This window comes from Micromonospora narathiwatensis, assembly GCF_900089605.1.
Taxonomy (GTDB): domain Bacteria; phylum Actinomycetota; class Actinomycetes; order Mycobacteriales; family Micromonosporaceae; genus Micromonospora; species Micromonospora narathiwatensis.
Window position 1 is genome coordinate 1,141,673 of record NZ_LT594324.1, and the last position, 57,671, is coordinate 1,199,343.

A 57,671-nucleotide genomic window follows, 5' to 3' on the forward strand; every position below is an offset into this window, starting at 1 on the left:
GTCGCCGACGCGTTGATCATCGAGGTACATGCCCAGTTCGGTGACGAGGAGGCCGCCGCGCTGCTGCCAGCATGCGGCGCCGATACGGTTCGGGCTTTGCTGCCTGACCTGGAGCATGCGCTCAGCCTTGAGCGGCTGGTCCGGTGGCACCCCGGCCCGCTGCTTGACCGGGTCTGCGAGCGGCTGGCCACGGCACCGTCCGAGATGCGCGAAAGGATCTGGAGCGGTGCCGCCAACGCGGTGCTGCGCTGTGACCCGGCTCAGGCGCTCGACCTGCTCGAACGGTACGCACCCGAGGAATCGCTGCCCGGCCCGCTCGGCGCGTACGGAAGGCTCGCGGCGCATGACGCGAGTCGCATCGCCCGCCTACTCACCACGCCCGGTCGCACGGCCTGGCTACAGCGGACCGTGCTGCCGCCGGCCTTGCTGCGCCGCCTCGCGGCGCTGCCCACCGACGAGCTGGCGCCGCTCGCCAGCCGGTTCCGTGAACAGAGCCGGGCGTTGGCGGCGCTGCTCGACGCCGTCGCGCCGAGCAGGCGCGGGGAGTTGTACGACCGGGCCTTGGCCGAGGCCGACACGGCAGTGCTGGTTCCGGCTGCCGAAATCATGGAGGTGCTGCCGGTCGCGGTCCGGATCCGCGAGGCGACCAGGGTGCTGGGCCTGGCGCGGACCCGTGAGCGGGAGGCCGAGGTGTGCACCTGGAGTGCGTACCTGGCCTGGCCGGACGCGTCCGCCGCGCTGGATGTCGCGTTGCGCTCCGGCGACGCCGACGAGCGGGCGCACGGTTACGCGCTGTTGGTGGAGGCCGGCCGCCGCTCCCGCGACCCGCAGGCGGTGGCCGAGGTGATCGTCCGGCTCGGCCGGCTGCGCAACGAGCAGGATCCGGTACGCGCGGCCGCGCTCACCGCGTTGGCGAAGGTGGCGCCGCTGCTCACCGCGGACACGGCGGCCGGGCTCACTCAGCTGACCACCGACGCGGTCGATGCCCGCGACGCCTCCGCCGCCACCACGACAGCGTTGAGCACGCTCGCCGTCGACGTCCTGCAGCACCACGTCGCCGTGCCGCAGCTTCGCGAGTGGGCGCTGCTCACTATCGACCTGGTGAGCACGGGCGCGAGCGTGCCGGTACTGCGCCGCTTCGACACGGTGCTGCGCAGCGGGCAGGAGACGATGGTCTTCGAGCGGCTGCGCGGCTGGGTCGAGGCCGGCATCGCCCGCGGCCGGTACGGTCCGCTCTTCGCGCTCACCCAAGCGCTCGGCAAGCGGGCCTGGCGGCTGCCGCAGCTGCAGGCTTTGCTGCGTCGGGCGATCGGCCCGGACACGCTGCCCTCGATCGGCCGGACGGCGATCGGGCTGTGGCTCGACGACCCGCGTACGCGTTCGGAACGAGTCGCCGAGGTGCTCGCAACCGACTCCACGGCGGTGACGATCCACGAGGTGTGGGCGACGATCTGCGCATCCCGCACCGACCTGCTAGACCGGGCGCTGCACCGCCGCCCGCGCGGCCGTTTCGTGGAACCGGGGACGCGGTGGGTGCCCGCTTGGGCGTTTCACGCCGAGCGCTGGCTGCCTCGCCAGCAGGCCCGCTTCCTGGACCTGCAGGAGCTGGTCGTCGCCGACACCGGGCAGGGGGTGTGGCAGCGCGTGGCGGCGATCCGGGCCGCCGCTGGCGTCGGTGGCACGGGCCGCGAGCTGGTGTCGCGCTTCCTCGACGCTCCCGAGGTGCCAATCGCCGAGGCGGCGCTGGGCGCGCTGGTCTGGACCGACCGGCCGGACGAGGCGCTGCCGGTGCTGCTCCGGTACGCCGACGGCGACCGGGCGCGGGTCGCGCTGTACGCGGCCGGTCGGGCTGCCCGGCACATCCCGCCGTCCCGGCTGGCCGATGTGCTCGGCGAGGTGGTGACCGGGCCCGCGAAGATCACGAGCCGGAAGGAGGCGGCCCGGCTGCTGGCACGCTACGGGCCGCCGCGGGTGATGGCGACGCTGCTCGACGCGTACACAAAGCCGGATGCGCACCGCGACGTGCGCGCGGCGATCGTCTCCGCCGCCCGGCAGCGGCTGCACGCCGAGGCGAGCTGGACCATCCTGCGGACTGCGGTCGACGGCAGCCGGGAGGAGCGGCGCGCGGTCCTGAGCACGTACCCGTACACGATCCCGGAACGGCACCGCCCGCGCTACGGCGCGCTCATCATCGAGGCGTGCCGCGCCGCCGACCGGGAGGTTCGGCGCGCCGCGTTCGGCCAGCTCGGGGAATGGTCGCCGTGGCTGGCCGAGGTCACCGAACTGGTCGTGGACCGGCTCACCGACCTCGGCGAAACGATGGCGTCCATCGAGGTCGCCAACCTGCTCAAGGCTGGCGACGACGCAGTACTCGGCGCCGCGCTGGCCCGGCTTGTGGACCGCGACGCGGACGACGACCATCCCGGCGACCCGGCCGCGGACCGCCCAGCCCGACGCCGCATCGAACTCCTCGCGCGCGGCGCGGTCGTCCGGTCCAGAAGCCGGCCGGCCAATGCCGACCGGACCACGTTGGTCGAATCGGCGCGGTGGCTCGCCGGTCATCCCGCCTTCACCGGCATGGCCACGGGGCTGCTGGTCGACCTCGGCCGGCTGGACAACCTGGACGAGGTAGCCGGACTGTGTGCGGGCCGGCCCGTCCTCGCGGTTCGCACCGCTGAACGTATCGGCGTCCGCCTGCGAGGCCTCCGCGAGTGGCCCGACCCGGCGATCCTCACCGGCACCGTCGCGCGCCTGGCGGGGCGCGGCGACCTCGCAGGCGGGCTGTTCGCGGTGGCGCTGGTCCGGCACGGGGCCAGCTTCGGTTGGAAAGCGCCATGGCGGGATCTGCTGGTCGGCCTGCGCAGGCACCCGGACGCCGACGTGCGCGAGGAGGCGTACGCCATCGACATGAGCTGACCGCTATCAGGGACCAAGCCCGGGGCTAGGCCCCGCCCCGCTGCGCGAAGCGGCCCTAATCGGGAGGAAGTAGGCCTACTCCCGAGTTAGGGACGGGCCTGCTGTTCGATGCTGCGGGCGTGCGGCGTCCAGGTGGGCCAGGAAGCGGGCGATCGTGGGTCACCGGCCGCGGCCAGCCATTCGGCGGCTTGGCGCCAACCGACCGGACGGACCGTGACAGCGGATCGTTGGGCCACCGGGTGTTGTCCGCGGCAATGAGGATGCCGCACCAAGGTCCGACGCCGAGCACGGCGCGCGCACTCGGCGGCATGAGAGTGCACCAACTCGCTCGTTGATCGCGACGTTGTGGTTCGGCGTCAGAGAGGAGACCAAACCCCCTCGCGCGTCGGCAGGCTGAAGCCCCAAAATTGATGACCATGGGCAGTTGGGGTGAACTGAGTGCCGGACCGTTCACGTTATTCTTCTTCAAGGACATAGTCCCGAATGACCTCGTTTGCCTGTTCCAGGACGAAATGTACTCGCCTTCGATCGGGCGAGCTTCAACTCGCTATGTGCTTGGTGACAAGCCTGACCATGACGTTGAGTTCTTCGAGTACAAGGCCACCGGACGTCTGATCGCAGACCGGCTCGACATCCTCGGCTTCGACATCGATTCTGCACTCGAAGTTCTGAGGCAATCGATCGGCGAGAACCTTGACAGTCCGCCTTGGTTCGAAGGCATGGGCAGGATAGATCCAGAGTCGGTCGAACGCTGGGAGGCTGAACAGGCGGCACTCGCCGAGCTTGACACTGATCGTTGGCTCAAGGCGATAGCATCAGCAGCCGCTACACAAAGCAAAGCTGTGTTCGAGCCCCCCGATCAGCAGCCCGTCATCGGATCAGGAAAGTGGCTGCTGGAGCTAATTCCTGATGAAACAGAAAATGCCCGATGGCACCGCTTGCGGCTTGTGACACACGCCGTGCCTGACATCGAGGTGATTCTCGACGTTTCAGACTTGGTGTATGGCGGCTGGCTTGTTAAGGACGAACTCGACACCATGCCATCAGTCGCTCAAGAATGGTGGACAGCCGAATCGTCAGCCAGATCACCGATTGTCGTACTGACCGAGGGTAGCACCGACGCCGAGTTCCTTCGTGCCGGCCTTAAGTTGCTGTATCCACACCTGGCCGACCTCGTGCGATTCCTCGACCCCCGCGCCAGATCTGAGGGCAGCGCAGGAGCGCTGGTCAATACCGTGAAAGCATTTGCCGCAGCAGGCATCAGGAACCGCATCGTCGCCGCGTTCGACGACGATGGCGCCGCTAGTGATGCCTTGAAGCAGCTCAAGGCTGTCGCGCTACCGCCGAATATCGTCCTCATGCAGTTTCCCGCTGTGCCGATACCCGACTATCTGGTCGCTCAACTCCCACCTTCCGAAGGTCAGCACCGGCCGACTGAGGATCGAAGCAATGCGCGAATCTCCGGGTGCATCGAGATGTATCTAGGATCTGACACGATCCGGGGTGACGACAACGTCACGTTGTTAATGGATCTGACCTTCCATCACCGCGACCCTAGCCACTATGAGGCCCGTTTCGCCGACAAAAGAAACAAGAAGAAGGTGCAGGAGAACTATCGCCGCAAGGTCCGTCTAGCCGAAGCGCATGGCGGCCCGCTACCGCACCAGGACTGGTCTGCCATGGCAACTGTCCTGAAACGCATCATCAGCGCCCACCAGACCGAGTCATAGCCGGCTCAGCGAAAGCACGGGCGCTCTCATCGGCAGATCAGTTCGTTTGCCGGCGCTCGGCTCGGCTGCTGGTGCGGTCGGAGGAGGCGCGTGTTACGCCGCTTCGGTGGTCCAGTCCGGTGCGAGCATGGCCACCTGTCGCGCCCAGGCCATCGTTCCGCCGGGCAGCGGCCAGGCTCTGGTACGGCCTTCGCTGCGTGCGATGTCTTCGAGGTCAGCGGCGATGCGGCGGGTCATATTGGTGAGGTGTGCCCTCGCCATCTGGTCGTCCTGGTCGGCAAGCGCCTGTAAATGGTTCAGGCGGCCTTGGTACTCCTGAATCGGCTGGCGCTGCACGGACGAGATCCACGACGGATCGGCTGCGGGAGTGAGCACGAGCACGTCGGGTACGGCATGTTCGGCCAGGGCGGCGGTGATCCGGTCGTGGCCGTCGAGCACGAGGAGCGTTTGCAGCCCACTCACCCACCACAGCAACACCGGTGGCAGGATACCCTCGCGATATTGACGACGATAGGAACGCACCCTGCCGGTATCCACCGCCGATAGCCGGCGAAGTGGTAGCACGTCCCGCTGGTCCTCATCCGGATCGCCGTAGACCGAACCAGGTGATGTGACCCTGGTCAGGGTCAACCACGTGCAGACGCTGCCAGTGCGTGGTGACAGCCCACCTCGGCATGCCCCAGGCCAACACCCAGCGACCGGCGTGCAACGGCCCGTCAACGCCGGCCTGCAACCAGCCGGTGAACTGGTGCGTCCACCGCGCTGCCCACGCATCCTCGTCCTCGCTGCTCGCACGCAGGTGCCGGGCCTGCGCGGCCGTGATCGGCGGTATCGGCGAGCGGTACCGGCCAGTCCGTGCGTAGTACACACCCCGATGCATCGCCCGCTGCCGACCCAGCAACACCACCCGGTCGTCCTGACGCACCAGCAGCCGCCGGCCACCGGCCACCTCGACGCGCAAACGCGGACGGACCGGTACCTCCACATCAAGGACAAGCCCAGCCCAACGGCCACCGACCGACGCGGGCAATCGGGAGGGCAACACGCCGCCATGGTAGACTCACGCACCAGGCCAGATGATCAAGGATTCACCGACGCCTCCGTCGAGACCCGCTGCAACGACCGGCGGCCAAGCCCACGGCACTGGCCGACGACGGCGTACTCAATCCGGCACGACCGGGCGAGGTACGGCGGCAGCCGCTCGTCACGGTGTGTAGCGCGCTGATCGCGGCTGAGCGCACTCAATCTGGCTCTTGTCAGGAGACCCTGTGTTGTGGCTGGCTGGTTCAGGCGTTCGTGGGTGGCAGATCCGCCTCGTGTCCCGACGTACCCCGGACTGTCCACCCTCCGTAGGTCGCCGGCAGGGCTTCAAGCCTCGCCTCCCACCGCTTGAGGTAGTGCTCCATGCCCTCGACGGTGCGGGGTATGCCAAGCCAGTCGCGAGCGGCGTCGCGAATCTCGCGGGCGGCGATCGTCTCGGCGTTGGCGCCGTAGTCGACGGGGTAGCCGTCCACGATGTCGGACAACCAGCCGAAATTGCCGTACAGCTGGCCGACGCACCACAGGTGCTCTGAAAGCGGTGGCTCGATCAGCGCCCCCATCAGGTTCAGGAGTACGTCCACAGGGTCTTCGCCGCTGTCCAGAATCCGGTGCATGTAGGTGTCGATGATCTGCGCCAGGTTGGACAAGTCGAAGGGATCATGGTCAGACACCTTCTCATGATCGCCCATCGGGTGGGCCGGGACCCGGAGATTCTGCGGTGGAACCAGGAGGTGCTGCGACCTGCCGACGCCGTCGGTGATTGCTGGGTCGCTGCCTTCTACCCCTCGCTGCATGTGGGTGTGGCGATGGCCAACGAGCGGCTGGGCAACACGGTCGCCGCGCGCTGCCTTCGAGCAGGCGGCCGAGCATGTCGACGCGTTGCCGGCAGATGCATATATGGCGAGCAACTCCGCACGGCCATCACCGAGGGTCTTCGCAGGCTGAGCTGACTTTTGGCCTTCTTCCAGCTCGCGCGCAGCGGGCGCTCCACCCAGTGGTAGAGCTGGCCGCGCGATGTTGGCGGCGGCGAGAGCCGGGGCGACGTCGTCCTGGTCGACGATGACGGCGGACATGAGGTAGGCGCCGGGCCGGTGGCGCGGCTGCCACCAGGACTCGTCGACAAAGGCTGTGGTGGGGTGCATCAGTCGAGCTCCGTCTGACTGATGTCGGGGTTGGTGGTGATGCGCTGGTGCGCGTCGTGTGCGTGCTGGCGAAGGTGCTCGGGGATGGGTGTGGCGTGGGGTGTGGGGCGGGTGTCGTTGACGGCGTGAACGCGGGCGGTGGTGGCGGCGACGGCGTCGGCGAGGCCCCCGTTTCGGTTCGCGGCGCGGCGGACTTGTTCGGCGGCGGCGAGGCCGGCGTAGCGCGTCGGTAGGGCTTCGTCGTACCAGCGTTTCCATGCCGCGTGCTGGGTGTCGAGGACCGTGGCGCGTCGGCTGTGCTCGGCGATCTGGTGGTCGAGGCTGGCCAGCTTCTGCTGAAGGCTGCCGACCCGGTTAGCCGCAGCGGCGGCGTGGATGTGCAGGTCGTGTTGTGCGGTGAGGCGTCGGGTACGTGAGGGACCGCGGTGCCACCAGCGAGGTTGCAACCGTTGCGCGCGCGGCACGGTGTGGCGGTGCGTGGCGTCGGCGGTGGCAAGCAGTTGGGCGATGTCGTGGCGGTGGTGTTCGGCGTCGGTGAGGGCGCGGTAGGTGGTTCGGAGCTCGTCGGCGACGTAGGCGGGCGCGGTGTTGTCGGCGGCGTGCTGCGTGGTGATGAGGCGGGTGAGTTCGGCGTCGGGTGCGGTGGTGAGCTTGCCGGCGAGGGTGGCGGCGCCGAGGACGAGTCGGGCCCGGTGCCAGGCGTTCCAGCGGGTGATGTCGCTGGTATGGGGTTCGGGCCCGATGGGGTGGTCGCTGGTGAGTTGGTAGGTGTCGCGGTAGGCGGCGACGACTTCGGCGCGGGTGAGCCATTGTTGGCGGCCAGTGTCGTCGGTGGGGATGTCGCCGAGGGCGAGGCTCCAGGCGGGCTGGGTCTGTGTGGCGAGGTGCGCGAGTGCTTCGGCGCGTTGGTCGCAGATTGTGGCGACCTGGCGTAGCGCGTCACCGATGTCGCCGGTGAGGTCGGCCGGGAGGCGGTCGGTGTGGGTGCGCCAGTGTTCGGGGCGTTCGGCGATGGCGGGGTCGGCGGTGGTTCGTTGCATGAGGCGGTCGATGCGCCAGGTGAGGACGGCGGCGGTGTCGTCTGCGGTGTCGAGTTCTCGTACGTGGATGGCGCGGCGGAGGACGTCGCGGGGTTCGTGTCCGGCGGCGGCGTAGGTGTTGAGTCGGCTGATGAGTGCCGGTAGGGCGAGGTCGTGGGCGAGCCGGTCGGCGAGGGCGGGGCCGCTGAGTTGGCGGACGATGGTGAGGTATTCGGGGATGCGGGCGCGGGCGGTGAGGTCGTTGTAGATGGGCGTCCAGGTGTGCAGGGCGTCGGCGTTGGCCCAGAGCTGCTGTTCGGTTTCGGTGGCGGAGCGCTCGGGGGTGGCGCGGCGCATGATGTCGGCGAGAACGGCGACGCGGGCGGTGGGTGGGGCGGGTGGGGTGCCTTCGCGGGGGTGGTCGTCGGTGACGACGTACGCCTCGTTGAGCGTCTGGCCGCGGGTGAGCATGACGTAGACGCGGGCGAGTGAGGTGTTGTCGTCGATGAGCGCGCGGGCGGTGTCGACGGTTTGTCCTTGGACCGAGTCGACGGTTTGGGCGTACGCGAGGTGGGTGTGCCGGGCGGTGTAGGCGGCGGGCAGGATCGCGGTCGTTCCGGTGGTGATGTTGGTGACGTGGAGTTGTCCGTCGCGGGTGATGGCGTTGATGCGCCATTGGTCGCGGTTGGTGACGTAGTCGGGGCCGGCGGCGATGCGCCGGTCGTTGCGGCGGGTGACGATGATGTCGCCGACGCTGGCATGGTTGCCGTCCTGCAGGCGGACGGCGCGGTCGGGCTGTACGCGGCCTGCGGTGATGAGCAGGTTGCGGGCGTGGTGGGCGATGTCGCTGGCCTCTTGGGTGGTGTCGACGAGCATCATGCTGTGGCGGCCGGCGGTGATGTCGGCGAGCCATCGGGTGAGCATCTGGTTGACGAGGTGGCGGCGGTGTCCGCCGATGAGGCGCCCGTGCCGGTCGTACTCGTCGAGGACGGTGGGGTCGCCGTGGCGCAGCCGTAGCGAGGCGGGGCCTTCCCAGGCGTGGGTGAAGCGGTGCACGTGGGACAGGGAAGTGGTGACGCCGAGGGTGGCGAGGTATCGGAGCAGTCCACCGGGTCCGACGGCGGATGTCTGGTTGGGGTCGCCGACAAGGATGAGCTTGCCGCGTGCCTGGTCGAGCTGGGCGGTGAGGCGGGCCAGATCGTGGCTGGAGACCTGTGATGCCTCGTCGAGGATGACCCATTGCCCGGGTGCGAACTGCCAGTCGCGGGCATTGCCGTCGGGCGGGGGGCGATGTTGGGCGTGCAGCCACCGGGCGACGTTCTCGGTGCGCAGGGTGGTTCCGTCGGGTTGGCGGGTGGCGTCGGCGAGCAGGTTGGCGGCGGCCTGGCCGACGGTGAGCCCGAGCACCGGTATGCCTGCGGCGTGGGCTGCGGCGACGACGGCCCGCTGAAGGTGTGTCTTGCCGGTGCCGGCGGGACCGATGACACCGGTGATGCGCCGGTCGTCGCCGATGAGGAACCGCAGCACCTCGGCTTTCTCGCCGGACAGGTCCAATTGCTCGACGGCGGCGTTGACGACCTCGGCGGGGGCGAGGCGCGCGCCGCGTTGACGGGCGTAGGCGATGATCTGGTGCTCGGCGGCGAGGACGGCGTGGGTTGTCAGGTGCAGGTCTCGGTGGCGGGTGTATTCGCTGTGCAGGTCGCTGGCACGTTGCAGGCTCGGTCCCCACTGCACGAGCGCTGGGGGTGTCAGGAGGCGCAGGCCGGCGGCCCGTTCGGTGACGGCCTGGGCGGCGAGGCGCTGCACGCGTTGCCAGTCCGAAGCGGGTGAGTGTCCGGGTGTGATGTCGAGGACCTGACCGATGGCGAGTTCGAGGTGGTCGCGGCCGAAGACGGCGCGCTGGCGGCCGAGCGTGTGCACGGCGCGGGCGACCGCCAACCGGTCGTCGGCGCGTACGGCGGCGTCGATGACGCGCGATCGGTGTGCGCGGGCGACGCGGAGCTGGGCGGCGGCGGCCCGCAGCGTGGTCTCGTCCAGGGCGGCGGGTTCGGCTGCGAGACGGCGGGCCCGGCGCAGGACCCGCAGGGCGATGGCGGTGGTGTCATCGTGCGCGTGACCGTCGAGAAGACGGTGGATCTGCCGGCTGGTGTCGAGGCCCATTTTGCGGTCTTCGGCGAGCCAGCGGCGTACGGCCTTCTGGGTCGACTCTGCGCCTTGGTGAGGCCGGCGGGTACGCAGGGTGGCGTCCTGGGCGCGAGTACGCCACCGTCGCGGTGCCATCCGCTGAAGCGGGGACGCGCCGCGGTGAATCTCCTCGGTGATGGCGGCGCGACGTTTGGCGTAGTGGCGCAGGGAGTCGTCGCTGATGCCGACGATCTCACGGATGCCGCTGTCAGGGCGTGGGGCGAAGGTGATGCCACGGCGCTGGCGTAGTTCGGCTTCGATCGCGCGTTCGTAGGCGACGCGGGCGCCGATCGCGGCGCGGTAGAGGGCCCGGCCGTCGAGGGCGAGCCATTGAGACTTGCCGTCGGCGCTGTGGGCTTGAACTTTGGCGGAGACCACGATGTGCGCGTGGAGTTGGGGGTCACATTCACGGCTGAGGCGGTGGTCGAAGACCATGGCCGCCAGGCCGGCGGTGTCGAGTTGGCGGACGCCCCTGGCGCCGGCGCGGGCGTAGGCGCCGTGTCGTTGCAGGTGGTCGAGCACGACTCGTACCCCGGCGTGGTGGGCGGCCATGACGTCGCGTTTGACGTCGTCGTCGCCGAAGGCCCACAGCAGCGATACGGACTTGACCGGGGACACGGTGACGTCGAACGCGGATACCGCGCGGCGCTCCGGGGCGGTCATCGCGTCGTACCACGCCTTGTCCCGCTGTTCGACCGTGGCGTCGTCGGGCAGGAGTGACAGCGCTCGCTGTGCGGCTGCGGCCCGGTACGCGTCTGTCTGCGGCGCGTAGGTGCGCCATCGCTGTCCGAGCTGATAGCCGGCGCGGGGATGGCGTCCCTGGCCGACGAGGAAGCGCATCTGGCTCTCGGTGACCCAGCCGCTCATTCCGAGGACCGCGGCGCCGTCGCCAGCCCACCAGCCGGGGCTCTCACCTTGCGCCGTCGGGTCCATGTAGTACGGGGCCGGGCCCCCGGCGGTCGGGGCGCGCATGTCGTGCCGGCCGGCCGCGACCTGCTCCATCAGATAGCGATATCCGCTGCCGGGCGAGATTCGCGTGATGGACAACATGCGAAAACCGTAGATGATCAACTAGAAGATGGGTGGCGGAGAATGCAAGAGGGTGTGTCGCCTTTAAGGGGGGTGAGAATCGTGAGGGTGGGCGTTCGTGCAGGTAGGAGGCTATATGGCTGGCCTGGGTGAAGGTCTGAGGTGGTTCCTGAAATTGCGGCCAGGATCGAACGAATAGGCAAGATGGCGGGCTCGGGATGTGTTGGTGGGATCGGAAAGTCGCTACGGTCGGGATATGGCGAGTCGAACGGGGAATGATGCGGTCCGTGCGCTTCGGGCGCGGCAGGAGGTCGAGCGGCGTGCCGTGCGGGCTGTCGAGCAATCGGCGTCGGCGCTTGCGGATGCTGCCGAGCGGCGGCGCGAGCTGCTGGCAAAGGTAGACGGGGAGATGCGGGACGCTACGGCGGCACACGAACTGTCGGTGGTGGTCCTCGCGACGATTCTCCGTGACGACGGATTGGCCGCAGAGTTGGCCGGTGTGGACGTGAGCAGGGTCCGGGCGTTGCGGCGGATGGTGGACGGTAAGGCGGTGCGCGAGCGCATCGCGCAGTTGGGGACGGTGGTGCCGCGTCGCAGTCGGCAGCCTGCGTCGGAGGTCGTGTCGCGCGGGGGCGCGGTGGGTGATGCCGGGCCGGTTGTCGGCCTGGTGGACGGCGGCTGACCCGCAGGCGCTGTGGGACGTGGGGTGAGAGCCGGGAGCGGCAGCCAGCGAGGTCCTGCGTGTGCCGCCCGGCCGCTGCGCGCGGCCGGGCGGGCGCGGCTTCAGGGGTGCTGGCCGAGCAGGCGTCCGGGGTCGCCGGTGGTGGTCCATCCGGCGCAGTCGTTGAATAGTCGGTGCGCGCTGTGGGCGAGCGTGACCGGGTACAGGTTGGGGCGCTGCACGTAGTGCTTGCCGTGCTGCCAGAGGTCGAGCAGCATCGCGGCCAGTCGCAGGGTGGCGCGCAGTCGTCCGGGGTTGCAGTCCTCGCAGTGGTGCCGGCGGGCGTACTTGATGAGTGCGACGGTCGCGGCGCGCAGTTGCACGGCGGTGGTGAGGTCGTGGACCGGTTCGGTGGGCCACGCGGGGCGATGGTCGCACAGGTGCAGGTAATCGATGACGTGGGCCATGTGGCAGCGGGCGTCTTCAAGCATGGCCAGGACCTGGCCGACGCGGCGGACGTTGGGCGTTGCCGCCGGGATCGACGTCGTGGGTGCCGTGAGGGCAGACATGGGGACTCCTCGTGTTGGCGTTCGTGTGGGGCGGGTTCGCCTTTCCGCCCGGATGGCGCGCGTGGTGCGAGGGGAGGGGCGGCCCGGGTGGGGTGACCCGGGCCGCGCCGGGGGTGTTAGCGGTAGCGGCGGCGGGAGGTGCCTGCCGTGGCGGCGGTGGCTGCGGTGGTGGGGTGCCACACCTGTACGGCTGTGCCGTGGCGCTTGGCGTCGTACATGGCAGCGTCGGCCCGGGTGAGCAGGTCGGCGACTGTACGGGTGCCGTGGTCGGCTATTGCGAGGCCGATGCTTGCGCGGCAGTTGACGGGCTCACCGAAGATCGCGAGCGTGCTGCGGCCGAGGGCGTCGGCAGCGGCGGTGGCGTTCTCGCGGCTGGTGTGTTCGACGTCGTCGGTGATGATCAGGAACTCGTCGCCGCTCATTCGGCCGATGTAGGCGGCGGGTAGGTCGAGTGCGGTGAGGGTGTCCGCGACGTGGATGAGCAGGTTGTCGCCTGCGGCGTGCCCGTGCTGGTCGTTGATCGCTTTGAAGTCGTTGAGGTCGAGCAGGGCAACGCCGACGGGCCGGGTGCGGTCAGTCAGAAGTGCGTCCAGGTGGCGCAGCAGCGCGCGGCGGTTGGGCAGTCCGGTCAGCGGGTCGTGGTCGGCCTCGTGGCGGGCGGTGGCGAGGGCGGTGCGAAGTCGTCGGTTGTGCACCAGGAGTGCGAGGAGGTTGGCGCTGGTGATTGCGAGCAGGATCGTTTGCCACGCCGTGTGCATTCGGGTGCTCCCTGGGGTTGGGGTTTGTGTGGTGTGCGGTGGGGGTTCGCCGTCCCCTTCGAACAGTCATTACTATACCTTATTCGATGACGTGGGTCTATCCGATTCGGCCGGGCGGCCGGGATGGGTAGTAGGGGAGTCGGGGCGGTCGACTCCCCTACTACGTCTCTACGGCTGGTGTCGCTTGCGGGCGTCGCCGAGCACGTGAACCTGATCGGTCAGGATGAGCGGGGCGTCGGCCGGTCCCTTGATGTGCGGGCGGACGTAGGTCCGGCGGCGCAGAGCGCGGCCGGGGCCGTAGGGCTGCTGCCGGAAGAACCCGGCGACCCACCATCGGCGGGTGTAGACGCGCGTGGTCGTGCTGTCGTGGTTGTCCTGGCGGGCCTGCTGCTTGCGGCGCAGTCGCACCAGTCGAACCGTTGACGCGGGTCGGTTGGCGCGCTGGTATGCCTTGCGCGTCGCCTTGTCGGCTGGTTCCTCGGTGATCTCGGCGTCGGGCTGCGTCGACAGGATCCACGTGGCGATCAACGAGCACAGCATCACGCGCGTTTGCTCGCTGCTGGGTGCGTACGGCTGACCGAAGCGCAGCCCTGCGCCGCTGCTGACCGGGGCGAGCCACCCGATGCGCTCGCGTAGCCCCTGCAATTCCACCTCGGTGGGCTGCTGACCCTGTAGGAGGGTTTCGGCTGGGGTGTAGAAGGTGATCCAGACGCCGTCCGGGATGGGTCCCCACTGCGCCGCGACGATTGGCACCGTTAGACCGGTCTGCGGCTCTACCGGCCGATAGATCGGCGTGTGCCAGACGAGCAGGCCGTCGGATGCCGGCATCTCGGCCTGCTCGATGCGCACGTCGGGAAGATCGCGCGCCGCGTGCGCGGCGAGGGCGGTGAAATCGGGGTCGATCCAGAACACGCGTCCGTTTTCCGCGTGGTTTGCCATTAGGGCGGTGTACTGGTGCAGTGCTTCGGGGTTGCGGGCGTCAACGATCGCGGCGGGGGCGTCGAGTGGGGCACCGGGGCGCAGGTGTCCGGGGATCTTGTACGTCTCGCCGCTGTCGAGCAGGCGCAGGAGGTATGAGCCGCCGGACGTGCGCCAGAAACGCACGAGCCGATCCCGCACCTTCGGCAGCATCTGCGGGCGCAGCGACCGTACCTCGGGGGCGACCGTGGCGTCCTTCGTGGGAGGGCGGCTGCGGTTATTCGCCTCGTAGGTGGGAAGCGGTCGTCGTGCCGGTGTGCTGGGAGTGGCGGCGAACAGGGCTTGGTGTAGGGGTCGGAAGAAGCTCTGCGCGTCATCGGACAGGCCACGGCGGCGGGCGCGTTTGACGGCGCGAGCGGTCAGCCCTTCGGGGTCGCGCTGTTCGACCAGGCGCGCGCATCCCTCGCACGCTGCCCAACTGCCGCCGAGGTTGTGCATCGCCATGCCGCTGACGTCGGCTGCGGTCGTCATGGCGATTTCGAGTTTTGCGAAGGTGAACGACGCCACCGGGCGAGGTGCGGAGCAAAAGTCGCAGGTCATTTCGACGTGCGCGAGCTGTGCGAGCGGCGCCGGGTTGGGCTCGTGGTCGTCGTTGCTGTTGCGGGAATGAAGGAACGTCCGTCCGCCGGCCGGGGTGGTGATCACGGTGAGGGGTACGCCGCACGTCGTGCAGCCGTACCCCTCGACGATCGGCGGAGTGCCGACGTCGTGGGAGTCCATGTGTCTCCTTTGGGTTGGGGTTTGTGTGGTGTGCGGTGGGGGTTCGCCGTCCCCTCCGAACAGTCATTACTATACCTCTTCTGGTGGCGTGGATCTATCCGATTCGGCATGGATGGTCGAGGAATTTTGATGATCTTGACGGTGGCTTGCCGGCGGCTACGCCGATCACGCTGCCGTGTACGGACACGGCGCGTCCCCCACTTCCTTTGGCGGTGGGGGGCGAGTTCACTCGACCCGCGGCGCGCGCAGTGGAGGTCAAGTCCGGGCGCGGGGTTTCGAGGAAAGATCATGCGGGGTGTGCATGATGTTTCCGAGCCGCGCCCGGACTTGACCGGAGCGAGCACGTCGCTAGCCTGTTGCGGCCCCCACCGGTGAAGGGGGTTTGGGCGGTGCGGCCGGAGGCCGCTTCCGGTCTATCCGGCCCGCCAGGGCCGGACGCCTCGGTGAGCGGAAATGCGGTGATCGGTCGGGGCCGACGGCAGCCCTACGCCGTGGGCTAGTGCCTTGACCACGAACGTTCACGGTGTCGAGCGGCCGGTAACCTCGGCGCGGTGACGGAGGACGACTTCATGATCAGGCTGACCCGGGACGAAGCGTTGGTGCTCTCAGACTGGCTTCACCGGATGATGGGCACTGCCGATTTCGACGACCTGGTCGATCGTGACCGCGCAGTGTGGTCCCCGCTGTATCGCATCTCCGGGACGCTGGAGACCTCGCTGGCGGAGGTGTTCAGGCCGGACTACCCCGTCCGGCTGCAGGAGGCGAGGAACCGGCTGCTGGATGCGCTTGGCGAGGTGGGGCGGCCAACCGGCGACGCGTGACGGTCAGGCAGCGCGTGGGGTCGGCTGCCGCCAGCCTCGTTGGCGTTCGCTGCGGATGCGGGCGCGTTCGCGGCGTTGGGCGGCCAGGACGTCGGGGTGGCGTGCGTTGGCGTTTCGCCAGCGCAGGTAGGCCTGCAGTTTGCGGGTCAGGACGGTGTGGTTCGGGTGGTCGGAGCCGGCGATCACGAAGGTCCGCAAGGGCCCGAACTGCGCTTCGATCGGGTTGGCCCAGGACGCATACGTCGGGGTGAAGCACAGTTCGACCTTGTTCCGGGCCGCCCACGCCCGGATCTTGAGGCCCTTGTGCGCGGACAGGTTGTCGAGGATGACGTAGATCGGCGCTCCGTCCGGACGCGCGGCCCGGATCGATTTGAGCGCGGCCAGGGTGTTCGCCGCGCTCTTGCGACGCCTGACGACGCCCCAGAGCTGGTCGTCCCCGACGCTGTAGCAGCCGTGGAATTGCCGGACGCCGTGCAGCTTGTGGTAGTTCGCTGGCAGCCGCTGCGGATGCCCGGACGGCGCCCACCCGGCACCGGCCTGCGGACGGATGACCAGTGGCCCGAACTCGTCGAAGGCGAACACCCGCTGCGGGAAATGCGCAGTGACGTACTCGATACGGGCCAGCTTGGCAATCCGGTCGGGGTCGGTGGACTCCTTCCACGTCTTCGTCCGCTGAAAGGTGATCTTGTGCTGGTGCAGGATCTGCCGCAGCCGCTCCCGCCCGATCCGAACTCGGCGGACGGCATGGGCGGTGAGGTAGTCGGCGAGCTTACGCACGCTCCACCGGGTGAACGGCCGCCCCAGTGCTTCGGGGCGGGCGTTGGCCGTCTCGACGATGAACACCTCGTCATCGTCAGTGATCAGGCGGGGACGGCCACCCGCCCACTGAGGGTCCAGGCTGACCATGCCCATCTCGTTGAACCGGTGGATGACCTGCCGGACCGTGTCCTCATCCGCCTGCACCAGCCGGGCGATCGCCGGCACTGTGTTCCCACCGGCTGAAGCGAGCACGACCATGGCTCGCCGTAATCGGACCGCCGAGCCGGTACCACGACGGGTGATCCTCAGCAGCTGCTGACCCTCCTGGTCACTGAGCCGCCGGACGCGCACGGGTTCTGCCACCGCCACAGCCTGAAGCCCGCGACGCCGCCCGTCAGCCAAGCCGGCCGGCGTGTCACCCAACACCGCGAACCTTCGTGGTCAAAGCACTAGCTGAGCAGATCAGGGGTGAGGTGGTGTGCTGTCCTGCTCGTCCAGGATGGCCCACAGCGTTTCGCGCCTCCACTTGCGGCGGTAGCGCCCCTTTGGGCCTGCTGTCTGCTCATCGGCGCGCTCCAGCACGCGATTGGGTAGGGCGTTGGCGGTGCTGTAGCCGAGCACTCGGGCGGCTTCGGCTTTGCCCACCAGTTCGTCTGGGTTGCCGGAGCGGTCGGGGTGGCCGTGGGGAGTGCCGGCTGGCCGTCCGGTGCGCGTCGCGCCTCCCTTGCCGATGCGGTTTTCCGCGATCGCCCACACGGTGCGGCGCTTCCACCGTCTGCGTTTGCGGCCGGATGGGGTCAGAGATTCGTCATCCACCTGCTGCTGCAGCCGCAGCCACACGGGGTTGTTTCCGGCGAGGGCGCTTCGGTCGCGGTAACCGAGGATGCGGGCCGCCGTCGCGGTGTCGACCAATTCGTCCGGGTCCCCGGAGCGGTCGACGCTGTCGCGCGCGCTGCGTGTGGCCTGTTCGCGTGGCAGTTCGTAGTCGGCGATGTCCTGGCGGTGCCATGTGCGGCCATCGGCGGCGCGCTCGGGGAAGCCGTTGCTGTCGCGCTCGCGGTAGAGCCGGTCGAGGTGGCTTACGGAGATGCCGAGCATCGCCGCTGCTTCGATCCGGTTCACGACATCGCGGCCGTGTGGGGAGCGCGTGGACATGGAGTGATGATGCCGTACGCACTGGTTGGCGAGCCGAATGGTCGGCGGATGGCGGTTGATGACGCTTCTCATGGTCTGCTTCACGGTCGCTGGCTGGGGGCTGCCGTACGATGGGCGGCACGCTCCGGCGTAAGGGTTCGTTGGGGCCCGTGTGGCGTCGGATGCCAGGCGGCCGGGGGGAGTTCGCCAAACTAACCCCCCGGCCTCCGCCGAGCAGTCGCCCCAAGGGGCGCTGGGGCGCTGTGGTCACCGGCCCTGCGGTGGGTGGTGCCGGGCATTGGGAAGGCACCGTCGCGCGGCGCGCGCCAGGACCCCGTATTGCGTGTCGCCCCTGGCGATCACCTGCCCGGTCGGCAGCCTGCGCGCCACGTATTCGCAGCGCTGGGCGTCCCATCCTCCGACGCAGACGGGCGATGGTTCGGTGATCATGTCCCATCGTTCACCGTCGGTGCCGTTGATGTGGACGTGGAACTCGCGGGTGAGAGTCCACCTGTCGCTGTAGGTGTCGAGCCGGAGGCCGTGGGGATTGTTGTCCCGAAAGAGGCACCAGCGGCCATCGCCTCCGAGCAGCCGCGCGATATCCCGCTGTCCATCAAGCGGGGCTTGGCCACGTGGGTGCCGTACTGCTGCGGTGGTCGCGTTCTGGCTGAGCCGCCGGTTTGGCATGGTCGAATCCCGTGGGTTGGTGTGGTGGGCCTCCGGAGGTTCGCCGTCTCCGGATACAGGTCATTACTATACAGGCATCGGGCGTGGATTGAGTGCGGATCGTGGCGCACGCGGAGCTGGCAGGGCGGGCCGGCTGCGGACCTGATGGGACGCGGACGTGTTCCGGCCCGCCCGGTGGCCGCGGGAGCAACGGCTTGGAGCACGACGGGCTCGGGACAAGATCGGTCTTGGGTGGTGCCGGTCGGGGGCTGGATGTGGCCCCCGACCGGCAGCGGCTAGGCGGCGAGGTTGCACGCGGTGTCGGGGTCCGCCTCCGTGTCGGCGGTTGCGGTGTCAGCAGCGGCGACGGTTGCCGCGTCAACGTCGTGGCCCTCGGTCTCTGCCTGCTCGGGTTCGTCCTCGGTGCGGGCAGGCTGCGGGTCGTCTGGCTCCGTGTTCGTGGCTACGGCGAGGGCCGTTCGCCGGTTCGTGGTGCGGTTGGCGACGCCGTCGATGATGAGCTGTTCGACCTTACCGACCTGGAAACCGTTGATGACGCACTACTGCAACCACTTCGCGACGGCCGGGTCGGGGGCACGCCAGGAGCTGCGGGTGATGGCGCTTTCGTTCGCGGCGGCGATGGCGGCCAGTGAGATGACCGTGTAGCGGGCGTCGCTGACGCGAGCGGGGACGCGGCTGGTGCCAGCCCGCTTGGTCTTGCCCGGCGAGAGCAGGTCGTCCAGCATCTTCCGGCCGCCGTTGACCCAGGTGGACAGGAGGTAGCCGGAGTCGGCCAGCATCTCCGCGATGAGCTTGTTGGTGCCCTTGGGTGGGGTCTTGCCAGCGAGCAGGTTGGTCAGCCACTCACGGCGGACGGTGTTCGCGGCTTCCATCAGCTTGTTGTTCTCGATGACGCGCCGCCGCTCGGCCTTTTCTCCCTCGGTCATGGGGCCGCTGCGAGTGGTGGTGCTGTAGCTGTACTGGGTGTGTCCGTGCTTGCGCCAGTCGGTGCAGTAGGTGCGTTCGGTGAGGCGGTGGTCGTAGGCCAGGTACAGCAGGACGGCGTGGCCGGGGCAGGCGGTGTGCTGCTCGGTGTCGATGCGCTGGCCTTCGGCGTCGCGGAGGTCGCAGATCTCCTTGACCTTCGCGTCGTGGTAGCCGGGGTGTTCGGTCAGCAGGGTCACCCCGGCGGCGGTCAGCTCGGCGCGGCGCGCGGCTTCGGCTTCGCGTGCGTTGCGGGCGGAGCGGGCCTGTTCGACGGCTCGGGCGAACGCGAACGGTCCGGCGTCTTCGGCTTCCTGCAACAGCGTTGCGATGGTGCCGGGTTCGTCGGTGAACTCGGCGAGGGCGGCGGCCTGAGTGAAGTTCAGTCCGAGTGCGTGGGTGCGTGCGGCGGTGTGCTTGTCCAGGGCGGCGACGCTGCGGCCGGCCTTGACCTGTTCGGGGTGGTAGCCGGTGCTGCGGGCGATCTCCTCGTCGCTCATGCCGTCGAGGGCGAGCTGCTGGATGCCTCGGGATACCTGTGCGGCGGTGGGGTCCTTGCGGTGGACCTGCCGCAACATGCTGATGATCTGCTCGCGGTTGCCGGCCAGGTCGTCCCGGACGATGGCCGGGATGTACTCCTGCTCGGCTTCGACAGCGGACCAGTATCGCTGCTCGCCGTCGATGATCAGGTACGTGTCGTCGTCCAGCGGCGTGACGATGACTGGGGCGAGCAGCCCGCGAACGCCGTCCTCTTGCAGGTTCTCCACGATGCCGGGCAGGGCTTGGGCGTCGTCGCGGACGTTGTCGGGGTTGGGCTTGATCTGCTTGATGGGCAGCAGTTCGTAGCCGCCGGGCAGGGCGGGCTTGGCGTTGGTGTCCTCGGTGTCGGCTACCACCGCCGGGCCGGTGGAGGTGGTCGACAGGTCGGGCAGTCCTTCCGGGTTGGGCTGGTCGGTTGCCGCGCTGGACTGCGCGTCGGTTGCGGTGATCGTGAGCACGGGCGTGCTCCCTTCGGTTGTGGGTTTGTTGGTTGGCCGGTCAGGCCCGGGTTGCCGTCCGGGCCTGACCGATGGTTTCGGGCCGCTGCGTTCAGCGGCGCTCGCGTACGCGTCGGCTTGCTGGGGAAGCTGCCAATGAATGGAGGAACGTCGCGCGGCGGGTTAGGCGGCTGTGGCGACGGCGGTGAGGTGGGGGCGGGTAGCTGGTGCGGGCATGGCGCATTCGGTGCAGGTGGTGCTGGTCCAGCGGTGAGGGCTTGCGCCGTCGCTGGCTGGGCAGGGGAGGGCTTGTAGGTCGAGGATGTCGGCGGCGTTGAGGCAGGTGGGGCAGAGCCCCCAATTCGCGGTCGAGGGACCGGCGATGGGGGAGTCGCATTGGGCGCAGTGCAGGCCGGCTTGGCGTAGTGCCTGGCCGATCACGTCGGCGGTGGTGACGGCGCGGCGGGCTGTTGCCGCGAGGTTCTTCCATGCGGCGGTGTTCTGGATGCGGTGCCAGTCCTCGGTGTTCAGGGCTGGGTCGTGGAGGCTGCCGGCGTCGTCGGCCTGGGCGCGTAGGTACGCCTCGACTTCTGCGCGGCCGAACAGTGGCCCGGTCCATTGGTAGGTGCGGGCGAGTACGGAGACGAGCTGTCGGGCGTCGGGTTCGGCAAGGTTGCGGGGCAGGGAAACGCCGTGCGGCAACCCGATGAACAGGGGCATTGCTTTCTCCCAATGGGGCGGCGGTGAGTTTGCACCGTGCGGTTGCGGCCGGGTTGCTGTGGCCGTGCGGTGTGGGAGCGGCAGCCCGCGTCGGCGTGCTCGATGCGCGTCGGCGCGGTCAGCCTTGCGGCGGGGCGCTGGGTCCGGGTGCCGCTGGCGGGTTGCGCCGGCGGCACCCGGAGGTCGGGTCAGAGCGTGGCCGCGATTTCCATTGCCCGGATGCCGACGCCCTCCATGTCGTACGCGGCGTCCGGGTCGGTGAGGGTCTTTGCCGCGCTGGTGACGGCGTGCATGATGCCCCCGGCCGTGCGGTCGCTGCCGTCGATGAAGTGGCTCAGGATGAGTCGCTGCTCGTCCTCGGTGAACCGCAGCCGCTGGGCAACGACCCGGATGGTGTGGTCGGGGTCAGGGACTCGGCGGCCGGCCTTCTCCTCGATCTCTTCGATCTTGCGCTGCACGTACCCGACGTCGAGGAAGCGGCGCACAGCGTCACGGGTTTGCTTGCCGATCAGGGTGAGGTTCGCCTGGTGGGTGTCGTTGCTCCACCGGATGGTGCCCTCGTCCATCTTCGCGCCGAGGTGCACCGCCCGTAGGGCGTCTTTTGTGATGGTGAGGCCGTTGTCGCAGACCTGTACGACGATGCGGGGCGTGACGCTGAACGCGCCGGAGCCGGTTTCGCTGTTGGTGAAGACGAGCCCGGCGAAGACGGTCGGGTTGTCCGCGCCGGTGGCACCGGTGAAGGGGCTGCGGTAGTTGCGCAGCAGGTTGCGGGCGAGGGACTTGATGGCCTCGGAGTGCACCCGGACGACCATCCGGCGCTCGCTCAGGTCGCAATCCAGCTTGACGTTCATGCCGGACTCGCGAATGCCGGACAGGACGGCCATCAGAACGTCGAGGTTGTCGATGATCTTGTACCCGTCGCTGAGGAAGGCGCGCAGGATGCCGCCGCCGTTGCCGTCGGACAGGCAACGGGCGAGGTAGCGCTTGCCCTGGCTGAGATCGAGCCAGCCGTTGACGTTGGCGTCGTAGAGGTGCAGCGCCTGGGCGCGGGTCTTGCGCAGGTAGCTGGTGGGGATGCCGAGCTTTTCGCCGAGTCCCGCGTCGCCCAGCTCGGTAGGCCGGTAGAGCCCGTCGGAGGGGGTGACGCCCGATTCGCTGAGGATTGGTTCCGCGCCGGTGATGCGCAGGTGCCCGGCCTCGGCTCGCAGCATCGCCGTGCCGGCGACAACGTCGAGCTTGTGCGCCTGCTGGAGGTCGAGGATGCGGTGCAGGTCCGGCAGGGCCGCGTGCCGGGCGGTCAGGGGGATGGTGTCGAGCGCGTTACTCACCGTTGATCCCTTTCGGTTGGGGTGTTGGCTGCGAGGGCGAGGTTGCCGTCCCTCCCTCACGTATTTAACGATACATGAAGAGCGCGGCTGAGTCCACTTGAGATTGTCGAATCCGTGGAGTTCTCCGCGTGGTCAGCGAGTGACCGTCGGTATCAATGACGCATGGTCTACTGATGTTTCTCAACGCGTTGAATGGTGACTTGGGCGGCGTGGCCGGTTATGTGATGCTCGTCAGAGAGCCTTCCCGGTGGCCTGATCTTTGATCACCATGTGTGGCTGTGGGGGTCAAGCCTGGGGTGTGGCTTGACCCCCACAGCCACACATGGTTGGCCCTGTGGGGTCAGGTCGCCGGGAAGGGTCGGCGTTGCCTTCCCCTTCCCGGAGCCTGCCTCGCCGGCGAGGCGCCGCGGTTCAGCGGCGGGTCGCTGACCCGGCTGGAAGCCATCGACCGCAGGTCGATTCAGCCCAACCAGCGAGACGGCTGCCGGACCGGACGGGCTAGCGGGCGTCGAGTGGCGCGAATGGGCCTACATCCGGAAGCAGTCGTGTGCCTTGCGGCAATCGCTTCACGCAGCGGCCGCATTGGGAGCGGAGCTTGACGGTAGGCGGCTTGCGGCATTAGGAGACAGCGGTTGGCGAATCGGGCGGCGCGGCGCTGAGCACCTTTCCGCTCCGGGTGTTGATCCATTCCTGCACGCGCCTGCGCTTCCAATAACGAGTAGATCCCTGCACTGGTGCAGGTTCTTCGCGGTCGGGCAGGGGAAGATAGCCATCCTCGCCGCAGTCCCACGCGGCCTTGCTCATCCCGACGTACTTGTCCCACCCGCCCTGCGTGATGGTGAGAATCTCCCGGAACTCGGTGGCGGAAATCAGCTCCTCGGGGTCGCCGTTGAGGTCGACGTGGTGGACCCGCGCTCGGGAGGCTTCCACGATCTGCGGTAGGAGGACATCCCGGACGTGCTCCAGCTCGTCGATGGGAAACCACGCCTTCTTGTCCTGCTTGACCGACGCGGGCCAGCCTGACCCCTGGGCGCGCTGCTTCGGCGACGTCTTGAGCCGTACCGTCTGTTCGGACCGTCCGGTCAGTTCGGCTGCGCCAGCTATGTCCGTGTGCGGCCGGCCACCGATGTTCCGGATTTCCATCCCTATCCCTGCCTGCGCCGGTGGCCACAGTTGGAACGGCCGGGGAACATCGTCCTAACGGACGAAGCGGCAACCCCCGGCCGCCTGAATCAACCAACAACCCCAACCGCGTTGTCGCACCGCCAGGCGGCGGACATGTGGCCGAAGCGGCCCCGATGGTAGCAGCCGGGCCGACGACCGCCAGGGAATTGGACGGGGAAGCGGGGCAATCGGCACGGCGGCCTCCCCAGCACACCAGAACCGATGACAGGATCGGGCCGCCGGACGCCTGGTGCACGGTGATGCCGAGGCTTACACCGACTCGTCGGCCGGCCTGCTCCGGCGGCGCCGCTCGTAGACCGGCGTGCCCTGGGGAATCCGACAACTCGGCCGCGATGCGCGGAGAGGCGAGCACCGGGTCGACATGCAAGATCTTCACGTCCCCGGTCTCGTCCAGCGTGACGGCGTCGCGGGTGTAGTCGAATGAAAGCGGCGGGCATCCGGTTACCGACGCGTCGGTGCAGGGTGCTTCGCGTACCAGGTCGGTGGCGTGTTTGAGCTGCCCGACCGCGGCCTCGCGGCTCAGGCCGCAGCCGATAGCCGCATCTGGAGGCTGAACGCGGCGGTGGCAACCTCGACTCTTGCGGCGGTCGACGTGGTCAGGCGGTGGGGTGTCGGCTGAAGACCGGCGCGCGGCGTCGGCCCCGGTGTCCGGCCAGCAGTCCACCCTGTTCAGTCGCAACACGCGGCGGTAAGGGCCATCGCGCTGTAGAACCCTCGGACACGTTTATTCCACATAAACCCTGGTCGACGCTGCCCGGACCACAAATCGGTAGTCCAGGTCGGACCGAAGGTCGGCATTCCCCTGCAACCCGAGTTCGGTGATCGTGATAGCCGGAGTCAGTCATCGATGCTCTCGGAACGAGGAGGTTGCGATGAAGGCACGGTGCCGGAGCGGTCCGCTGGCCACCACGCGGTCCCGCCGCCCGCCGTGCCGGCTGTGCAGTACGAGACCCCCGGTGGACCTCTACAAGCAGTGACCACCACAGCGCACGCCCTATCGCGCCCCGCAGACGCAGCGCCCGTTGCGCCGGCTCGCGCATGCGGCGGCCGATATCGCACAGAGCAGTCCAGACGCCCGAGCTGACACCGAAGGAGACCTGGTGACAACCACCTTCCCCGATCTCGATGATCCAGTCCATTCCGTGCTCGCCGGCGTGGACGTGCTCGACCGGAAGCAGGTCGAACAGGCGGTGATGCAGTTGCTGCGAACCCTCGGTGTCCCCGCTGACTCCGAGGTCGGCCGTAACACGCCTCGGCGAATGACCGACGCCCTGGTGCAGATGCTCACTCCTCAGTCGTGGACGTTCACGACGTTCCCGAACGACGAGGGCAACCACGATCTGGTCTTGACGCGCGGCATCGCGTTCACGTCGCTGTGCGCCCACCACTTGCTGCCGTTCTCGGGCTACGCGCACATCGGTTTCTACCCCGGGGCGAAGCTGCCCGGCCTGTCGAAGATCGCCCGGACGGTGGAGATGTTCGCCGCCCAGCTGCAGGTGCAGGAAAACCTCGGGCAGCAGATCGCCGGTTTCCTGGAGGCCCAGCTGGCATGCGACGGCGTCGGCGTGGTGCTCGAGGCCGAGCACCTGTGCATGACCCGCCGTGGCGTCCGCGCTGCTGGCGCGGACACGCTCACGGTCGCCACCCGCGGCCGGTTGCAGCGGGACCATGGCGCGCGCACCGAGTTTCTCCAGCTGGCCGTTCGGTCGGGCAGGACCGCATGAGCGGGCCTGCGTCGGCCGGCTCGGGCCCCGTCACGGCCATCGGGCCGGGGATCTACCGCATCTATAAATCGTTCATGTTCGAGGCGGCGCACCAGTTGGGTGGGCTGCCCGAGGGACACAAGTGCGGCCGGCTGCATGGGCACGGGTACACCGTGGAAGTCACGATCGCATCGAGGCGGCTGACCGGGCCAGGCTTTGTGGTCGATTTCGCGGAGCTCGATCTGCTGAAACGGCATCTGGACGGCGAGTTCGACCATCGATTCCTCAACGACGTCGTTGACGTGGAGCCGACCAGCGAGAACCTGGCCCGGGTGCTGTTCGACTGGTGCGCGGCCCACCTTGCCCTGCCGGACGGCGCGTTCGTCGAGGCGGTGCGGGTGCGCGAAACCGCGGCCAGCTGGGCGGAGTACCGCCAGGACAACCCCTGACCGGGAAGGGAGCCGTCGCGTTGTCCACCACGATCACCGCCACGACGAGCCGGACCAGCACGCAGGTCGCGGTCGCTGACCTCTTCTATTCCTTCCAGGGAGAAGGGGCGAATCTCGGCCGTCGCGCCCTGTTCGTGCGCCTCCTGAGATGCAATCTGACTTGCGGATATCCAGGTATGCCTCGCACGGCGGACGCGGCTGCCGTCGGCGCGATGGTCTGCGACACCGAGTACACGTGGAACACGGCCAAGCACGACCTGCAGGCGGCGCCGGCGATGAGCGCCGCCGAGATCTGGGACGATCTGGTGCGGCTCGACCCGGCCACCGGCAACCCGGGCTTGGCTCCGGTGGATCTGATTGTCGTCTCCGGTGGCGAACCGCTGCTGCACCGCGGCATCGTCACCGACCTCGCCCGGCGTGCGTCCGCCTCCGGCAAGGCCTTGGAGATCGAGACGAACGCGACCATGGCTCCGAGCGCAGCGCTGATCGCAGCCGGCGCGCGCTTCAACGCCGGGCTGAAGCTGGCAAGCTCCGCGGTCCCCTACGGCAAGCGGATCAAGCCGCAGGTCATCACGCAGCTGCAGGCCAGCGGACAGGCCCGGTGGAAGTTTGTGGTGACCGGCCCCGATGACGTGCGGGAGATCGCCGACCTCCAGCAAGAGTTCGGCCTCACGGAGGTGTGGCTATCCCCGGAGGGCGCCAGTGTCGATGTGGTCATCTCTCGGATGCGGTGGCTGGCCGACGTCGCGCTGACCCACGGCTGGAACCTCACCACCCGCCAGCACGTGCTGATTTGGGGCGACGAACGTGGCCGGTGACCGCACCCTCACGACGCTCGGCTGGGACGACATCACCGCCACCGCCGATCGGATCGCGGACGAGGTCCGCGCCGACAAGGTTCCCGACGTGCTGGTGGGCGTGCTGCGCGGTGGCGTCGTCCCGGCCGTGCTGCTCGCACACGCCCTCGGCGTGCGTACGGTGCGCGCCGTGGAGGTGCTGCACACGACCTCCGACGGCGTCGACGCGATGAAGTCGGCCGCGCCGCAGGTCGCCAATGCGACCAGCCTCGGCATCCTGACCGGCGCGGACGTGCTGCTCGTCGATGACGTCGCCGGCAGCGGCGACACCGTCGCACGCACCGTCGAGCTGGTGCGGACCGCCGGTGCCGCCCGGGTACGCACCGCGATCTTCGTGGTTAACGCCGGCAACTGGCGGCGGCCGCAGGAACCTGGGCAGGCGCTGACCTACATCGGGACCTTCGTCGACGGCTGGGTGGTCTTCCCGTGGGAGCAGCCGTGAACCGGGCGACCATTCGATCCCAGCGTACACACGCGCCGAGGGCCGGTCGCGGCAGCCAAAGCACACCAGCTGGCACTCAATCCGAAAGGGAGGACGGCGCGCGATGACTGGTGTTTCCCTGTTGTGGGCGCTGCGTTCGCCGTGCAACCTCGGCTGCCGCTACTGCTACTTCGGCACCATTGAGGAGCACCGGGAAGCCATGCCGGCTCAGCCCGGAGTGCTGTCACACCTGGCGCGCAACGATCTGGACCTGGCCACCATCGCCGCGTTCGTGCAGACCCTGCCCGCATCGCGCGTCGAGCGGATATTCCTCGCCGGCGGCGAGCCGCTCATCTGGCCGCCGATCATGGATGTGGTCGCCGGGATCAGAGCCGCCGGCGTTCAGGTGGTGCTGTGCACGAACGGTATCCCGCTCAACCGGCCTGAGCTCGTCGAGGCGATCCTCGCCACCGGGGTCGACGCTGTGTCCGTCTCGCTCGACTCCGCCGACGCTGGCTACAACGACCGGTGGCGTCCGGCCCGCAACGGCGTGCACGGCCACCGCGATGTCCTGGCCGGCATCCAGGCCTTGATCACCGCCCGCGGCGGTGACCGGTCGCCGCGCGTTGGCATTTACTCGGTGATCACTCGGCAGAACATCGACGCGGTCACCGAGACTGCGGCCCTGGCCGCTCGGCTCGGCTGCGACTACTTCGTGCCGCAGCCGATCGCCCTCGATCCGGAGCACGCGCTGCACCAGCAGCTGTCGCTCACACCGTCCGACGCCGACGCGCTCGCCGTAGCCTTCGCGCAGCTGTATGACGCGCCGCCGGTCCGGCTTCCCGCGCCTGGCTACCCGGGCCAGGTCGTCGACGCGATCACCGCGGAGCGTCCCGGCTTCGTGCGTGGCTGCTTTGGTGGGACCGACCTGTTCTTCATCGAGCCCGACGGCAGCGTTTGGGACTGCCCTTCCACGTTGAAGATCCGGGCCACCGCAGCGGGTGACGGTCGCCGCTCGATCCGCGACGCGAGCGCCACCACGCTGTTCGGTCCCGGCGGTGCCTGTGCCGACTGCCACCTGTTCTCCGCCGACTGCGTCAACATGTGGCCGCTGATGGGCTTCACCCGTTTCCTGCCCAACGGCGTGCCGTCATGACGCCCGACGATCTGCGCCACGCTGCACCGCCGGACCCCACCGGAGTTGAGGAGGCCGTTGTCGCGGACCTCGCACGTCTGATCACGCGGATGCCGGACCCCGCCGGGGGTGTGCATGGGGCGGCCCTGGAGCGGGAGTTGGCCGTGAACGCCGGCGTACGGCACGCGGTCGCGGTGTCGTCCGGCACCGCGGCGCTGCACACCGCGCTGCGCGCACTGCACATCGGCCCGGGCGACGACGTCCTCGTACCGGCGCTGTCGGTGATCATGTCGGTCGCCCCGGTCATCCACGCCGGTGCCCGCCCGGTCTTCGTCGACTGCGACCCCACCGGCACCGACCTCGACTACGACGACCTCGACCGCAAGGTCACGCCTGCGGCCAAGGCGATCCTGCCCGTGTATCTGTGGGGCCGCACCGGCGACCCGGCCCGGCTGGCCCACGCGGCGGCGGAGCATGGCCTGGCCGTCGTGGAGGACGCCTGCCAGGCACAAGGCAGCCGCGCCGGTGGCCGACTCGCCGGCACCACCGGCGACGTCGGCTGCTTCAGCCTCAAAGACGGCAAGGTGCTCTCGTCGGGAGAGGGCGGCTACCTCCTTACCGACCGCGACGACATCGCCCAGCGCGCGCGGTCCTTCCGCTCGCACCAGCAGCCCCCACCGCCCGAAGACGGCCTCCCCGCCGAGGTCGGCTACAACTACCGGCTCGCCGAGCCGCTCGCGCTCATCGCCCGCGCCAACCTTGCCCGCCTCGACACGCTCGCCGCCCGCCGTCGACACCAGGCATGCCTGCTCGCCAACCTGCTGACCGGCGCCCCCGGCATTGACGTGACCGATGTCCCGACCCGTCGAGGCTGGAACGGCTACAGCTTCCTCGCGACCGTGACCCTGGACGAGCCCCGCGCATTCTGTGAACACCTTGCCCGTCGTGGCGTACCAAACAGCGTCGGCACGTTCGGTTTGACCTCCGCCGATCAGCGCTCCGCGCTCGCCCCGTTCACCACCGCGCCGTGTCCCCACGCTGCTGCCGTCGTCGACCGGACCCTCGCCGTCATTCTCACCGACCACGACGACGAGCAGCGCATCGCCGGCTACGCAACAACGATCTCCCGAGAGGCCATGCAGTGGCAGCACCACATGTGACCAGCGACGGTAGGCCAGGCAGCCCCGCCGCCGGAGCCCGCGGGCATGGCCTTGCCACTGTCGATCGATCCCATCCCGGCGGCGTCCCCGCCAGCAACGTGATCGGAAGGAAAGCGTTGACGTGCGCCGACGTTCCTGCCACGTTCGATGGTTACCGCACTCGCCGCCTCGGCTCCAGTCTCACGGCACAGGTTGATGAACACCTCGGCGACTGCGCTGGGTGCCGACATGCCTGGAAGCGATGCCGGTGGGACGCGGCCCGGGGAACCGACCTGTACGAGCAACTCGCCGCCTACCTCGGTGACACGTTCGAGCCCTATTTCGACTCCTCCCGCAGGTTGGCGACCGAGTGGGACGAGGCCCGTCCCGTCAAACCGGAGGAGATCCGGCAGTTCTACCGCACCACCCGGGCGTACCTCTACAACCAAGTCATCTGGCACGCCAGTGGGGCCCGCCCCGACTACGTCACTGCGGCCCTGCCCATCCTTCGCGAGCACCCTGGGGCGATCCTCGACTGGGGTGCGGAATCGGTGCCGACCTGCTCCGGATGCACCACGTCGGCCTCGACGTCTGGGGCTGCGACCTGCCCTCGCCGCCCCGAGACTTCCTGCAATGGCGTGCCGTCGGTGGCGGGTACCACCGCCCGATTCTCGATACCGGCAGTCCCGACCAAGCCGTCCGGCCAGGCGTGCTGTGGATCATCGACACGCTCGACCATCTTCGTGATCCCGAAGCCGAGCTCGGCGGCCTCTTGAACCAGGTCGATCTGATGATCACCGAGCGGTACGAGGTCGATCAGCGGCGGGGCCGTCAAGGGTTCCATTTCCGGCGCACCCCGGCCGAGATAGCGCATTTCCTTGCCCTGTACGGCCTGCAACCCCGCAGGCCAGCGGAGACGCCCGAGGTGCTCTCGGTCTGGGTCCGTGCTCGGCTCGAGCGTCCGCAGCCTTCAGGACCTGGACCTGATGGCGCTGCCCGAACCCCGGCCTCTGGCGACCTTCACCTCCGCCGAGCTGCCCAGTTGCCCGGACGCGACACCGGGCCGGCGCCCACCGAGAAGGAGTGATAGATGCGCGAGGTTCTCCTCTTCTCCGCCGGGCTGGATTCCTTTCCGGCCTGGCACTACCTCGGCAAACCACCGGCACTGTACTTCGACATCCGGCACTACGGCCGGCAGCAGGAGATCGACACCGTGCAGGCACTCGCCAGCGCGCACGGGATGGACCTGACGATCAGCAACGAGCTTGATCTGTCAGCCTGGGCCACCCCTCAGGGGGACCTGATCCCGTTCCGGAACGTGCTGTTCGCGATGCTCGCCGGCTTCCGCGCCGATGTGGTCTGGTGCGTGGGCGTCAAGGGCGACCACACCGCCGACAAGAGCCCTGAGGCGTTCATACGGATGAGCGAGATGCTGACGGCGTTCGCTGGCCGGCCGATCCGGGTCGACAGCCCGTTCTGGAACATGACGAAATCGGAGATCGTCGCCTGGTACCTCGAGGCCGGTCTGCCCGTCAACGACCTGCTGCAGACGTTCTCCTGCGCGACGCCGGAAGACGCGTTCGCGCACTGCGGCCGGTGTCCGAGCTGCTTGCGCCGCTGGATAGCGCTGACCAACAACGACATCGCCGGCCACTTCGCCTCCCCGCCCTGGACCTGGGACCGAATCCGCGCCTACTACCTGCCCGCGATGGCCAGCGGCGGTTACCCGCCGCACCGTGTCGAGGAGTTCCGCCGCGCCATGGCCACCGTCGGTGTATTCCCCGAGCCACCTCGATGAGTCGCCGCCTGGCTCTCGCCCCGTTACGCCGACCCCTACGCCTTGGGAGTAGCAGTGAACGTCCTCGGCCTGCGGTTCGCCGCAAACATGTCCATCCTCTACGGGCACCTGCCCCTGCTGGACCGGCCGGCCGCGGCGGCGGCTGACGGCTTTGACGCCGTCGAATGCTGGTGGCCGTTTTCCAGTCCGGCGCCCGCCGACCGGGAAACCGACGCGTTCGCGGCCGCGCTCGACGACGCCGGAGTGCGTCTGGTCGCGATGAACTTCGTGGAAGGTGACATGCGAACCGGTGACCGCGGGCTGCTGTCGAGCCCGGGCCGCCACGGCGAGTTCCGGGCTGGTATCGACACCGCGGTCGGGTTCGCCGCGCGCGTCGGCTGCCGGATCCTCAACGCGCTGTACGGCAACCGGGAACCCGGCGCTGATCCTGCCCGTCAGGACCAGCTGGCCCTCGGAAGTCTCGCTAGGGCCGCCGCCGCCGCAGACACGATCGGTGCCAAGGTGGTGCTGGAGGCGATCAGCCCTCGGGAGGCCCCGGACTACCCGCTTGGCGACGCTGATGCGGCGGTGACGGCCGCCGACGCGGTCAACGCCGTGACCGGCCTCACCAACGTCGGTGTCCTGTGCGACCTCTACCACCACGGCCGCTCCGGCGAGGACGTGCCCGCGTTGCTGCGCCGGCATGCGGCCCGCATCGCGCACGTGCAGGTCGCCGACGACCCCGGCCGCGGCCGTCCCGGCTCCGGCGCGCTGGACTACCCGGCCTACTTCGACGCCCTGCAGGACATCGGGTACCACGGCTGGATCGGGCTGGAGTACGAGCCGACCCGTGATCCCGCCGTCGACTACGACTGGCTGCCGCACCTGCGGCCGGGCCGATGACGCGGGCGGGAGCAGACATGCCAGACATCACCACACCGGCAGCCGACGCGGAGGCCGGGCCGTCGTGGCGGTTCGCGCCGCCGCGGGGACGCCTGGTCACGTTCGAAGGGGTCTGGGGAGCGGGAAAGACCACCGCGGCTCAGCTCGTTGGCGCTGGGCTCCGGCGGGCCGGGTTCACCGTCCGGGTGGTCCATTACGGCGGTGAGCCCGGAAGCATTGGCCGGCTGTCGGCGTTCCTCGAACGCTCCCCGCTGCGCGTGCGGACTGGTCTCGGCGGTTACGCCCTGCCCCATCACAGCACCGTCGATGTGCTGCTGCGCCTGTGCCGTGAAGCCCATCACCACATCCACTGCTTCCGGCCCGCCCTGGCTGCCAACGACGTGGTGCTCGTCGACCACGGCGTCTACTCCAAGCTCGCCTGGGCTCTGGCGGTGCTGACCGAGACCGCCCCGGAAGTCGATCCCGCCCGCACGCTGGAACGGCTACGGGCCGTCGTCGCACCCTGGTTTTGCGAGCCCGACGTGCCGGTTTACCTCGACACGCCGTGGCCGTTGGCCCGAGAACGCGCGATCGCTCGCGGTCGCGGCGGCGGCGATCCTGCCGCGATCGAACGGCTGCTGTTCCTGCCCCGCTACACCGCCGCCTACCGGCAGGTCCTAGCCGGCCACGAGGACCGGGTGGCTCGGGTACGGGTCGGGCTGCGCGCCGCCGGCGCGGTCGCCGACGAGATCACCAGCCGGCTGCTCAGCACGCTGCGCGCCGCACCGCTGGCCGCGACCGCACCAGGGAGGGAATGAGTATGTCGTCGTTTCTCGACGCGTTGCCGGACGACCGGATCCTGCTGGATGTGTCCCTGTGGTCGGCCGACCTGTCCTCGCTTGGGGCGGAGGCGGCCCGGATTAGCCCGTACGCCGACCTGCTGCACATCGACGCCTCCGACACGCATTTCATTGCGGAGGCGCTGTTCTTCCCCGACCTCGTGCGCGCGGTCCGGCCGCACACCGATCGGCCGCTGCACGTACACCTGATGGCGCACCGACCGGCCCGGCTCGCGTGCGCGTTCGCTGACGCCGGTGCCGACCTGATCACCGTGCACGCGGAAGCCACCGGCGCGGCCGACGCCGTCCGGGCGATCCACGATGTCGGGCTGCTGGCGGGGATCGCGCTGATGCTGGACACTGACCCCGCCGACGCTCGCGGATTGCTCGCCGAGGCTGACGCGATCGTGCTGATCGGCACCCCGCTGGGCACCAAGGGCACCACCATGCATCCCGCCGCCCTGACGAGGATCACCGCGATGCGGCGGCTGTTGGACGTCGAACAGCGGCAAATCCCGATCATTGCCGACGGCGGCATCCGCCAGGACACCGTCGCGTCGCTCGCCGCTGCCGGGGCCAACGGTGTGGTCCCCGGATCGTTGCTTTGGGCCAGCCGCGACCTGCCCGGCACCGCCGCATGGATCCGCAGCCACCAGCCCGGACCGGAGGACCGATGACCAACCCACCTGACCTGTCGGGCTGGACGATCAGCCTCGACCTGTGGGGCACCCTGATCGTGCACGGCGACCGGGCGGCAGTGACGGACTGGCGGGTAGCCGAATTCACCCGCGTCCTGGACGCGTTCGGGCACGCCAGACCCGGCGCCCAGATCCGGCATGCGGTGACTGCCGCCGATCGCACCGCCCTTCACCGGCAGCGCCACGACGGCGTACAGCCCACCGTCGGCGAGCTGCTGGCCGGCGTCCTCGACCCACTCGCCGTCCAGGCGACGGCCGAGTTGCTGTCAGTGCTCGAGGTCGTGCACACCCACGCGAGTCTGCGCGGATGCCCGCGCCCGATCGACGGCGCGCAGGGCGCGCTGCGTGCGCTGGTCAGAACCGGTGCGCGGCTCGTGCTGACCTCGAACACCCTGTCGACCTCTCCCCAGGTCCACCAGCAGCTACTCGATGACCTCGAACTGTCGCCGTTCTTCGCCGACATGCTGTTCTCCGGAGAGCTCGGCGTCGCGAAACCACGGCCTGAGGTCTTCGCCACGGTGGCCGAACGCGCCCACAGCACGCCGGAAAAAGTGGTCCATGTCGGCGACGACTGGCTCACCGACGTCCGGGGCGCGCTGGACGCCGGCTGCCGAGCCGTGCACTACCAGCCAACCGGACGTCCCGCCCGACCTGGCGTCCTCGCCATCACCGCTCTCGATCAGCTCGTCGACGCGCTGTCCGCCGCCTGTCTGCCGACCGGCGCCCTGTCCTCCTCGGGGCCGCGATGACCACGACCGCATCGGCTGCCGCGCTGACCGTGCTGCCTGAGCATGGCGCCGGTGCCGGCTTCCGCCTGTCCGACCTACTGGCCCGCTACCGCGACGGCGAGAACAAGGTATTCGTCAGCGACGCCGTCCTGCACCACGGCACCCGGGACGATCCGCTGCTCTACACCGCCCACCGCGACGTCCTGCCGCGCCGGCATGCGCTCGACACCGACTGGTTCGCCGACCTGGTCGAATACCAGCCCGGCGTGCTGCCCGGCGGGGAGCTGCACCGCTCGACCGGGCACTGGAACACCCCAGCGCAGCTGGAGGTCTTTCAGACCTTGACCGGCCGCACTCTGATGATCACCGCTTGGCGAACCGCCGCGGGCCAGCCGGTTCTGCGGTATCAGGAGTGCCACGCCGGAGCGCTGGCCGTGATCCCGTTCGGCGGCTGGCACCTCACTCTCGTACTCGAGGGTCCGGCCGAAGTTTTCAACATCTACGCCGAACTGCCCGTCGCCGGAAACCCTACGGAGCGGGTCGACTGTGACGCGGACAAGTACCGGCGAGCCCTGGCCGTCGAGATCACCGCCGTGCGGGCCAGCGACGGATTCCAGCTCACCGGTGCCGGGCTTGCCGCTTGGGGCACCGCACGGCAGGCCGTCGAGCCCACCTGGTTGCGCCAGGCACTCGGTGCCGCGAGCCTGCCGGAGTTCTACAGCACTGCGCACGGATCCGCGCTCGCAGCCCTGGCCCGGTACGCGCACCGCCACCTGCCCGCGCACACGCCGGACCGTCACGAAGCGGAGAGCCGATGACATACCCAGCAGCGGCCGTCACCAGCGGCTGCGCCGCGACCTTCCGATGCGGCAACGCCACCGTCACCCTCCACACCGACAGCCCACAAGCGCTGGGCGAGGCACGGCGAACCCTCTACTCCTACGACGAACAACCCCCAGGGCCCGCGACCTGGCACATCTACCTCACCCTCGACCCGGACGTCGCGAGCAGCGCCGAGGCTGCGACAGGCGGGCGGCGCTTCGACATCGGACCGCAGACCTACGCCTACGAACACGAACGCACGGCCATTTCGCAGAGCACGTTCTGGGTGCCCGACCGGCGCACGCTGCTACACGCCGACCAGAAGGCGAGAACGATCGTGGTCCGGTGCGCTACGGCGGATGGGATCGGCCTGTGGGCGCCGCGGCTGGTGCGGCAGGCGATGACTGCGCAGCTGCTGGCCGAGGGGATGGTCTACGCCCACGCCGCCGCGTTCACCTGCCGCGAGCAGGGCATCCTGATCGCCGGCCACCGCGGACGTGGGAAGACGACCACCCTGCTGGCCGGGCTGCACCACCTCGGCGGCGACTACGTGACCAACGACCGGCTGATGCTGCACGCCAGCGACAACGGCCTACACGGTTACCCCTGGCCGATGCCGCTGCGCGCCGGGATCGGCACCCTCGCGGCCCTGCCGCATTTGCGCCACCGTGTTCCCGCTGGCCAGCGGGCGCTGACGACAGAACAGAGATGGGCCTTCCCACACAAGGTCGTCATCGAGCCGGCTGGCTTTCAGGATCTGCTGCACCGGGGCGGGAAGGTCGCCGCCCAGATGATCCCATCGATGATGATCTGGCCGCACCTCGACCCCGCCCGCACCGGCGTCGTCGTCGAGCGCGTCGACCCCGACGAGGTGCACCAGAGGCTGGTCGACACGCGAATGTTCATGCGCGACCCCACGCGTGGCACCAGCGCGCACATCAACCAGTGGCTCGTGCCCGGCCCGGCCGGCGAGGTCACCGACGCCCACCTGCATCGCACCGCCGCTGCGCTGGTCTCGCGGCCCTGCTACCGCGTCCACGCCGGCGCCGACCCGGCCGCACTGGCCGACGCCGTCGGTGCGCTACTCGACGCTGGGGAGCCCCGATGACCGCGACGCCTGCCACATTCTTTCCCGACACCAGCGGCTGCCCGCGGGCGTACCGGCTGCTGCGCGCAGCCTGCGAACCGCCCGGTCCCACACTCGACCCCGGCCTGGTCGGCGAGGACATTCGGCCGCTCGGCGAAGTGCTGGAGTACGCCATCGTCGCCAAGATGCTCTGCCTGTTCGCCGACTGGCTCGACCGCTGCGACCACACGGCGGACCTGGCCCGGCCGATGCAGCAGTTTCTGCGTGGCCAGCGGCGGCTCAACACCCACCGCTGGCGTATGCACCACCGGGAAGCCGTCCGCGTCATCGGCGTTCTCGCCGCCCGGGGCGTTCCGGCCGCCGCGATCAACGGGATCGCGCACGCGAGCGTGCTCTACCACGGCGACGGATCCCGCCAGTCCAGCGACGTCGACATCCTCATCCCCGCCGAGGCCGCCGACGACGCCGTGAACGTCCTGACCAGCTGCGGCTACTACGCCACCGGGCGCCGGCCCACTGCCCTGCACCGGGACTTCGACGATCCTGTGGTTCCCGGCGTCACCCTCGACCTGAGCACGCGGCTGGCGCACACCAGCGACCCGGCCGACATCGCCTGCGTGCTCGCCCGCCGCACGCCCGCGCCGCAACATGTCGCGGATCTGGAGCCGTTGCCGATCCTGAGCCGCGATGACGGGTTCCTGCACACTCTGGCCCGCGTCGCCGCGCAGCGCCGCTGGCCTGCGCTGGCCGACGCGCTGCGCTACAGCGCCCACAGCAGCACCGCGACAGATGCGGCCACCGTGGTGCCCATGCCGGCGCAGACCGGATGGCAGCTGCTGCGCTCCTGCTGGCCCCATCTGCCCGAACGGCCGCCGCTGTCCGAGACTGCGGGAGACCGGCGGTGATCGTGCAGTTGGCCGGGCTGCCCGGCACGGGCAAGAGCTCACTGGCCGCCGCGCTGCGCGCGCACCTCGGCCACGGTTGCCTGGTGCTCGACAAGGATCACGTCCGGGCCGCGCTCTACGAGGCCAGCGGCCAGGTCACCTACCGCCGGGACCAGGACGACTTCGTGGTCTCTCTGCTACACCAGGCCGCGCGTGAGCATCTGACCCGGCAGCCGGACGCCACGGTCATCCTTGAGCGCACCTGCACCCGCCGCTACCAGATCGACGACGTGGTCCGACTCGCGGCCGGACTGCACCAGCCGCTGGCAATCATCAGGTGCTGGTGCCCCGATCCTGTCGCGCGAGCCCGCCTCGACGCCGACCGGCAGCACGGCCAGCACCCGGCTGCCGACCGCGGCTTCGCCCTCTACCAGCAGCTGCGGGCCACCGCGGAACCCATCAGCGTCCCGGCGCTGCATCTGCGCACCGATACGACGGCGGCGCGGATCCTCACCGCCGCCGTCGATTACCTCCACGACATATCCACAGCCCCCGCGCCGGTGGAAGGAGCCGCCCGATGACGGTCGACCTTGCCGTCATGCTGAACATCGCACGCGAAGCCGTTCACCTCGGCACCCGCCGGCTGAAGACCCAGGCCGTCCAGCAGGTCATCGCCAAAGGCGACCGGGACATGGCCACAGACATCGACCACACCATCGAACGCGAGATCCTCGCATTCCTGGCCGAGCGCACCCCCGGCATCGACCGGTTCGGTGAGGAATCGGGCGGGAACCTGGCCACCCCGCACCGATGGGTCCTGGACCCGGTCGACGGCACTCTCAACCTCGTCCATGGCCTGCCCCTCTATGGCGTCTCCCTGGCGCTGACTGACGGCATCCGGCCGCTGCTCGGCGTGATCAGCCTGCCCGCTCTCGACCACACCTACTGGGCAGCGCCCGGCATCGGCGCCTGGCGTGACGGGAACCCGATCGCACCGTCCACCGTCAACCGCCTGTCGGAGGCAATGATTACGATCGGTGACTACGGCACCGGCGACGACGCGCCGGAACGCAACGCTGTCGCGATCGCCCTGCACACCGCGCTCGCGCCGGTCGCGGGGAAGGTGCGCATGCTCGGCTCGGCGGCCGTCGACCTCGCGCTCGTCGCGGATGGCACCCTCGACGCCAGCATCACCCTGGGCAACCGGGACTGGGACATGGCCGCCGGCGTCGCGATCGCCCGGGCGGCGGGCGCGGCCGTTACCGACACCGCCGGCAGCCCGCACGACAGCCGGTCGCTGACCACGATCGCCACCGCACCCGGACTCACCGGGGCCATCCTGCACATCCTGGCCACCGCCACCACCGGAACTCGCTACGCATCCGACAGGAGGGCCGCCTCATGCTGATCGCCTTCGAGGGACTGCCCGGCGCTGGGAAGACCACCCAATCCCGAGCCCTCGCCGCGCACCTGTGCCAGCACGGCGCCGCCGTCACATACCTGCCCGACAACCTCACGCGCGGCGCCGAACCGCTCGGCCGGACCCTGCTGACCCTGTTCGACTCCGGCGACCCATTCTCCCGGCACGACAGCGTGCTCACCGATACCTACCTCGCCGCAGCGATCCGCGCCGACACCTACGCCACCCACATCGCCGGCGCGCTCGTCGCCGGGAACACCGTCATCGAAGACCGCGGCCTGCACACCCTCTACTCCTACAGCCTCGCCGGGCTGCTGCAGAAACACCGGACCCCACCCGATGAGGCGATCGCCTGGCTGCAGCAGGTCGGCGTGTTCGCCGGCCCGGCCGCCGACCGATCGTTGTGGCTGCGCCTTCCCCCCGACGACGCCATCACCCGCGCCGAGCAGCGGCAAGGCCACCCGTACACCGGCGAGCAGCGCGCGTTCCTGCGCTACGTCCACGACGCCTACACCGTCCTCGCCGAGACCGACCCCGATCTGCGTGTCATCGACGCCGGCGAACTCGGCACCGACGACGCGCATCAGGCGGTGCTCGCCGCTGTCGCCGACCTGACCGCACCCGCCGTCGACCTGTCCAGCGTCGCGTGAAATCCCCGGCCGCGTCAGGCGAGCCAGGGCGATGCCGGGCCACTACGGTCGGTCCCCAATAGTCCGTTTCGTCCCATCAGCCCGGAGTCGAAGATCCATGTCAGTTCCGCTCATCGAAGCCCCCACCGACCTTCTCGCCGAACTTCGTCGCGTGCGCGCCGGCGCCGCCGACGACCGCGACGCCGCGCTGTTGGCGCTGGGTCTACGTCCCCTCACCGGAGGCATGCAAAACGACCTCTACCTGTGGGCGTCTCCGCACGGCGACGACGTGGTGATCAAGCTGTACGTCAAGTCCGACCGGCAGCGCATGGAGCGGGAGTGGGCCGCCCTGACCTTGCTCAAACCGCACGGCCTCCGCACGGTCCCCGCCCCGCTGTGGCTCGACGAGGCACCGGTCGAGCCCGCGATCGGCATGACCCGGCTTCACGGCCAGCCGCTGATCGAGGCCGCGGACCAGCTGGCCGCGCTGCGCGCCCTTGCCCACACCACCACACAGCTGCAAGCCGTGCCCCTGACCGGTCTGCTGGCCGGACTTCCCCGGATCGACACCGGTGAGCACTACATGGTCCGCCTGACGCAAGCGTGGCCGGAGCTGCTGTCCGGTCAGCCCGACGACCCGCTCACCCCCGTCATGCAGCAGCTGCTGGCGGTCTGGCAGCGCAGCGGGGACGCGGACCTGGTCGCAGCGTCTGACACGCCGGTACTGTCCCGCGGTGACGCGAACCTGCTCAACTGGATGACGACCGACGACGGTGCCGCCTGCGTCGATTTCGAGTACGCCGGCTTCAGCAACGTGGTGTTCGACGCCGCCGACCTCATCGAGCACATCTCCGGCCGCGTGGTCCCGGACAGCATCTGGACACAGCTGCTGCCTGACCTTGGCGTCACCGACACCAACCGACACCAGTTCGCCGCGAACCAGCGCACCTGCGCCCTGCGGTGGCTGGCGGTCTTGTGGAAGCAGCGCGACCGCCGCTGCGAGGAGTTCGCCGTCCAGTACGAGCGGGTCGACATGCTCTTCAGCAGCGCCAACCCCTACGCCTGACCCCCAACCTCAAGACCCGGCCGGCCGCGTTCACGCGGACCCCATGGTCCGCGTGAACGCCTCCTCCCAGATAGGCAGCACATGCGAATAGTCGTGAGTCGCAGCCAGGTCACGAGCCGCCTGCGCCATCCGCTCCAGGCGCGAAGGATCCTCGCGCAGCAGCGCGATTCGGTCGGCGAAGCGCCGGGCTACCGCAGGGTCCGCCGGGTCCCCGCCGATCAGGAAGCCCGTCACGTCGTCCACGACCCGGTCCGGCAGCGCGCCAGCCGCCGAACACAGGATCACGTCACCCGCGGCTGCGGCCTCCAGCGCCGCGATGCAGCAGGTCTCCGGGTACGTGGTGGGATACAGGTAGAACTGCGCGGTCAGCTGCAACTCGATCAGGTCAGGCTTCGCGACCCGCCCCAGGAACCGCACGCCGTCCGCCGACATCGCGACCGCGCGCCGGTACAGGTCTCCCGCGCGTCGCTCATCCTCGTCCACGGTGATCCCTCGCAACAGGTGGCTCGACGCGACGAACAGCTCCGCGCCCGGATACGCCGAACGGATGATCGGCCACATGTCCAGAAGCGGCTCCAGCCCGCGTTTCGGGTTCGCGGCGTGCAAAAACCTTCCGGGTACCTTCGGCAACCGCCGGGCATAGTGTGAGGTGTCTAGCCCATCAGCGGTGACGACCCAATTCGCCGTTTCAGGATAGCCAAAGTTGTCCAGGTAAAGGCGGCGTTGAAAATCAGAAAACGCGATCAGGATGTTGATTTCGTCGTTCAGGACCTGATCCAGAAGGCTGTCGTTTGGCGTCTTCAACCCTAGTTTCGCCACCCTGACGGGCGCATTGAATTTTCCGGGCTCAACTCTTTTTGTGCGTACCCAAAAGACGATCACGTCCCGGTACTCTTCTTCACGTAAGGAAGGCAGGGGATGCCAGTGCACGCCCTGGTCCTCGACGCGGGGGCAGTCGGCGAAAACCCGCACCTCGTGCCCCCTCGCGGCGAGTCCGCGGGCGGCAAGCACGAGCGCGGTCTCATTGCCGCCCAGGCCCTTACTCTCCAGGTCGGAGGGCTGTACGGACAGATACCCCGGGTGCGCTATATCAATTTTCACGACACTCCCAATTGACATGCAAACCGCGCGTCAGGCACCTCTAGGCCGCCAGGTTCGCCGACCGAGGCGAGATTGATAGAAGGCTACACACGAATCCGCTGAGGCACAACAGGACCGACAACGCGGAATTCTCCCGGAGGCGACCATGAACGTTCTCGTCCTCGACCTCGACGACACGCTCGTTGACGACACTCGCGCCACCCGCGAATCGGTGGCCCAGGTCCTAATGTCGCTGAATCTGGCCGCCGATTCCAGGGCGGTGGATCAAGCTCTGTCGCATATCCGCAAGATGTGGTCACGCCATCCCCATCGCCATACCGGGCCACTTGCCTCCGTCAGCGGGTGGGAAGCGCCAGGGCTTCTGCAAGGTAGGGATTTGAGCGGTTCAGGTGATTCCGAGGAGTTGTAGTGGCCGGTCCGGGTTTCGGCTGTTGTGGCGTAGGGCTTTGGCGACGTTGGTGACGCCGGCCATCCGGAGCAGGCTGATCACGGTGTTGCGGAGGGCGGCCATAGCTTGTGGGGCGTTGCCGGTGCGGACCTGGCTGGCGTCCTCGCCGAAGGTGACGTCACGCAGGTAGTGCAGGGCCTCGATCAGCCAGTGTCCTCGTAGCCAGTCGGCCAGGTCGGCAGGCCGGGCCTCGGCTGCGCCGAGGCTGGTGATGGCGTAGACGGTGACGGTGGACCACCGTCCTGTGGCCTGGTTGTACCGGCGCCGGCGAATTCGTAGGGCCTGGCTGGCGTGCGGGAAGTCGATCGCGAGGGGACCGAGGCAGGTGACTGCTTGCAGCGCTCGGATGTCGCGGCGGCCGTGACCGTGGCTGCTGGTTTCGTCCAGGACCGGGATTTTGGCCCAGGGCAAGGCCTTGAGCTGCCGGTACAGTCGCGGCTGGTTCTTCTTCGCGGTGAACAGGTACGCGGCGTGTTTGGTCTCGGTCAGCCAGCGGGCGTGCTCACGTTGGGTGTGCAGGGCATCCGCGGTGATGACGGCACCGGTCAGGTCGAGGTCGTCCAGCAGCGGCTGGAACCGGGTGATTTCGTTGGTCTTGCCGTCGACGCCGGTCTGGGCGAGCACCGCGCCGGTGTGCTGGTCCAACGCGGCGAGCAGGTGGACCTGACCGCCGGGGCGGCCGCTGCCGCGTAACGTCTTGCCGTCCACAGCGATGGCCCGACGGCCCACTGCCGGCGTGACGGCTGTCCGGTTGATCAGCCACCGGCCGATCGCCGTGTCCAGAGCATCGGCGTCGACACGCGCCAGGACCCGCCCGATCGTGGACGCGTTCGGCACCAGATAGGCGTTGGTGAACCGATCCCGAGCGACCTGCAACCGGTCCAGTGTCGATACCGGCAGGTCGGCCGCCCACTCACCGATGGCCGACACCGAACGTTGCCCGGCAGCCACCGCGCTCACCGCGACCGTGAGCAGGCTGGGCAACGAATGGACCCGGCCACGTGGGTCACGCGGGTCGGGTACCCGGGCCAGAGCCTGCAACAGGCCGGCGGCATGACGATGCGGATCATCCGACACGCGGTGCAGGCGTGCGGACAGCCCGCCGATCAACGATGATGGCTCCACGAGCGCGGTCCTCGAGTTCGATCATTTGGCCTAGACACCTGAATGATCAGCCGAAGACCGCGCTCTACCTCATGTAACAGCCGCAACCGGCGTGACTACCCCGAAGCCGGCAGACCGGTCATATCTCGATCTTGCAGTAGCCCTGTGGGAAGCGCTATGGCTGCCGACCACAGGCTCCGGACTCTCCGCGGCAGTCGCGGATTCACTGCACACGCACGAGATCCGGGTCTGGGAGACGATCATCGAATCGCTGGGCGGCCACCCGGGGCAGGCGGTTGCGGTGGCCCGTACCTTCCGAGCCTGCCGTCGTCGTGCCCTCCGGCTGTTGCCTGGCGTCGAGACCGGCCTGACGCTACTCGGGCGGAGGCATGTGCTGTGGGTGGCGACCAACGGCCTGCCTGCTCACCAGCGTATGAAGATCGCAGCCACCGGGCTGGAGCCGCTCCTGGACCGGGTCCTAATCTCCGGTGAGATTGGAGTAACGAAGGCCGATCCCGGGTTTGCCGCAGCAGTCGGGCGGTCACTTCGGAAGGACGGGCAGCAAGTCTGCCTGGTCGTCGGCGACAGCGCCACCCAAGATCTGCAGCTAGCGAGCAACGGCGCCTGGCAGGCAGCCCACATATGCCTGGAAGGGGCGTGTGCCGGCGACGCACCTCGTGGCGTCGTCGTGACTCATGCGCGGTTGCTTGCCAATGTGAGCCTCCGCTGCGGCTGCTGACAACAGAGTCGACGACGGCAACTACGCGCAGTGCCGGCGTGCCGGTTCCGCTACAGAGTCAGGTACGCGCGCTGATGTACAAAGATCCGCATGCCCCGAGGAACAGGGTGCCGCTGGCCATCGGCCCACCAGTCTCCGTGCCAACGCCTACGCTCAGTTACCAGCACGCAGTCGGCCGATGCCCGCATTGCGGCAGATGCGGATGCCTGATCATGCCGAACATGGTCTTGCGCCTTCACGCCGTGCATGGTGACCACGACCACCGACGGCCGGGTGAGCACCACATTGACCCCTGTCCGCCGGGACAGGTCAGGACCAGGAAGGGGCTGCCGAGTTTCCCGTCGTTGTGTCGGTGGTCGGCGGTAGGTTCCCGGTCATGTTGGAGAGTCTGTCGGATGTGGCGTGGGCTGAGTTGGAGCACGCGTATGGGTCTGCGGCTGACGTTCCCGACCGTCGGACGATTCGGCTCTGACGAAGCTGTCCGATTCGTACCCGCCCGCACCCGCACCGCCGCGACACGATCCGATGCTCGACCACCCGCACGCCGATATCCGGCAGGTCGAACACCTGCCGCACGGCCACACCCGTCACCGGAGCCCCAGCCAGCCCCGCACCACACCCACCACAACCAGCCGGTTCATGCTCGACCCGCTCATGCGGATCAGCGACCTGCCGCAACGTGCGCCCCTCATGACCAGGCTGCCCACCCGGCCGCTCCCGCAACGACTTCGGCGTCGGCTTGACCAACCCATCCGACGACGGCGGCCGCGACGAGTTCGACGAATCCTGCCCCAACCGGGCCCGCAGATCCGCGTTCTCCGCCCGCAACACCGCGTTCTCCCGCCGCAACCCGGCGTTGTCCCGCTCCAGCTCACCGATCCGCGCCTCCAACCGGGCAAGCCGCTCAAGCAGCTCCACGATGGATGGCATTCCGGACACCCCACCATGATCCAGAACAGACAGCACGCGGGTCAAGCCAACCCACGGACGACCACCTGATCAGTCACCTCACCGCATGGTGATAGGGGTCGAAGACGTAAAATGGTCCACAGCGCTAGAGTGATGGCCGGTCTGCGATGATCTAAATGTGCGAGGCGGCGGCATGGTGCGGCAGGCTCGCGACCTGACCTTGTGGCAGGTCGCACCATCGAGCTGCCCGTGCGAGCTCAATCAGAACGTCGACTGGCCGCTCGTCCTGGATGCGGACGCCCAGCGCGGAATCCTGACCGATCTCCTGTACCGCGAACTGCGGCGAGCGTGCGTGAACTGCGGCCGTGCGCTCGACATCATCGCGCCCGTGTTCGTGGTGGGCGAACGGCGGGAGGGACTGTGCTGGCGTCGTGACCCCACCGGACCCGGGATCCACGCGGACCGAGAACTCGCTGCGGCGCATTTAATCAGGCTGCGGCGGAGCCGGCATGCCGCCGAGGTCATGGAGGCGGCGCCGCTCAACACCGTCCAGCTGCGGGCCGTGCTGCTGATCGACCCGGAGGTCAACCTGCCCCTCGCCCGGCCCGGCATGTTCCGCACCGCCGATGCACCGGCAATCGACCGTATGCTCGACGCGGCGGAGGCACGCCATCGGGCACTCGGTGGCGCCGATTGCGCGAACGAGCTCATCCATGCGCAGACGTACACGACCGCGGCGGCGATCCGCCGCACCCATGCGGTGCTGGGCTCGCGGGCGGCGCAGCGGGAACTGTCCGGCGCCGTCCGGCGACTGCGCGGGCAGGGCAAGCCGAATCGAGCCGCAGACCTCGAGCGGATACTCAGCCCAGGCAAAGATCCGCGACTCAGGGAATCCACGCCATCGGTTGTGGTCCTCAAGCATGTAGGCGCCGGAGGCCGGGACATCGCGGCCGGCTCGGTGATGGCGTTCGACGCGTATCTGGACACGCGGTGGACCACCGGGTCGGGCCGGCCGACGCCCGAACTTAGGGACCGGACCTGGTTCGGTCTAACGCAGGCAGTCGCGCTGTGCCGCACGCACACGCTCGAATGTCCCTGCCCCGCAATTATTCTGGAACTGCTCGGCCGGGCGCGATCTGGCATCTACGACATCGACGTTGTTGATATGCTCGGCGAGCTGAGCGTCTGGCTGGTCGATGCGGCCGAAGGAGGTCCGAACGGTCTTCTCGATGTCGCCGAAGCCGTCTACCTGGCGTTGGCGAATACGCTTCGCGGCCGCGACGGTCACAGATATGCACGTACGCGCCTGAACACCGCAGTGCTCTACAACAGATGGAGCTCCGGCGACGTCGAGGCGAGGCTGCGGGACGGTGAGCGTGCCGCGCTGGAGGCGCAGTCTTTCTTCGACCGTGAGCACCACCCCGAGGACTGGGCAAGGGCCGCGCAAAGCCTGGGCGTCAACTTCAGCCGACGCGTCACCGGCGATGATGTCGCGAACGTCAGGCAGGCGATCTCGTGGTTTGAACGGGCGCTTGAGGTATTCACCCGTGACATTGACCCACCGGCCCACGTGAGAGTACAGCAGAACCTCGCGCTGCTACTCGCGACGAGCGGCTCGCGGGCCGACCTGGAGCGGGCGATTGCGATGCTGGAGGACTCCCGTGCCTTCGATGCCACGTCGGGTCATCGCAGCTTGTGGCGTACCGACACTTCCGTGCTTGCGCTGGCGCTTGTCGGTGCGGGACCTGACCACTGGCCCCGGGCCGAGGCGCTCTTCCTCGAACTGCTAGATGACATCGACCGGTGGCGGCAACCCGACATGTGGGCAACCGTGGCACGACAGGCTGCATACCTCCAGGCGGTGCAAATCAAGGAGGCAGGCGGCACGCGCCGTGACCTGGCCGCATACGCGGGACCGCTCGGCTTACTGTCCGAAAGCCTCGCGACCGCCACGGCCACCGGCTCCAACCGCAGTATCCGGGCCGCCGGCGAACTGCTCGGACCATTGTTGCTGGAGGTCAACGACACGGCCGGTGCCGCCGACGTTCTGGTCGCGGCCGTCGAGGCCGCAGAGGGGATTCGACTGGCCCAGAGCGACCGGGACACTCGGCTGGCCGAGCGGCGTGGCGATGAGGGCCTTTACCTGACGTGTGCCCTGGCACAGCTGTCGTTGGCGCGGCCGCTTGCCGCAGCGGTCGTCCTTGAGTGGCTCCGCGCCCGTGAGCTGGTCGACGCAGCCAGCGGGCCGATGCCCCGGCAGCCCGGGGAACAAGACGTGATCGGCGCGCTGGTTCCCGGCCGCGCAGCCCTCTACGTCTGGGGTCAGCACACCGGAACGACCGCGTTGCTGCTGTTGCCGGACGAGGGGCGTGGGTACCGGTCCATCGCGGTGCACAGCCAACTGCTGACCGTTCCCGCGGTTGGCGACCTCTGGGGACGCGCTGTCGTTCGGAACGGCGGCACATCGGCCCAGGGACAGGATCAGGGCGGTTTGCGGGCCCTGGGCGTTTCGATCGGAGAGGTCGGCAGGGCGCCCGCGCTGGAGCTGCTGCGCGCACCGCTCGACGAGCTCGGGGCCGTTCTCGGTCCGGCGCTCACAGAGGCTGGCACGAAATCGGTAGCGGTCATTGCATGCGGTCCACTCGGCAACGTGCCCTGGGGGCTCATGCGGATCGGCGATGAACGACGCCTCGGCGATGTGTGCGAGACGGTACTAGTGCCATCGCTGACCTGGCTCGGCTTACCTCGCAACATCGACGAGGCAGACGCGCCCACGGTCGTGATCGCAAACACCGACGCGCGGCCGGGCCGGTCGCTGCCGTACGCCGACGCGGAAGCTGAGGATCTCGCTGCGCTCCCTGCTACCGAACGGCTTCGCAACGCCGAAACGACCCGTTCGGCGTTGCTCAAGCGGCTTGAATCGGCCCGCTGCCTGCACGTAGCCTGCCACGGCGAAATGCTGCGGCGCACCGTCGCCACCAGCCGCACCGCGCTGCCAGTCACTATGCCGGACCGTCTGGCTGATGCCATCGCGTCCGACGAGCGCCGCGTTAACAAGACCGAGCCGCCTACGGTGTCGATCCGTCTCGCTGGCGGTGAACTGCTCGGCCCAGCCGACCTGCTCGCACGACGCATCCGGACCCGTATCGTCGTCCTCGCCGGCTGCGACACCGCCGTCGTCGCACGGCAAGAGGTTAGCGACGAGCTGTGGGGCCTGCCCGGCGCGTTTCTGGCGGCGGGGGCTGGCGCGGTCGTCGCGGCCCTGTGGCCGGTCGATGACCGCAGCGCCGCACTCTTCATGATCCGGTTTCATCGGCTGCTCGCCCTTGGCGAGCCGGTCGGCAGCGCGCTGCGGCAAACCCAGGACTGGCTCCGCCGCGCCGACGTGCGTGAACTCTCGTCGGTCCTAGCCGACCTATCGCACCTCGGCAAGCTCGACTGGCCGTGGCGCTCGCACCCCCCGGCGATGCGGCCGTACGAGCGCGAGGAGCATTGGGCGGGTTATGTCGTCGTCGGCGACCCGGGGAAGCGTCTCGTGACATCCGCCATTACCGAGGAATAATCTGTACGCATCACGCTGCCGCTTCGCCGATGCATTCCGATGGCGGATCGCTGCCGTAGTGGCGATGCCCCAAGCCCGGCTTCCAGTCCGGATCCCACCCGTGGCTACCACTGCGGCCTGTCCGGCCGCCTGAATCGAGTCCAAAATCGTACACTGCGGGCCACATACCCACGTTTCCTGTGATCTCGTCTGCGGTAACCGCCCGAGCGCGAGCCGAGCAACCTGGCGCATCGCGCTCAGCCGGGGCACGCGTATCAGACTCTGCCAAGATCGAAAGTGCGGAGGCATCTACAAGATCGGGCGCACGCTCATCGGCATGTCCGAACATTTCCGCACCTCGATGCGCCACGGTGGCGGCTACCGAGGGTGACGGATGTGCCAGCGCCGGCGCGCATTGCCTGCGGCAGATGTGCGCACGTGATCTTGTCGAATCTCAAGGACATCCGGAACGACCGGCCTCGGCGCCCAGCTCGCTCGCGAACTCGGGATCAACGAACGGACCGAACATCGCTTGATTCGAGAAGCTGGCAGGTGAGCGCTGGCGTCTCGGTCATTGAGGTGCGACCGGGTTGGCCGTGAGCCGGTCGCGCACTTGTTCGGGCAGCAGGCCCTCTTGACTGAAGTGCCCGGCGACCAGTGCCCGGAGTTGGTTGTCATCGAGGCCAGGACGCTGGGCCATCAGGTCGCCCCATGCGCGTGCCGCCGCTTCCGCGAGCCCGAGTACGACGTCCGGGTCGACAACATGGATGTGAGGTTCAGCGCCTGCAGCACCGGTGGGGTCAACGGCCGGTTTGGGGGAGACGATCACGGTGGCGCTGTCCGGCGGGATGTCGGCGACCGCACGATCGGACTTAAGCAGACGAAGTTGATCGCCGGCCTGACGAATGTCTTTCTGCGGGACGAGGCCGGACGGCTCGTGGTCACTCTTCGCGTCGATGGCCAGCCAGAGGTGATGATCCCAGCACCACGTGGAATCGCAGCGACCGGAGCCCGGCGGCTTCTGCGCATCGGCCCCCAGGAGGTAGCCGAGCTTGGTCAGGGCGGGCTCGTACACGGTCGGCTTGCGTTCCTTGAGGGCAGCGAGCATCTCCTCGGCCACCGTCGCGGCCTTGGGAATGGAGGTGCTTTTCAGCCGGGCTGCGACCGACGCAACTGCGGTTGCGGAAGCTGATGAGAGGGCGGACGCCTGAACGGTCGGCATCGGCGCGAGTTCGCGGATCCACATCGAGGGTTTGGCTGCGGCTTCGGCCTGGGCGACAAGAGCGACCGCGTTCTGTCGAAGTGCCTGGTTGGCCGTGGTGACTCCGGCCTGGTCTGCCCAGGTAGCCGCCAGATAGAGCCAGAACGAGCGGTAACCGCGTAAGGCGTTGCCGCCCTTGCCCAGTTCCAATGCGGCCTCGTTGGCGCGGGCGCTGGCCTCCTGCCATTCGCCCATGCCGGCTAGAGACCACGCTTCGACCTCGTGTTTGACTGCGGCGGCCAGCGCGTCGCTGCCTGGCGGAGGCGTCATCGTGGCCTCATTGCGTAGCTCAGTGATGATCGGCTCGGCATCGGTGCGCCACGGGTCGTCCTGGCGCAGGAACGTCGTGACGTTGTCGAGGATATCGGCGGCTGAAGTCCGTCGGCTGTTCTGGATACCGAAGTCGATCTCCGCCTGGAGCTCGGGATCGAGAGTCTGTCGGATCTCGGGTCTGACCATGTACGTCGTCAGGTCGGCGCCCAACACGATCACGACGGCCCAGTCATTCGGGCCGCGCGTGCAGCGGCCAACTCCTTGCACGACGCGCGTACGGACGCGTTCAGCCAGGGCGGCGCCTGCGCGGACGCTCTGCGACAGGAAGCGTTCTTGGAGATTGTCCGCGTCCGGCTTGCCGTTCAGGACGACGACGCGACAGTCGTCGCCGGGAAGATCGAGCCCGTCGTACCGAGCGGCGAGGCCGCAGACGGCGTTTGGTAACGCGCCGAACTGCTCCATCCCGCCTTCGACGTCGTTGATGCCGAGCACGGGCCAGCCGGGTTGGGCAAGGTCACTCGCGGTGCTGATGGCGGTATTGGTATCCGGAGCGAGGACCAGCGCCTTGCCCGCTGCTGCCACGACGGATCGGGCAAGTTGCTGAGCATCAGTGACCTCAGCCAGTTCGGGGAAGACGAAGAACCTACGGCCAGACCTCGGTGTGGGTGCCGTGTCGGGCAGCGCTACCCGCGTGATCGCCGGGCGTCCAAAGGCCCGTTCGAGTTCCCCACCGCTGCCCAAAGTCGCGGACAGGTAAATACGCTGCGCGGCCTGCGCGAAGACCAGGTTCTTGCTCGTGGGCGGGATGACCGGCCGGATCAAGATGGCACCGTAGGAGACGTATGCCAGGCAGCTCGGTATGACGTCCCTGATCATGGAGTATCGGTACGTCCAGGGCGTCGGGAGCTGGGCGAGAACCGCGTCGGTCTTGCTGACCATCTCGGGCTGACGCAGGGGAACGACCAGCCGAGCGCTGCGGTACATGCCGGGGTCCGGCGTGTAGTCGCGAAGCCGTTGCAAGGGGATGCCGCCGATCGACGGCGCGAGGACGTCGAGGAGATCGGTATAGGCCTTCTCGTTCGTCGACCGTCGAATGTGGATGGCGTACTGCTCGCTGACGTACTGCTCCCCGGCGTGCGCGTCGTCGAACAGGAGCAGCTCTGGTACCGCTAGGTGCGGATTGCTGTTGAAGATCGTGTTGTAGGTGGTCACCGCGACCACGTCGGCAGCCTCGTACGCCGCGCGGTCTGCCGTGGACCAGCTTGCGTGGCTGCCCACGAGGGCTACGGCAGGAACGCCCTCCCGAGCGGCCACCTTCGCGACTTGCGAAGCGAGCTGTTGGGTAGGGCAGGCGTAGGCAACTCGACCTGTTCGGGTGACCCTGACCCAGTTGGCGATGATGAGTCCGGGCAGCGTCTTGCCGGTACCGGTCGGTAGTTCCAGCGCGAGGTCGGGATCCGTGGTGTGGTCGGTGGCATACCGCCGTAGAAGGTCCCCTTGGTGAGTCCAGAGCCCCGGCACCGCATCGGGCCTGCGCGGGAGGTCGCGGTACATGGCTTCGGGGTTGGCCGCCGCAACCGCCTTCTTCGCCCCGCCCTTGAACGCCACGCTTGCCTCTTCTTCTCTCGGTTGCCGTCTGGGGATTCTATCGATCGGTCGGGTGGGCGACCGGACTATGCCTCGCCTGGCTCGTGGGTCTGAATCTTGCGGGGTAGCTGGTCCGTGTGCTCGGCGTCCCACTCGGCGAGGACTTTCGTGACGAGATGGTCGATGACAGGCCGGATCGCATCGTCCGGGACGTCATCGATGTCGAGCCGGGCGATCAAGGCCTCGTACATCGCCCGCAAACGCTTCTCCCGGTCATCCGGCGCATCGTCGGGTCCGACGCGAGACAGGTATGCGCGCATCTCCTCGGCCTGCTTCGAGGTGGTCACGAGGTCGGCAAGGCGCAGTCTTCGTGCCATCCCCTTGCCGATGGTGACCAGCAACGGCGGAAGTACCCGCTGGGCGTGGCCCTCGCTGTACCGGACGAACAGCTCCGCCGGCTCCGCGATCTGGTTCGCGAGAGCCCCAGCCAGCAGGCCGACGCAGGCGTCGGTCAGCCGAACCGGCGCCCGGCGAGCCCACGAGTTCGCGGGCTTGGTCGAGTAGCGGTACTCGGCCGTGACATGCCGCAACAGTGCCGAACCGCTCGCGTGGGTGAAGTACTGCGACGCCGGCCGATACGCCGTGTCGTACAGGTGGATCGCGAGCGTGGCGCCGGTCCGGGAGTCGATCTGCTCGGTCATCGACCGTACGTCGGGAAGTTTGCGCGGTTCGCCGAGAGCACGTACCGCCTCTCGGATCACCGAGTCGGGGATGATCCCGGTGCTCGACATGAAGGTCAGCAACGTCGGCGCGACCTTGATCTCGGATTCGCGGAGCTTGCGGACGGCGTTGGGGTCGTGCAGGCACCGCAGCCCGACGATGCAGGTCTCCATCGCGGTGCGCGCCAGCAGCGGCGCCGACTCCCGCTGATGTGTCTGCACCGCCCGGCGCGTCGCGCGCTGCAACGCCAGCAGCCTCAGCAGCGCCAACCGGGCGTAGCCTTCGCCGGTGACTGCCGCTTCGTCACGCGGCCACGGCTCGCGGGTGGCGAGGGCGCGGGCGCGGCGTCGGACCTGCACGCGCCGGGGCAGGTCGGGGTAGGGCAGCACACCACGAAGGACGATTCGGGCGAGCGTGAACAAGGCGGCTCTCACGGTCCGGAATCGTCGCAGGTCTTCTCGCCCTGGGCTTCGGGTTTTCTCGGTGCCGGAGGAGGCGTTCGACACTGACGATGCGGCAATTGGGGTCGGCCAAGTCCTGGCCCTCACGAGCCCGGCGATTGAGCTCAGTACCGGCGATTGCCACCACGACCCGGTGGCCTTCGACGAACTGTTCACGCCGGGGCCCGCTGCGCCGGGGCCTTCGAGGTGATCCACATCTATGGGAGGCCATGCGGCTGCGGTTTGCTGGTCACGACTACCCTGCTGACCAGTAGGCCCTGGTCGATGCTGTTAGCTCGGCCTTCGAAAACTGACCGGTGCTGTCTTGAGTGAGAGCATCGGACACCTACGGATGCCGGCATATGGTACGGGGAGCGGGATGTCGGACGGCGTGGTTGACGGCAACTGGTGGCATGACGTGGGACAGGCTTTGCTGCTCGACCGCTGGAACGTCGCCTACACGCGCCAACATCGCTCGCGATGACCACGACGTCTCAACTTGCCGCCAACGCGCACTTCGCGGCAGATCCGCGCACCTGACCTTGGTTCAGACGGTGACAGTCTCAAGGGCGGATCTCTGCCGAGGGCCCTCGACCGGGCTCGGGCTGCTTCGCGCGGTGAGCGGTCAGGGTGCGGACGCCCGCCGAACCTGCTCGAAGTGGAACTCGCGAATGAAACAGTCTCGTGGTTGGCCGACCGCGAAAAGCACGCAGTCGATGACCGATCGCGCGGTGAGGTCGCTGCTTACCTGTCGGGGCCCGTCCTGTACGAAGTCCGGCGGAAACAATGAAATTACCCGGATCCCTTCTGGCCGGAGCCGGTGCGACAGGATCTCAGCGAGTCCGGCGTGGGCATGCTTAGCGGCGTAGAACGCGGGATGTGCACCCGAGCGGCGGTGCCCCACCTCGCCGCATGCGGAGATCATGTTGACGATGTCGGGCCGCGACGATGCCCGTAGCAGCGGCAGTAGATTTTTGGTCAGCAGCATGGTGCCGGTCCCGCCCGCAGCCATCACGCTTTCGATCTTGTCGTCCGAGACGTCTCCCAGGTCGTCACCTTCGATGTATGGGGCACCGTTGTTGATCAGCACATCGAGGTGCTTCGTCCGTTCGGCCACGGCAGCGGCGAACGCGCGCACCGACTCCGGTAGGGCCAGGTTGCAGTGAAATGCCTCAGCCCGACCTGGCCCCCGCTGGCTGATCGCATCCGCAACATGCTCGGCCGCAGCCAGGTCGCGGGCCGAGAGGAAGATCTGTGCACCGCGCTCGGCGAAGGCTTCGGCCAGTAGTCGTCCGGTGTCACGTGCGGCACCGGTGATGGCGACGCACAGGCCGTCAAGATTCATGGCCGAAGTGAAGCATCTGAACTCTGGTTGAGGTCAACAGGAACTTGCCAAGATCGGACATCCGCTCTTCGGCACGCGCGTGCACGGGGATCGAGCCGACGCCTGCGCCGGACATCTACGGAGAGTGACGGGAGTTCCTGCCTTCCGGCGAGCCCGCTCGGCGGCGGATCCGGATACGTGACCTTGGCAAATCCGCTCGGCGGTGGTGGCAACAGCCGTGACGGTGACCCTCGGGTCGTGGACCAGGCCGGTCAGGCGGCCGGTTCGCTGGTGGGCGACCGGTGGCCTCCGTGACACGCGACCAACGCGTCTGCCACGATTTCAGCGTCAGCTTCTGCGACGTCCGCCGGGTACTCCGGTAGCAGGTCGTCCCAGACGACCAGCCACGACCCCCACAATTGGGCCTGCCCCTCGGGCCGAGCGAAGAACCAAACGTGCAGGTGGGCGCCACCATCTCCGATGCGGTAGACGTGGGCCCGCGAGATGTGCGGCAGTGCCTGCATGTGGCGGACGATTCGAGTGCTCAACAGCCCCAGTTCGGCGGCCAGTTCGTCAGGTAGATCCGCCATGTCGTAGTGATCGCGCGGATACAGCATGAGCACCAGCGGGACGCCCACTCCCGGAATCCGGACCAGCCGCCAGTGATCGTTGATCCAGATCCCTTCGTCCCGGTCGCGGCAGGCGTTGCAGTCCGACGGATCCTCGCCGTGCCGCGTGGGCTCCGGGAGCACCGGCGGGCGCAACGGCGCTACGCGCAGTCCGTCCGGCTCGAACGGACTGATCTCCCATCCCGTCATGCGTGCCAACGGGAGCCGGCGCTCGCTGTCCGCGACGGCGACTGCGTGGTCATAGAACTCGTCCGGTCGTAAGGCCATGCGGCGAAGACTAGTACGACAGGATTCCAAGTGATCGATAGCCCCGTTGTGGCTGCCAGGCACCGCCGACGGTCTCGTACTCGATGGTCCGGATGAACCCGAAGCATCCGCTCGTCGGCAAAGCCGCGAGCGCTTGCCACGTCCCGGAGGCCATGTACGCGGCCAGAATGTAGTTGGGGTGCCGGTCGAGGTTCTTGCGGGCACGGTCATAGCGCATCGTGGTTCGCGGGTCGGCGTGGCGGGCGGCGATCTGCACGTCGCGGAGGCTGACGCCGGCATCGAGCATGGTGGTCACGAAGGTGTGGCGGAGCATGTGGGGATGCATCCTCGGCATCCGGATGCCCGCCGTGTCGGCCAGGTGCTTGAGTCGGCGGGTGGCGGCGTGCCGGTCCATCCGCCGACCGTGGGTGTTGCGCAGGATCGGCCCGCTGGTGCGCTCGTCAACGGCCCTGTCGATGGCCCTGGCGACCGCGGGTGGCAGTGGGACGAGCACGACCTTGCCGCCCTTGCCGCGTACGCGCAGGACCCGGTGGCCGTGTTCCTCGCCCAGGTCCGCGATATTCGACCCGCAGGCTTCGAAGATCCGCAAGCCGAGCAGGCCCAGCAGTGCGACCAGGGCGAAGTCGTTCGGATTCGAGGACTGTCGGGCGGTGGTGATCAGAGCCTCAAACTGCAGGTGCCCCAGTCCGAGGGTCGGTGACTCAGCCGGCACCGTGGGCCGGCGAACGTAGTCGGCCGGCGAGTGCTCCAGGATGGCGTCGATGACGCAGACCCGATAGAACCCGACCACGACCGACAGCCGGCGGGACACTGTCGAGGGTTGATACTGGCGTACGTCCTGCAGCCAGCGCACATACCGCTCGATGTCCACCCGAACCGCCGTCAGCGGGTCAAGACCATGGTCGCTGCACCAGCGGAGGAAAACGCGCAGGTCGGACTCGGTATGGACGCGAGTCTGGCCACGGTAACGGCCCAGGAAGGCGGATACCGCGGCTCGCACAACGAGTTGATCGGCAGACACGACACCGGAAGCGGGAGCAGGATAGGCAGCCATACATCACCGTGCGTCACCACCGGTGATGAACGCCAGCACGCCGGGAGCGGCAGATGATTGAACCAGGTTACGCCGGATCGGGCGTCGAGACGGGCCGGCATCGACGGCGTGCTCTCCCTGATGTTGGGCCGACTGGGCGTCGGTTAGCTTCACCTGTGCGTCGCCGACGAGGACAGCAGCGATCGCGAGCCGTGTCATAGATCGCTGATGTAGATGACCACCACGTCGAACGGTGGCGCCGGTCGAAGCACCGATGCCGGCTCGGCCTCGGTGTACAGCCACATCCGGTGTGGCCTCCAGTTCAGGATCCCGCCGGTCTCGCGGTGGCCAGAAAAGGTGTCTGGCCCGGGCTGGAGCGGCCAACCACGGCTGCGAAGGTGCTCGACCAGCCGAGTAACGGTCGCTGCCCGGCCGGCACCATCGCCGGCCGTCACCACGAACTTCGCCATGCATGCGCCGCCGTTGCCAGCTTCGGCGCAGGTGTCGGCCGACACCAGGCGCAGCGACGCCGGCAGCGGAAGGACCTCGTCGTCGCGGGCAGGGAACCGCAGCGCACCATCACCGTCGGTTTGAATGAGGCCGAGCACGCAGCCGCACAGCAGCAACACGGTGGCCAATGTCGCCACGGAGGCGACCCACCGCGCTTTGCCCGCCGCCAGCTTCCACCCAACTCCCTGGTCAACCACCCACAGGTCGACGATCAACGCGGCCAAGCACACGACGCCAACCACCCACCACACCATGAACCAGTCGAGCCAGGGCGCGGCAATCAGGCTGCCGGGCCATTGCGAGACGGCGAACGTGGAAGCCAGCACGGCGACGAGGGCAACTCCAACACTCATGCCGACCGCCCTGCCACTACGGCTGCCCCACACCCAGGCGCCGACAACGATCAGGCCGTACACCGCCGCCACTACAGCGACCAGGGGCGCACCCTGCCCAAGCGGCAGCACCACCAGCCCAGCGCCGCCCGCGCTCACCCACCAACGCCAGCCGCCGCCTTCCACCATCGCCACGACGGAACCCTAAAGCCATCATCAAGGTGGCCGCCATGCGCCATGACAGGAGCTCGGTGCGGCACTTCCTCTTGCCAGGGACCAACTGCCCCGCGTTCATCACCACAACAAGGGGCGAAGTGCCCGGATCGCGGCTAGATGTACGTACCTGATCAAGCTGGTACAGGCATTGTCGCCGGATGGCGGACCGTTGGGCTTCCGGGGAACTGGTGTGTATGGATCGCATCGAGGGTCGTTGCTGGCTGGACTGGTGGGCGAACTCATCCACCCTGCTTGGCAGCGCTGAGATCGCGGTGGTCATTGCTGCCACCGACGGCGGCTGGCATGCCCGAGGCCACCTGGTTAGCGACGATGACGAGGAGCGCGAGGGGTTCGCCTTCCTCTGCGACCTCGATCCCGTCTTCATGCTGAGATTCGAAGATGTAAGCACGATCCCCGTAGCCGTGCACAGCCTCGATGAAGAGGGATGGTTCGTCCTGACCGAAATACACCGGGCCGGCGCAGCGGTCGATCGACCATCGGATCAAGCTGTAGTCTGCGCCGTCGCTCGGGCGCATGTGAAGGTGCGGCTGGCGAGGAAAGAGCTGCAACGCGATCTGACAGCGGATTCGTATAGGCAGCTTGTATCTTCCCTGTCCTCTGCGGGCTGCGGTTCAGATCCCGGCCTGAGCCGCAGCCGGGCGGGTAGGGTCGCGCGGTGAGCAGCTTTCCTGCCCAGGCTGGCCGGGTCCGTGACGTCGACCTGCCGGTGCGACGCCGGCTGCTCGCATTGCGCGAATGCGCCCTGCACTTCTCGCCGTACGGGTTCCGCGCCACCTGGCATCACCTGGTGGTCAACGCCGGCCTGCCTGTGTGTTTGGAGGAGGATCCGGACTCGCTGCTGCGCGCCGTCGATGAGCTTGACGAAGCACGGCAGATTTGGCTTGCCGACACACATGCGTTCACCGCGCGGCGACGGCAGGAGAAGGCCGCGGGCCGGCGCAATCCGCGCCGTGAAGACGCGTGGCATACCTGGCCGGGGTGGTTGGCGTTCTGCCCGGATCCGGAGATACATCCACGGGAGCGCCTGGCAATCGTGGTGCACCGCCTGATCGTCGCGTACCGTTCCGAGGCGGTGCCTTCAGAGGTGTGCCCGGCCTGTAATGCCCTACGCCCGTCACTGCCGTGCCCGAGTTGCGGGGTGTGCTCCTGGAACCCGCAGGCGTACCCCTGGAACCCGGCAGGTGTCCGGCCACCTGGACCGCCCGACACGGGGCTGCCTTGGCAACTGATCTGGCACCGCGCGGTACGGCAGGGAACAACGATCGGTGGCGGTCGCATCGGCGAGTTCCGGGCGGAATTTACACCGACCAGCCAGGACCGGCTGTTCGGGATCTTCCAGGTCTACGTACGTGGCGTTGC

At 68.5% G+C, this 57,671-nt stretch carries 52 protein-coding genes (2 of these 52 running past the window's edge); 26 read left to right on the forward strand and 26 right to left on the reverse strand.

Annotated elements, in window-relative coordinates; genetic code table 11:
• Nucleotides 1–117: the 5' end (the start) of a hypothetical protein gene (locus GA0070621_RS30695; RefSeq protein WP_167666611.1), read on the reverse strand. Its footprint begins 228 nt before the window's first position; 117 of the gene's 345 nt are visible here — the first part of the coding sequence; it begins with the start codon at nucleotides 115–117; its stop codon lies off the left edge, out of view.
• Here GA0070621_RS30695 and GA0070621_RS05130 point away from each other — a divergent pair.
• Complete coding sequence (locus GA0070621_RS05130; RefSeq protein ID WP_167666612.1) at nucleotides 97–2,916, forward strand: hypothetical protein; 2,820 nt, start codon at nucleotides 97–99, stop codon at nucleotides 2,914–2,916. The two genes, GA0070621_RS30695 and GA0070621_RS05130, sit on opposite strands and share 21 nt — an antisense overlap.
• 410 nt (nucleotides 2,917–3,326) lie before the next feature.
• Nucleotides 3,327–4,646: a hypothetical protein gene (locus GA0070621_RS05135; RefSeq protein ID WP_091191982.1), complete on the forward strand. Its 1,320-nt coding sequence runs from the start codon at nucleotides 3,327–3,329 to the stop codon at nucleotides 4,644–4,646.
• Nucleotides 4,647–4,739: 93 nt separating this feature from the next.
• Here the strand turns inward: GA0070621_RS05135 and GA0070621_RS05140 are convergent, their stop codons facing one another.
• The 4 genes from GA0070621_RS05140 to mobF form a co-directional block, all read right to left on the reverse strand.
• Entirely contained in the window at nucleotides 4,740–5,123 is a 384-nt protein-coding gene (locus GA0070621_RS05140; protein ID WP_091191984.1) for a hypothetical protein, read from the reverse strand.
• A 100-nt stretch (nucleotides 5,124–5,223) separates the two neighbouring features.
• Nucleotides 5,224–5,691, reverse strand: a complete 468-nt coding sequence (locus tag GA0070621_RS05145) for a hypothetical protein (protein WP_157739842.1) — start codon at nucleotides 5,689–5,691, stop codon at nucleotides 5,224–5,226.
• Nucleotides 5,692–5,932: 241 nt separating this feature from the next.
• Nucleotides 5,933–6,829 (reverse strand): hypothetical protein, encoded by an 897-nt coding sequence (locus GA0070621_RS05150; RefSeq protein ID WP_091191988.1) that lies wholly within the window; start codon nucleotides 6,827–6,829, stop codon nucleotides 5,933–5,935.
• Nucleotides 6,829–11,082, reverse strand: coding sequence for a MobF family relaxase (mobF, locus tag GA0070621_RS05155; protein ID WP_091191989.1), 4,254 nt, complete (start codon nucleotides 11,080–11,082; stop codon nucleotides 6,829–6,831). Before mobF ends, GA0070621_RS05150 begins: the two co-directional genes overlap by 1 nt.
• Nucleotides 11,083–11,317: 235 nt before the next feature.
• On the opposite strand from mobF, the gene GA0070621_RS05160 reads away from it, so the two are divergent.
• On the forward strand, nucleotides 11,318–11,743 hold the full coding sequence (locus tag GA0070621_RS05160) for a hypothetical protein (RefSeq protein WP_157739843.1): 426 nt from the start codon (nucleotides 11,318–11,320) through the stop codon (nucleotides 11,741–11,743).
• 101 nt (nucleotides 11,744–11,844) lie between these two features.
• Here the strand turns inward: GA0070621_RS05160 and GA0070621_RS05165 are convergent, their stop codons facing one another.
• The 3 genes from GA0070621_RS05165 to GA0070621_RS05175 all read right to left on the reverse strand — a co-directional run bounded on the left by GA0070621_RS05165 (nucleotide 11,845) and on the right by GA0070621_RS05175 (nucleotide 14,747).
• A complete protein-coding gene (locus GA0070621_RS05165) occupies nucleotides 11,845–12,291 on the reverse strand; it encodes a hypothetical protein (protein ID WP_157739844.1) in 447 nt (148 codons plus the stop codon).
• A 116-nt stretch (nucleotides 12,292–12,407) separates the two neighbouring features.
• Nucleotides 12,408–13,049: a GGDEF domain-containing protein gene (locus tag GA0070621_RS05170; protein WP_091191994.1), complete on the reverse strand. Its 642-nt coding sequence runs from the start codon at nucleotides 13,047–13,049 to the stop codon at nucleotides 12,408–12,410.
• Nucleotides 13,050–13,217: 168 nt separating this feature from the next.
• On the reverse strand, nucleotides 13,218–14,747 hold the full coding sequence (locus GA0070621_RS05175) for a hypothetical protein (protein WP_091191996.1): 1,530 nt from the start codon (nucleotides 14,745–14,747) through the stop codon (nucleotides 13,218–13,220).
• A 551-nt stretch (nucleotides 14,748–15,298) separates the two neighbouring features.
• Between GA0070621_RS05175 and GA0070621_RS05180 the strand changes: the two genes are divergently transcribed.
• Nucleotides 15,299–15,568, forward strand: a complete 270-nt coding sequence (locus tag GA0070621_RS05180; RefSeq protein WP_091191998.1) for a hypothetical protein — start codon at nucleotides 15,299–15,301, stop codon at nucleotides 15,566–15,568.
• Between the two features lie 3 nt (nucleotides 15,569–15,571).
• On the opposite strand, the gene GA0070621_RS05185 is transcribed toward GA0070621_RS05180, so the two are convergent.
• The 7 genes from GA0070621_RS05185 to GA0070621_RS05210 all read right to left on the reverse strand — a co-directional run bounded on the left by GA0070621_RS05185 (nucleotide 15,572) and on the right by GA0070621_RS05210 (nucleotide 23,279).
• Entirely contained in the window at nucleotides 15,572–16,690 is a 1,119-nt protein-coding gene (locus GA0070621_RS05185) for an IS630 family transposase (protein WP_231921019.1), read from the reverse strand.
• 99 nt (nucleotides 16,691–16,789) lie between these two features.
• The gene (locus GA0070621_RS05190) at nucleotides 16,790–17,566 is read right to left on the reverse strand and encodes a hypothetical protein (protein WP_157739845.1); all 777 of its coding nucleotides are present in this window, start codon (nucleotides 17,564–17,566) and stop codon (nucleotides 16,790–16,792) included.
• Between the two features lie 162 nt (nucleotides 17,567–17,728).
• Entirely contained in the window at nucleotides 17,729–18,148 is a 420-nt protein-coding gene (locus GA0070621_RS29390; protein WP_157739846.1) for a hypothetical protein, read from the reverse strand.
• A 539-nt stretch (nucleotides 18,149–18,687) separates the two neighbouring features.
• A complete protein-coding gene (locus GA0070621_RS05195; RefSeq protein WP_167666613.1) occupies nucleotides 18,688–20,109 on the reverse strand; it encodes a ParB/RepB/Spo0J family partition protein in 1,422 nt (473 codons plus the stop codon).
• Nucleotides 20,110–20,271: 162 nt separating this feature from the next.
• Nucleotides 20,272–20,808 (reverse strand): hypothetical protein, encoded by a 537-nt coding sequence (locus GA0070621_RS05200; RefSeq protein ID WP_091192002.1) that lies wholly within the window; start codon nucleotides 20,806–20,808, stop codon nucleotides 20,272–20,274.
• A 188-nt stretch (nucleotides 20,809–20,996) separates the two neighbouring features.
• The gene (locus GA0070621_RS05205; RefSeq protein ID WP_167666614.1) at nucleotides 20,997–22,136 is read right to left on the reverse strand and encodes a DUF932 domain-containing protein; all 1,140 of its coding nucleotides are present in this window, start codon (nucleotides 22,134–22,136) and stop codon (nucleotides 20,997–20,999) included.
• 618 nt (nucleotides 22,137–22,754) lie between these two features.
• Complete coding sequence (locus tag GA0070621_RS05210; RefSeq protein WP_091192004.1) at nucleotides 22,755–23,279, reverse strand: hypothetical protein; 525 nt, start codon at nucleotides 23,277–23,279, stop codon at nucleotides 22,755–22,757.
• Between the two features lie 1,142 nt (nucleotides 23,280–24,421).
• On the opposite strand from GA0070621_RS05210, the gene folE reads away from it, so the two are divergent.
• The 6 genes from folE (at nucleotide 24,422) to GA0070621_RS05245 (ending at nucleotide 29,046) form a co-directional block, all read left to right on the forward strand.
• The gene (gene folE, locus GA0070621_RS05220) at nucleotides 24,422–25,045 is read left to right on the forward strand and encodes a GTP cyclohydrolase I (protein ID WP_091192005.1); all 624 of its coding nucleotides are present in this window, start codon (nucleotides 24,422–24,424) and stop codon (nucleotides 25,043–25,045) included.
• Nucleotides 25,042–25,473: a 6-carboxytetrahydropterin synthase QueD gene (gene queD / locus GA0070621_RS05225; protein ID WP_091192007.1), complete on the forward strand. Its 432-nt coding sequence runs from the start codon at nucleotides 25,042–25,044 to the stop codon at nucleotides 25,471–25,473. The genes folE and queD overlap by 4 nt, the downstream gene beginning before the upstream one ends.
• A gap of 20 nt (nucleotides 25,474–25,493) precedes the next feature.
• Complete coding sequence (locus tag GA0070621_RS05230; RefSeq protein ID WP_091192008.1) at nucleotides 25,494–26,291, forward strand: 7-carboxy-7-deazaguanine synthase QueE; 798 nt, start codon at nucleotides 25,494–25,496, stop codon at nucleotides 26,289–26,291.
• Entirely contained in the window at nucleotides 26,281–26,772 is a 492-nt protein-coding gene (locus GA0070621_RS05235) for a phosphoribosyltransferase (protein ID WP_091192010.1), read from the forward strand. Before GA0070621_RS05230 ends, GA0070621_RS05235 begins: the two co-directional genes overlap by 11 nt.
• Before the next feature lie 103 nt (nucleotides 26,773–26,875).
• Entirely contained in the window at nucleotides 26,876–27,907 is a 1,032-nt protein-coding gene (locus GA0070621_RS05240; protein ID WP_091192011.1) for a radical SAM protein, read from the forward strand.
• The gene (locus GA0070621_RS05245) at nucleotides 27,856–29,046 is read left to right on the forward strand and encodes a DegT/DnrJ/EryC1/StrS family aminotransferase (RefSeq protein WP_167666615.1); all 1,191 of its coding nucleotides are present in this window, start codon (nucleotides 27,856–27,858) and stop codon (nucleotides 29,044–29,046) included. Before GA0070621_RS05240 ends, GA0070621_RS05245 begins: the two co-directional genes overlap by 52 nt.
• 460 nt (nucleotides 29,047–29,506) lie before the next feature.
• Here the strand turns inward: GA0070621_RS05245 and GA0070621_RS05250 are convergent, their stop codons facing one another.
• Nucleotides 29,507–29,923 carry a hypothetical protein gene (locus tag GA0070621_RS05250; protein WP_157739847.1) on the reverse strand — a complete coding sequence of 139 codons (417 nt, stop codon included), beginning with the start codon at nucleotides 29,921–29,923 and terminating at the stop codon, nucleotides 29,507–29,509.
• A gap of 192 nt (nucleotides 29,924–30,115) precedes the next feature.
• Here GA0070621_RS05250 and GA0070621_RS05255 point away from each other — a divergent pair, with 192 nt between their 5' ends.
• The 12 genes from GA0070621_RS05255 (at nucleotide 30,116) to GA0070621_RS05310 (ending at nucleotide 39,857) form a co-directional block, all read left to right on the forward strand.
• Nucleotides 30,116–30,823 (forward strand): 7-cyano-7-deazaguanine synthase, encoded by a 708-nt coding sequence (locus GA0070621_RS05255; protein ID WP_091192016.1) that lies wholly within the window; start codon nucleotides 30,116–30,118, stop codon nucleotides 30,821–30,823.
• A 54-nt stretch (nucleotides 30,824–30,877) separates the two neighbouring features.
• Nucleotides 30,878–31,705, forward strand: coding sequence for a hydroxypyruvate isomerase family protein (locus GA0070621_RS05260; RefSeq protein ID WP_091192017.1), 828 nt, complete (start codon nucleotides 30,878–30,880; stop codon nucleotides 31,703–31,705).
• On the forward strand, nucleotides 31,702–32,502 hold the full coding sequence (locus GA0070621_RS05265) for a dTMP kinase (RefSeq protein WP_167666616.1): 801 nt from the start codon (nucleotides 31,702–31,704) through the stop codon (nucleotides 32,500–32,502). Before GA0070621_RS05260 ends, GA0070621_RS05265 begins: the two co-directional genes overlap by 4 nt.
• A gap of 23 nt (nucleotides 32,503–32,525) precedes the next feature.
• Entirely contained in the window at nucleotides 32,526–33,200 is a 675-nt protein-coding gene (locus tag GA0070621_RS05270) for a ribulose-phosphate 3-epimerase (protein WP_167666617.1), read from the forward strand.
• Entirely contained in the window at nucleotides 33,197–33,970 is a 774-nt protein-coding gene (locus tag GA0070621_RS05275) for an HAD family hydrolase (RefSeq protein WP_091192023.1), read from the forward strand. The genes GA0070621_RS05270 and GA0070621_RS05275 overlap by 4 nt, the downstream gene beginning before the upstream one ends.
• Nucleotides 33,967–34,767, forward strand: a complete 801-nt coding sequence (locus GA0070621_RS05280) for a hypothetical protein (protein WP_091192025.1) — start codon at nucleotides 33,967–33,969, stop codon at nucleotides 34,765–34,767. Before GA0070621_RS05275 ends, GA0070621_RS05280 begins: the two co-directional genes overlap by 4 nt.
• Nucleotides 34,764–35,879 carry a hypothetical protein gene (locus GA0070621_RS05285; RefSeq protein ID WP_091192026.1) on the forward strand — a complete coding sequence of 372 codons (1,116 nt, stop codon included), beginning with the start codon at nucleotides 34,764–34,766 and terminating at the stop codon, nucleotides 35,877–35,879. Before GA0070621_RS05280 ends, GA0070621_RS05285 begins: the two co-directional genes overlap by 4 nt.
• Nucleotides 35,876–36,763, forward strand: a complete 888-nt coding sequence (locus GA0070621_RS05290) for a nucleotidyltransferase family protein (protein ID WP_091192028.1) — start codon at nucleotides 35,876–35,878, stop codon at nucleotides 36,761–36,763. Before GA0070621_RS05285 ends, GA0070621_RS05290 begins: the two co-directional genes overlap by 4 nt.
• Entirely contained in the window at nucleotides 36,760–37,323 is a 564-nt protein-coding gene (locus tag GA0070621_RS05295) for an AAA family ATPase (protein ID WP_091192029.1), read from the forward strand. Before GA0070621_RS05290 ends, GA0070621_RS05295 begins: the two co-directional genes overlap by 4 nt.
• Nucleotides 37,320–38,150 carry an inositol monophosphatase family protein gene (locus GA0070621_RS05300; RefSeq protein ID WP_091192030.1) on the forward strand — a complete coding sequence of 277 codons (831 nt, stop codon included), beginning with the start codon at nucleotides 37,320–37,322 and terminating at the stop codon, nucleotides 38,148–38,150. The genes GA0070621_RS05295 and GA0070621_RS05300 overlap by 4 nt, the downstream gene beginning before the upstream one ends.
• Entirely contained in the window at nucleotides 38,144–38,812 is a 669-nt protein-coding gene (locus GA0070621_RS05305; protein ID WP_091192032.1) for a dTMP kinase, read from the forward strand. Before GA0070621_RS05300 ends, GA0070621_RS05305 begins: the two co-directional genes overlap by 7 nt.
• A gap of 97 nt (nucleotides 38,813–38,909) precedes the next feature.
• Nucleotides 38,910–39,857 (forward strand): aminoglycoside phosphotransferase family protein, encoded by a 948-nt coding sequence (locus tag GA0070621_RS05310; RefSeq protein ID WP_091192034.1) that lies wholly within the window; start codon nucleotides 38,910–38,912, stop codon nucleotides 39,855–39,857.
• Between the two features lie 30 nt (nucleotides 39,858–39,887).
• Here the strand turns inward: GA0070621_RS05310 and GA0070621_RS05315 are convergent, their stop codons facing one another.
• Nucleotides 39,888–40,958, reverse strand: a complete 1,071-nt coding sequence (locus tag GA0070621_RS05315) for a glycosyltransferase family 4 protein (RefSeq protein ID WP_091192035.1) — start codon at nucleotides 40,956–40,958, stop codon at nucleotides 39,888–39,890.
• A gap of 145 nt (nucleotides 40,959–41,103) precedes the next feature.
• On the opposite strand from GA0070621_RS05315, the gene GA0070621_RS29395 reads away from it, so the two are divergent.
• Complete coding sequence (locus GA0070621_RS29395; RefSeq protein ID WP_157739848.1) at nucleotides 41,104–41,367, forward strand: hypothetical protein; 264 nt, start codon at nucleotides 41,104–41,106, stop codon at nucleotides 41,365–41,367.
• Here the strand turns inward: GA0070621_RS29395 and GA0070621_RS05320 are convergent.
• The gene (locus GA0070621_RS05320; protein ID WP_269455429.1) at nucleotides 41,344–42,531 is read right to left on the reverse strand and encodes an ISAs1 family transposase; all 1,188 of its coding nucleotides are present in this window, start codon (nucleotides 42,529–42,531) and stop codon (nucleotides 41,344–41,346) included. The two genes, GA0070621_RS29395 and GA0070621_RS05320, sit on opposite strands and share 24 nt — an antisense overlap.
• Nucleotides 42,532–42,622: 91 nt before the next feature.
• Here GA0070621_RS05320 and GA0070621_RS29400 point away from each other — a divergent pair, with 91 nt between their 5' ends.
• Nucleotides 42,623–43,249 (forward strand): HAD family hydrolase, encoded by a 627-nt coding sequence (locus GA0070621_RS29400; protein ID WP_157739849.1) that lies wholly within the window; start codon nucleotides 42,623–42,625, stop codon nucleotides 43,247–43,249.
• Between the two features lie 309 nt (nucleotides 43,250–43,558).
• On the opposite strand, the gene GA0070621_RS05325 is transcribed toward GA0070621_RS29400, so the two are convergent.
• Nucleotides 43,559–44,179, reverse strand: a complete 621-nt coding sequence (locus GA0070621_RS05325; RefSeq protein WP_091192037.1) for a DUF6444 domain-containing protein — start codon at nucleotides 44,177–44,179, stop codon at nucleotides 43,559–43,561.
• Nucleotides 44,180–44,351: 172 nt separating this feature from the next.
• Here GA0070621_RS05325 and GA0070621_RS05330 point away from each other — a divergent pair, with 172 nt between their 5' ends.
• A complete protein-coding gene (locus GA0070621_RS05330) occupies nucleotides 44,352–47,720 on the forward strand; it encodes a CHAT domain-containing protein (RefSeq protein WP_091192038.1) in 3,369 nt (1,122 codons plus the stop codon).
• A gap of 550 nt (nucleotides 47,721–48,270) precedes the next feature.
• Here the strand turns inward: GA0070621_RS05330 and GA0070621_RS05335 are convergent.
• From GA0070621_RS05335 to GA0070621_RS29405, 7 genes are all read right to left on the reverse strand, one after another.
• Entirely contained in the window at nucleotides 48,271–50,841 is a 2,571-nt protein-coding gene (locus tag GA0070621_RS05335; RefSeq protein ID WP_167666619.1) for a DEAD/DEAH box helicase, read from the reverse strand.
• Between the two features lie 65 nt (nucleotides 50,842–50,906).
• Complete coding sequence (locus GA0070621_RS30700) at nucleotides 50,907–51,962, reverse strand: hypothetical protein (RefSeq protein ID WP_167666620.1); 1,056 nt, start codon at nucleotides 51,960–51,962, stop codon at nucleotides 50,907–50,909.
• A 643-nt stretch (nucleotides 51,963–52,605) separates the two neighbouring features.
• Nucleotides 52,606–53,325 carry an SDR family NAD(P)-dependent oxidoreductase gene (locus GA0070621_RS05350; RefSeq protein WP_091192040.1) on the reverse strand — a complete coding sequence of 240 codons (720 nt, stop codon included), beginning with the start codon at nucleotides 53,323–53,325 and terminating at the stop codon, nucleotides 52,606–52,608.
• A 251-nt stretch (nucleotides 53,326–53,576) separates the two neighbouring features.
• Nucleotides 53,577–54,200, reverse strand: coding sequence for a hypothetical protein (locus GA0070621_RS05355; protein ID WP_091192041.1), 624 nt, complete (start codon nucleotides 54,198–54,200; stop codon nucleotides 53,577–53,579).
• Nucleotides 54,201–54,210: 10 nt separating this feature from the next.
• Entirely contained in the window at nucleotides 54,211–55,254 is a 1,044-nt protein-coding gene (locus GA0070621_RS05360) for a tyrosine-type recombinase/integrase (RefSeq protein ID WP_091192043.1), read from the reverse strand.
• A 194-nt stretch (nucleotides 55,255–55,448) separates the two neighbouring features.
• Complete coding sequence (locus GA0070621_RS05365) at nucleotides 55,449–56,270, reverse strand: hypothetical protein (protein ID WP_091192045.1); 822 nt, start codon at nucleotides 56,268–56,270, stop codon at nucleotides 55,449–55,451.
• 260 nt (nucleotides 56,271–56,530) lie between these two features.
• The gene (locus GA0070621_RS29405; RefSeq protein ID WP_157739850.1) at nucleotides 56,531–56,827 is read right to left on the reverse strand and encodes a hypothetical protein; all 297 of its coding nucleotides are present in this window, start codon (nucleotides 56,825–56,827) and stop codon (nucleotides 56,531–56,533) included.
• 140 nt (nucleotides 56,828–56,967) lie between these two features.
• Here GA0070621_RS29405 and GA0070621_RS05375 point away from each other — a divergent pair, with 140 nt between their 5' ends.
• A protein-coding gene (locus GA0070621_RS05375) for a hypothetical protein (protein ID WP_091192046.1) crosses the window boundary here: on the forward strand, nucleotides 56,968–57,671 show its 5' portion. 319 nt of this gene lie beyond the right edge of the window; only the first 704 of its 1,023 coding nucleotides appear in the window; the start codon lies at nucleotides 56,968–56,970; its stop codon lies beyond the right edge, outside the window.

Bases quoted from the DNA above. Each gene is read 5' to 3' on its own strand.
- GA0070621_RS29405 (WP_157739850.1), bottom strand. From the start codon at position 56,827: ATGCGCCCGAGCGACGGCGCAGACTACAGCTTGATCCGATGGTCGATC.
- GA0070621_RS05330 (WP_091192038.1), top strand. From the start codon at position 44,352: ATGGTGCGGCAGGCTCGCGACCTGACCTTGTGGCAGGTCGCACCATCG.
- GA0070621_RS05265 (WP_167666616.1), top strand. From the start codon at position 31,702: ATGACGCGGGCGGGAGCAGACATGCCAGACATCACCACACCGGCAGCC.
- GA0070621_RS05240 (WP_091192011.1), top strand. From the start codon at position 26,876: ATGACTGGTGTTTCCCTGTTGTGGGCGCTGCGTTCGCCGTGCAACCTC.
- GA0070621_RS05170 (WP_091191994.1), bottom strand. From the start codon at position 13,049: ATGCACACGGCGTGGCAAACGATCCTGCTCGCAATCACCAGCGCCAAC.
- GA0070621_RS05165 (WP_157739844.1), bottom strand. From the start codon at position 12,291: ATGTCTGCCCTCACGGCACCCACGACGTCGATCCCGGCGGCAACGCCC.
- GA0070621_RS05290 (WP_091192028.1), top strand. From the start codon at position 35,876: ATGACCGCGACGCCTGCCACATTCTTTCCCGACACCAGCGGCTGCCCG.
- GA0070621_RS29390 (WP_157739846.1), bottom strand. From the start codon at position 18,148: ATGCCAAACCGGCGGCTCAGCCAGAACGCGACCACCGCAGCAGTACGG.
- GA0070621_RS05150 (WP_091191988.1), bottom strand. From the start codon at position 6,829: ATGCACCCCACCACAGCCTTTGTCGACGAGTCCTGGTGGCAGCCGCGC.
- GA0070621_RS05300 (WP_091192030.1), top strand. From the start codon at position 37,320: ATGACGGTCGACCTTGCCGTCATGCTGAACATCGCACGCGAAGCCGTT.
- GA0070621_RS05360 (WP_091192043.1), bottom strand. From the start codon at position 55,254: ATGGCTGCCTATCCTGCTCCCGCTTCCGGTGTCGTGTCTGCCGATCAA.
- GA0070621_RS05210 (WP_091192004.1), bottom strand. From the start codon at position 23,279: ATGGAAATCCGGAACATCGGTGGCCGGCCGCACACGGACATAGCTGGC.
- GA0070621_RS05160 (WP_157739843.1), top strand. From the start codon at position 11,318: ATGGCGAGTCGAACGGGGAATGATGCGGTCCGTGCGCTTCGGGCGCGG.
- GA0070621_RS05350 (WP_091192040.1), bottom strand. From the start codon at position 53,325: ATGAATCTTGACGGCCTGTGCGTCGCCATCACCGGTGCCGCACGTGAC.
- queD (WP_091192007.1), top strand. From the start codon at position 25,042: ATGAGCGGGCCTGCGTCGGCCGGCTCGGGCCCCGTCACGGCCATCGGG.
- GA0070621_RS05305 (WP_091192032.1), top strand. From the start codon at position 38,144: ATGCTGATCGCCTTCGAGGGACTGCCCGGCGCTGGGAAGACCACCCAA.
- GA0070621_RS05280 (WP_091192025.1), top strand. From the start codon at position 33,967: ATGACCACGACCGCATCGGCTGCCGCGCTGACCGTGCTGCCTGAGCAT.
- GA0070621_RS05255 (WP_091192016.1), top strand. From the start codon at position 30,116: ATGCGCGAGGTTCTCCTCTTCTCCGCCGGGCTGGATTCCTTTCCGGCC.
- mobF (WP_091191989.1), bottom strand. From the start codon at position 11,082: ATGTTGTCCATCACGCGAATCTCGCCCGGCAGCGGATATCGCTATCTG.
- GA0070621_RS05275 (WP_091192023.1), top strand. From the start codon at position 33,197: ATGACCAACCCACCTGACCTGTCGGGCTGGACGATCAGCCTCGACCTG.
- GA0070621_RS05200 (WP_091192002.1), bottom strand. From the start codon at position 20,808: ATGCCCCTGTTCATCGGGTTGCCGCACGGCGTTTCCCTGCCCCGCAAC.
- GA0070621_RS29395 (WP_157739848.1), top strand. From the start codon at position 41,104: ATGAACGTTCTCGTCCTCGACCTCGACGACACGCTCGTTGACGACACT.
- GA0070621_RS05310 (WP_091192034.1), top strand. From the start codon at position 38,910: ATGTCAGTTCCGCTCATCGAAGCCCCCACCGACCTTCTCGCCGAACTT.
- GA0070621_RS05175 (WP_091191996.1), bottom strand. From the start codon at position 14,747: ATGGACTCCCACGACGTCGGCACTCCGCCGATCGTCGAGGGGTACGGC.
- GA0070621_RS05325 (WP_091192037.1), bottom strand. From the start codon at position 44,179: ATGCCATCCATCGTGGAGCTGCTTGAGCGGCTTGCCCGGTTGGAGGCG.
- GA0070621_RS05355 (WP_091192041.1), bottom strand. From the start codon at position 54,200: ATGGCCTTACGACCGGACGAGTTCTATGACCACGCAGTCGCCGTCGCG.
- GA0070621_RS05135 (WP_091191982.1), top strand. From the start codon at position 3,327: ATGACCATGGGCAGTTGGGGTGAACTGAGTGCCGGACCGTTCACGTTA.
- GA0070621_RS05285 (WP_091192026.1), top strand. From the start codon at position 34,764: ATGACATACCCAGCAGCGGCCGTCACCAGCGGCTGCGCCGCGACCTTC.